The organism is Asticcacaulis benevestitus DSM 16100 = ATCC BAA-896 (assembly GCF_000376105.1).
In the GTDB taxonomy this organism is placed as follows: Bacteria; Pseudomonadota; Alphaproteobacteria; order Caulobacterales; family Caulobacteraceae; genus Asticcacaulis; species Asticcacaulis benevestitus.
Genome location: NZ_AQWM01000032.1, coordinates 1 through 42,136, shown reverse-complemented (window position 1 = coordinate 42,136; position 42,136 = coordinate 1). Strand labels below are relative to the sequence as shown.

At 58.0% G+C, this 42,136-nt stretch carries 36 protein-coding genes; 23 read left to right on the top strand and 13 right to left on the bottom strand.

Annotated features, from left to right (window positions below):
• Nucleotides 1-2,715: 2,715 nt before the first annotated feature.
• On the top strand, nt 2,716-3,912 hold the full coding sequence (locus B060_RS0119345) for a hypothetical protein (protein ID WP_018083462.1): 1,197 nt from the start codon (nt 2,716-2,718) through the stop codon (nt 3,910-3,912).
• A gap of 30 nt (nt 3,913-3,942) precedes the next feature.
• On the opposite strand, the gene B060_RS0119340 is transcribed toward B060_RS0119345, so the two are convergent.
• Entirely contained in the window at nt 3,943-4,218 is a 276-nt protein-coding gene (locus B060_RS0119340) for an HU family DNA-binding protein (RefSeq protein ID WP_018083461.1), read from the bottom strand.
• 388 nt (nt 4,219-4,606) lie between these two features.
• Here B060_RS0119340 and B060_RS26760 point away from each other — a divergent pair, with 388 nt between their 5' ends.
• The 8 genes from B060_RS26760 (at nt 4,607) to B060_RS0119295 (ending at nt 12,464) form a co-directional block, all read left to right on the top strand.
• Nucleotides 4,607-5,860, top strand: a complete 1,254-nt coding sequence (locus B060_RS26760; RefSeq protein ID WP_018083460.1) for a DUF7146 domain-containing protein — start codon at nt 4,607-4,609, stop codon at nt 5,858-5,860.
• A gap of 311 nt (nt 5,861-6,171) precedes the next feature.
• Complete coding sequence (locus B060_RS0119330) at nt 6,172-7,095, top strand: DUF2493 domain-containing protein (RefSeq protein WP_018083459.1); 924 nt, start codon at nt 6,172-6,174, stop codon at nt 7,093-7,095.
• Between the two features lie 1,023 nt (nt 7,096-8,118).
• Nucleotides 8,119-8,427, top strand: a complete 309-nt coding sequence (locus tag B060_RS0119315) for a DUF736 domain-containing protein (RefSeq protein ID WP_018083456.1) — start codon at nt 8,119-8,121, stop codon at nt 8,425-8,427.
• Between the two features lie 249 nt (nt 8,428-8,676).
• Nucleotides 8,677-8,952, top strand: a complete 276-nt coding sequence (locus B060_RS26755; RefSeq protein WP_081606940.1) for a helix-turn-helix transcriptional regulator — start codon at nt 8,677-8,679, stop codon at nt 8,950-8,952.
• The gene (locus tag B060_RS28505; RefSeq protein WP_081606939.1) at nt 8,949-9,503 is read left to right on the top strand and encodes a S26 family signal peptidase; all 555 of its coding nucleotides are present in this window, start codon (nt 8,949-8,951) and stop codon (nt 9,501-9,503) included. Before B060_RS26755 ends, B060_RS28505 begins: the two co-directional genes overlap by 4 nt.
• A 43-nt stretch (nt 9,504-9,546) precedes the next feature.
• Complete coding sequence (locus tag B060_RS0119305) at nt 9,547-9,894, top strand: DUF736 domain-containing protein (protein ID WP_018083454.1); 348 nt, start codon at nt 9,547-9,549, stop codon at nt 9,892-9,894.
• 35 nt (nt 9,895-9,929) lie between these two features.
• Nucleotides 9,930-10,514, top strand: coding sequence for a lytic transglycosylase domain-containing protein (locus B060_RS25270; protein WP_211210482.1), 585 nt, complete (start codon nt 9,930-9,932; stop codon nt 10,512-10,514).
• A 213-nt stretch (nt 10,515-10,727) separates the two neighbouring features.
• On the top strand, nt 10,728-12,464 hold the full coding sequence (locus B060_RS0119295) for a relaxase/mobilization nuclease domain-containing protein (protein ID WP_018083452.1): 1,737 nt from the start codon (nt 10,728-10,730) through the stop codon (nt 12,462-12,464).
• A 262-nt stretch (nt 12,465-12,726) separates the two neighbouring features.
• On the opposite strand, the gene B060_RS0119290 is transcribed toward B060_RS0119295, so the two are convergent.
• From B060_RS0119290 to B060_RS0119280, 3 genes are read right to left on the bottom strand one after another with little or no spacing between them, the layout of a single operon-like run.
• Nucleotides 12,727-15,945: an error-prone DNA polymerase gene (locus B060_RS0119290; protein ID WP_018083451.1), complete on the bottom strand. Its 3,219-nt coding sequence runs from the start codon at nt 15,943-15,945 to the stop codon at nt 12,727-12,729.
• Nucleotides 15,945-17,411 carry a Y-family DNA polymerase gene (locus B060_RS0119285; RefSeq protein ID WP_051394764.1) on the bottom strand — a complete coding sequence of 489 codons (1,467 nt, stop codon included), beginning with the start codon at nt 17,409-17,411 and terminating at the stop codon, nt 15,945-15,947. Before B060_RS0119285 ends, B060_RS0119290 begins: the two co-directional genes overlap by 1 nt.
• A complete protein-coding gene (locus tag B060_RS0119280; protein WP_018083449.1) occupies nt 17,383-18,141 on the bottom strand; it encodes an ImuA family protein in 759 nt (252 codons plus the stop codon). The genes B060_RS0119285 and B060_RS0119280 overlap by 29 nt, the downstream gene beginning before the upstream one ends.
• Before the next feature lie 400 nt (nt 18,142-18,541).
• Between B060_RS0119280 and B060_RS0119275 the strand changes: the two genes are divergently transcribed.
• Nucleotides 18,542-18,958 (top strand): helix-turn-helix domain-containing protein, encoded by a 417-nt coding sequence (locus B060_RS0119275; RefSeq protein WP_018083448.1) that lies wholly within the window; start codon nt 18,542-18,544, stop codon nt 18,956-18,958.
• A 333-nt stretch (nt 18,959-19,291) separates the two neighbouring features.
• Here B060_RS0119275 and B060_RS25265 read toward each other — a convergent pair whose 3' ends face one another.
• Together B060_RS25265 and B060_RS0119265 are read right to left on the bottom strand one after the other, a co-directional pair.
• Nucleotides 19,292-19,474, bottom strand: coding sequence for a DUF6496 domain-containing protein (locus B060_RS25265; RefSeq protein WP_018083447.1), 183 nt, complete (start codon nt 19,472-19,474; stop codon nt 19,292-19,294).
• A 1-nt stretch (nt 19,475) separates the two neighbouring features.
• Nucleotides 19,476-20,048, bottom strand: a complete 573-nt coding sequence (locus B060_RS0119265) for a type 1 glutamine amidotransferase domain-containing protein (RefSeq protein WP_018083446.1) — start codon at nt 20,046-20,048, stop codon at nt 19,476-19,478.
• A 204-nt stretch (nt 20,049-20,252) separates the two neighbouring features.
• Between B060_RS0119265 and B060_RS0119260 the strand changes: the two genes are divergently transcribed.
• The 5 genes from B060_RS0119260 to B060_RS0119240 all read left to right on the top strand — a co-directional run bounded on the left by B060_RS0119260 (nt 20,253) and on the right by B060_RS0119240 (nt 24,376).
• Nucleotides 20,253-20,540 (top strand): hypothetical protein, encoded by a 288-nt coding sequence (locus B060_RS0119260; RefSeq protein ID WP_155847874.1) that lies wholly within the window; start codon nt 20,253-20,255, stop codon nt 20,538-20,540.
• A gap of 57 nt (nt 20,541-20,597) precedes the next feature.
• The gene (locus tag B060_RS27790) at nt 20,598-20,801 is read left to right on the top strand and encodes a hypothetical protein (RefSeq protein WP_018083444.1); all 204 of its coding nucleotides are present in this window, start codon (nt 20,598-20,600) and stop codon (nt 20,799-20,801) included.
• 165 nt (nt 20,802-20,966) lie between these two features.
• Entirely contained in the window at nt 20,967-21,725 is a 759-nt protein-coding gene (locus B060_RS0119250; protein ID WP_018083443.1) for a helix-turn-helix transcriptional regulator, read from the top strand.
• An 87-nt stretch (nt 21,726-21,812) separates the two neighbouring features.
• Nucleotides 21,813-23,330, top strand: coding sequence for a S41 family peptidase (locus tag B060_RS0119245; protein ID WP_018083442.1), 1,518 nt, complete (start codon nt 21,813-21,815; stop codon nt 23,328-23,330).
• A gap of 263 nt (nt 23,331-23,593) precedes the next feature.
• Nucleotides 23,594-24,376 (top strand): SOS response-associated peptidase, encoded by a 783-nt coding sequence (locus tag B060_RS0119240; RefSeq protein WP_330217087.1) that lies wholly within the window; start codon nt 23,594-23,596, stop codon nt 24,374-24,376.
• On the opposite strand, the gene B060_RS26290 is transcribed toward B060_RS0119240, so the two are convergent.
• Nucleotides 24,373-24,906 carry an SOS response-associated peptidase gene (locus B060_RS26290; RefSeq protein WP_157405676.1) on the bottom strand — a complete coding sequence of 178 codons (534 nt, stop codon included), beginning with the start codon at nt 24,904-24,906 and terminating at the stop codon, nt 24,373-24,375. The two genes, B060_RS0119240 and B060_RS26290, sit on opposite strands and share 4 nt — an antisense overlap.
• 444 nt (nt 24,907-25,350) lie before the next feature.
• Here B060_RS26290 and B060_RS0119230 point away from each other — a divergent pair, with 444 nt between their 5' ends.
• The 6 genes from B060_RS0119230 to B060_RS0119205 all read left to right on the top strand — a co-directional run bounded on the left by B060_RS0119230 (nt 25,351) and on the right by B060_RS0119205 (nt 30,212).
• A complete protein-coding gene (locus B060_RS0119230) occupies nt 25,351-26,100 on the top strand; it encodes a VOC family protein (protein WP_018083439.1) in 750 nt (249 codons plus the stop codon).
• A 119-nt stretch (nt 26,101-26,219) separates the two neighbouring features.
• Nucleotides 26,220-26,558, top strand: a complete 339-nt coding sequence (locus B060_RS0119225; protein ID WP_023447401.1) for a hypothetical protein — start codon at nt 26,220-26,222, stop codon at nt 26,556-26,558.
• A gap of 190 nt (nt 26,559-26,748) precedes the next feature.
• A complete protein-coding gene (locus B060_RS0119220; RefSeq protein ID WP_018083437.1) occupies nt 26,749-27,387 on the top strand; it encodes a GntR family transcriptional regulator in 639 nt (212 codons plus the stop codon).
• Nucleotides 27,388-27,594: 207 nt separating this feature from the next.
• The gene (locus B060_RS27375; RefSeq protein ID WP_018083436.1) at nt 27,595-27,738 is read left to right on the top strand and encodes a hypothetical protein; all 144 of its coding nucleotides are present in this window, start codon (nt 27,595-27,597) and stop codon (nt 27,736-27,738) included.
• 57 nt (nt 27,739-27,795) lie between these two features.
• Nucleotides 27,796-28,467 (top strand): lasso peptide biosynthesis B2 protein, encoded by a 672-nt coding sequence (locus B060_RS0119210; protein ID WP_018083435.1) that lies wholly within the window; start codon nt 27,796-27,798, stop codon nt 28,465-28,467.
• Entirely contained in the window at nt 28,467-30,212 is a 1,746-nt protein-coding gene (locus tag B060_RS0119205; protein WP_018083434.1) for an asparagine synthase-related protein, read from the top strand. Before B060_RS0119210 ends, B060_RS0119205 begins: the two co-directional genes overlap by 1 nt.
• A 62-nt stretch (nt 30,213-30,274) precedes the next feature.
• Here B060_RS0119205 and B060_RS25255 read toward each other — a convergent pair whose 3' ends face one another.
• The 3 genes from B060_RS25255 to B060_RS0119190 form a co-directional block, all read right to left on the bottom strand.
• The gene (locus B060_RS25255; protein WP_018083433.1) at nt 30,275-32,332 is read right to left on the bottom strand and encodes an Atxe2 family lasso peptide isopeptidase; all 2,058 of its coding nucleotides are present in this window, start codon (nt 32,330-32,332) and stop codon (nt 30,275-30,277) included.
• Nucleotides 32,333-32,411: 79 nt separating this feature from the next.
• On the bottom strand, nt 32,412-34,958 hold the full coding sequence (locus tag B060_RS0119195; protein WP_018083432.1) for a TonB-dependent receptor: 2,547 nt from the start codon (nt 34,956-34,958) through the stop codon (nt 32,412-32,414).
• Between the two features lie 174 nt (nt 34,959-35,132).
• Nucleotides 35,133-35,855, bottom strand: coding sequence for an SDR family oxidoreductase (locus B060_RS0119190; RefSeq protein ID WP_018083431.1), 723 nt, complete (start codon nt 35,853-35,855; stop codon nt 35,133-35,135).
• A gap of 89 nt (nt 35,856-35,944) precedes the next feature.
• On the opposite strand from B060_RS0119190, the gene B060_RS0119185 reads away from it, so the two are divergent.
• Together B060_RS0119185 and B060_RS0119180 are read left to right on the top strand one after the other, a co-directional pair.
• Nucleotides 35,945-36,895 carry a LysR family transcriptional regulator gene (locus tag B060_RS0119185; protein ID WP_018083430.1) on the top strand — a complete coding sequence of 317 codons (951 nt, stop codon included), beginning with the start codon at nt 35,945-35,947 and terminating at the stop codon, nt 36,893-36,895.
• Between the two features lie 200 nt (nt 36,896-37,095).
• Nucleotides 37,096-39,228, top strand: coding sequence for a prolyl oligopeptidase family serine peptidase (locus B060_RS0119180; protein ID WP_018083429.1), 2,133 nt, complete (start codon nt 37,096-37,098; stop codon nt 39,226-39,228).
• Nucleotides 39,229-40,293: 1,065 nt separating this feature from the next.
• Here the strand turns inward: B060_RS0119180 and B060_RS0119170 are convergent.
• The 3 genes from B060_RS0119170 to B060_RS0119160 form a co-directional block, all read right to left on the bottom strand.
• Complete coding sequence (locus B060_RS0119170; RefSeq protein WP_018083427.1) at nt 40,294-40,983, bottom strand: hypothetical protein; 690 nt, start codon at nt 40,981-40,983, stop codon at nt 40,294-40,296.
• Between the two features lie 345 nt (nt 40,984-41,328).
• On the bottom strand, nt 41,329-41,613 hold the full coding sequence (locus B060_RS0119165; RefSeq protein WP_018083426.1) for a type II toxin-antitoxin system RelE/ParE family toxin: 285 nt from the start codon (nt 41,611-41,613) through the stop codon (nt 41,329-41,331).
• Nucleotides 41,610-41,900: a CopG family ribbon-helix-helix protein gene (locus B060_RS0119160; RefSeq protein WP_018083425.1), complete on the bottom strand. Its 291-nt coding sequence runs from the start codon at nt 41,898-41,900 to the stop codon at nt 41,610-41,612. Before B060_RS0119160 ends, B060_RS0119165 begins: the two co-directional genes overlap by 4 nt.
• Between the last annotated feature and the right edge of the window lie 236 nt (nt 41,901-42,136).

Genomic DNA, 42,136 nt, shown 5'->3' with positions numbered 1-42,136 from the left:
CGTTTTATAACGACCAGAGAAAGCACCAGGCTCTCGACTACAAGACCCCGAGGCAAATTTTTGAAGCGGGCCGCGCCTGTGGATATGTGCATAACGCAAGCGCGTTACACACATCCCCACAGCCTCAACAGCAAGAAAGGGATTCAATCGATCAAGGAAAGATGGTAGCCTGAAACACCGACATTCTGGCAAAATCGCCAGCGACAATTAACCGGCAAGACTCTCTATCTTAAGTCAGCCCACTTTCTGTCCAACTGACGGGGTCCACCTAAGTGGGCCTCGGCAATATTTCCGCGATCGGCCCTCATCATGCGAACGAGCGGGTGGGTACGGCAAAATATGAGACTTAGCCGATTCACCGCACATAGAAAATTCGAACTTGATATAACACGCTGTCTTTATTGCATATACAACCCATTAATCGCGGCTTTCTCCTGGTGCGTTTGCGGTTATTAAAGACCTTCTGACCAACATCATTGCGATCTTTCACCATGCCTGGCCGAGCCCTGGGATTGACGCATTGGATTATTTCGGGAGAATTATGGCAGTTGCTCCTTGTGAACCTGCGGGCGCAGCTTCGCTTAGAGCGGCTTCTTAAATTAAGTCTACGCGCGATTGAGGACGGAGATACCCGTATCGCCATCGGCAACGTGGTCAACATGAAAACGGACGCAAAACGTCCCTGTGAACAGGTGACGCTTTTACTCTGTTGAGGCGACCGCTTGCGGAGAAAAGAACATATTTTGAAGGTGCAGGTGCATGTCTTAGGGCACACGCGCCAAAGGGAACAGAATTGCGCTTTTAGGACACATACGAAACAGCCAACTTCGGCTGTACGAGCACGAACACTCCTGATGATTGTCAAAGCGAAACGAGATGGTCAGGACATGAACGGCACATAAAGAGGCACGCGATGTCGCGAAGAGATGTCGCCTAAGACCTGCGTCGGGCGCCGGTCAGCCGCGGCCTGGTGAGGCGTGTTCGGGGCACAAAAGGCGGTCTCGCCCGACAGAAGAAGAAATTTTCATATTCCCGATTTTCTTAAGCAAATATTTATCGCTTTGAATACTCGGTTGACCCCGGATTGATAAAAAAATCATAAAAAAAGTGTTAAGACTCGTTGTGAATTAACCCTTACTATTTTGTGGCTATTTACTCTGATTTTCTAATCTGCCGCCAGATCCATCGTCCGGATCAAGCCAAGGATTAAGGAATTCCAACAGTGTATTATTTTGAAGATCCGATACGAGAGGTGCTGCGAAGGGCAGCGCAAGCGGCTAGCGATGCCGACGACAATCGCGCGCGGAAGCAGCAACAGCGCGCCATGATCATCATCACGCTTTACGGTCTCTGCGCCTGCATCTGTCTTGGCATCCTAACAAGTCTATGGATGGCCGTTAAACACGGTACGTGCACACCGCGTCGCGAACAGCCGACATACGTCGGCACAGTCCCTTAGATGAGCAAGGTCGTATCCTGCCAAAAGATTCCTACGGTGGATCGCTTGGTTCATTTAGATTCAACCGGGGACAATCCGATACGGGCGCGCAACGGCTGGCAGAGACGAGCCTGGCTCGGGAATCTTCTCGCCCTCGTGGCGGGATGCTGCTGTCTTCTACTCCTGCTCCCCCTGTCGCCGCTCTATTTTACCTTGGTCTGGCATTGCCGCTCGAAGCGCCCGAAGCCTTCAAAATCGATGAACGACCTGTGACAAGCCGAAAAGTTCGGCGACTGTGTTTGGACAACGAAGGACGAGGATAAAAGTCATTGGCAGTGTTTGCAGCTCTTCGCCCTTTGAAAGACGTCTTAGCATCACAGGCAGTCGATAGAGCCTTCCCAATGCAGACCATAGGCGGCATCATCGGACACGTGGAAATCTGACGGAAGCTGGCGGAACCCACGCGCTGGCGCACATGATGAGCTGGTCAAAGCTCTCTTCATCACCGACGGCCGAGCTATCAGCCGCCTTTTTACATAACTGAAGCTCTGTGGTGCCCTCATTATCGCCTCTGTCTAGGGGGCAAGGAGACAACATGCCCCCTTACGGCCTGACGTCGAACACAGAAGACCTCACGGGCACTGCGGTACACCTGCAGTCGGCCCCCGCCCCTCCTCTCATCCAAGACCGAGCGTAAACCCATAAGGCGGTCATGACGCGAGCAACATGCGACACGCCGATTGAGAACGCACCCTATAGCAAGCCTGCCTGAACCCTGCGGCGTAATACGAAACTTGCCGCCAGATGGGTACATTCGGCATGGCGTTAAGGCCCTGGAGACGTGGGGTGAGGCACACCCGTCCAGGGCGCTTCCAATTGTCGACATCAAGCCTCCGCATCGTCTGGCCCAGCCAAATGCCTTAGGCAATCAGTCCGCTTCAAGCCTGTATCACGGCACCCGTTACAACCATCAGGTCGACCTCCAGGTCAGCCCTATATGGTTAACGCCCGCCAGGCATACCTTCCCTGGTATAGAACACTTCGACAACGTGTTCATGGCCCTGATTCTTACACCCTTTGTTCCCTGAAATTTCGACCAGAACAAAAAACTCATTAACGATCAGAACTGTAAGAAATTTCGGCACGCGCCTCCGCTTTCGCTGAGGCACATCCGTGCCCTGCCCGGCCACTGCGCCACAGAGAGTAAGAGAGCTTTGCCAGCTCCGCGACGAGATAAGCCGAAGAGTTGGTCTGCGGCACCGTCAAGGAGCTTTCCCATGAATAAAGTTGCTTTTCCTGGCGTCTCCGGCGCACCCTCTGGCGGTTTCAAAGTCGATCCCGGTCGCGGCGAACATATTACACGTGTCTCATCTGAATGGTTCTTGCGGCCGGCCGACGAGCGCTATCTGTCGCTGTCCGACTTGTTTACGTCCGTCCACGGTCGTTCAGAACGTAGCGTGACTCGCACAGTGCCCAGTTCGCAAGTCCGCGTCGAAGCAAGAACGGACGACAATGACACCCTGTCCTTGCACCTTCCCGGTTCAGACAAGCCGCTTGTGCCCACGCATTGGAGTTTTGGTCAACTGGCCGGCCTCGTCGGCGCACCCGCGACCTATCTGCGCCAACTTCCCGCGCCCCTGGCGGCGATCAATCTTCAATATGGTTTAAATTCGCACCGCGCGGAGCAGATCAAGACGCTCGAAGTCGATGACGACCGCGTGCAACTTCGCGCCGTAACCGGTCCCGACTATGGTCGTATCTACGACCATGAGCTCGTATCAGCCGTGCAGCGCATAGCTGGAAATGGCACCGGAGATACCCGGTGGAAGGTACCCGGCGTCCTCGACTGGACCACACATATCTACAATCCCCACGTCGATATCACGAAGGAAACGACCACGCTCTATGCGTCCGATCGGGATGTGTTCTTGTTCCTCGTCGATGACTTGAACCCGATCGAAGCAGGGCAGTTGCCCGATGGATCGCCCGACCTCTTCTTCAGGGGCTTCTATTGCTGGAACTCAGAAGTTGGCGCCAAGACATTGGGCATGGCCAGCTTCTATCTACGCACCGTATGCGCCAACCGAAATCTATGGGGTGTTGAGGATTTTCAGGAAATCAACATCCGCCACTCCAAATACGCCTCCAGCCGTTTCGCTTACGAAGCCGCGCCGGCGCTGGAGACTTTCGCCAATTCTTCGCCAACGCCCTTCCTCAACGGGATCAAGGCGGCCAGGTCAACGATCGTCGCCAAAACGGACGACGATCGTCACGACTTTTTGCGAAAACGTGGCTTCGCCAAGGGCGAAACGGCCAGGATCATTGAGACCGTGCTGAATGAGGAAGGTCATGCAGCGGCATCGATATTCGATTTCGTACAAGGTATCACAGCTGTGGCGCGCACCAAGCCACATCAGGATGCACGCCTTGAGATGGAGGCTCGGGCTAAGAAACTGCTGGACGGCGTCAGTTGACGGTCCACGCCTCTGGCCGGCGCAATCACCCTAGCCGTTGAGGCGATCCTTGACAGCTTTGGCGGGCTGGAAAGCCAGCTTCTTCGATGCCGCGATCTGAACCTTGGCACCCGTCGAAGGATTGCGCCCTTCACGCGCGGGACGATCCTGGACCTTGAACTTGCCGAAGCCCGGCAGGTTGGTTTCCTCGCCAGTCGCGGCCGCATCGGCAATGGCCTTGAATACGCCGTCTACGATGCCTTTGGCGGCGGACTTGGTCAGACCGTGAGCAGCGGCAATCTTTTCAATCAGGTCAGTGGTGTTCATGTATCAATCTCCTATGTTCCGTGGGGACTATCGCCACACATATGGACCGACACTATCCATTGACTCGGCGCTGCGCGCAATTCTGAGCCTGCCCTCCACAGGGCAGGCTTTTTTTTGCGCAGTCATAGAGAGAAAGGGATGTCGGATTTCGCGACGGTTGGACTTGGGAGAGCGGCTCCGGGTCACCGTCTGGAGTCCCAGTATGCCCCATTCGGCTAAGACACCCCCCTCCGCGATCGGAGATCTTCCCTTCTCTCGACTCGAGCTGTCCCAGCGCGCTGAAACCGTTGAGCCACACGAAGATCTGCCTGAGGACATGACTGAGCCGAGGCTTCCTTACAGGCTCAATGTGCCGACTGTTATTGACGAACCAGGCACAGAGTTCGGCATGTTTGCCAGCCCTTCCGATGGGGGGCATTTCCACACCCCCAACCCCCTGGCCGAGGAAAATCGCCTTGCCAAGGATGCCCACCTCCCCTGCCCTCTCAGCGAAAACGAGCAGGACGAAGCGGCTTTATTGGCAACACCTGTTGAGCGCGTGGGACCGTGCCCGACCGATCCGTTTAACCCCTTCATAGCCCCTTCCCACAAGGATGTGGTCAAAGACGACATAGGGCACCTCAAGGCGCGCCTCGCCGACCACGCTCTGGCGGTCTGTCGCTACTACCTCTCCTGCGGACAACGCGCCGGCAATTACTGGACCGTTGGCAACGTGCACAACGCACCAGGACATTCCATGTTTGTACGCCTCTACACAGATGCCTCCGGCGGAAAGGCCGGCCGATGGAGAGATGCCGCCACGGGTGAATATGGAGACCTCTTCGACATCATCGGACTTAACCTCGGACTGAGGTCATTCGCCGACATCGTTGACGAAGCTCACAGGTTCATCGGCAACCGACCAAGTTCGAAACGCCCTCGCCCCCGAGCAGACCAACAGCCCCGCTTTGATCGAACAGACCACGCCCGCAAGCTTCTTCACATCGCCGGTCCGATCACAAACACCCTGGGCGAAACCTATTTGAACCATCGCTGTATCGATTCGTCGGTTGCCGCTGAGCTGCGATTTGTCTCATCGTGCTACTGCCGACCGACTGCCGAAAGCGATGTGTCCGAATGGCCGGCCATCATTGCGCCGGTAACAGATCTCGCCGGTACGCTTATGGCCGTTCATCGCATATATCTCGACACCGCCCCTCCGAATGACATCTCCTTGGGCAAGGCGCCAATCTCGCGCCCCAAGCGCTCACTTGGACACCTCAACGGACACGCCGTGCGTTTCGGCCCGGATAAGGACATTGTCCTTGTCGGTGAAGGTATCGAAAACGTCCTGTCCGTACGAACTGTGTTTCCTTCAGTCACGGTGCATGCCGCAGTCACCGCCGGCAATCTGGGCGATTACCAAATCAATCCGGCTATACGCAGGCTGCTTATCGCCGGCGATGCGGACGATGCCGGGCGTCGGGCCGTGTCCAAGTTAACCGCTCGGGCCGCCACGCTGGCCATTCCCGTGACGACACTTTGGCCCTTGATGTCGGACTACAATCTGGACCTTTGTCAAATGGGCGTCGCCATTGTCCGCGAACGTATCCTGGCGCAGATCGGCCCGCTTACAGACCCGTCGTCACTTGCATCCTTGTGATCATCATGGGTCGCAGGAGGATGTGACGATAACTTCGGCGTCCCCATAAGCACCCATGTCGACAGCGATCTCAGCGCCAAGTGGCGCCATCGGGCCTGGTGGGAGGCGACTGAGCCACGGCGCCCGTCGTCAGTGCAACCGGCACCTTGCGGCTATTTTCCGCCGCGCTCGCAAGCGCGCGCTTTGCATCGCGAAACAAAATAGCCCCGCGGTCCGGTCGAGCCCCCCTGGGGTGCACCGCCTCAGGCGCCGTAGCGAGGCGTCGCCGTAGGCCCGCGGCTGGCGCGGGCTTGAAGCTGAAAGATACGCACATGTCATCCTATGAATTCTCAGATCGCGAAGCTTGCGACCTCTCTCCAACCGAACTGGCCCTTCAAACGATGCGTCTTTATCGGCCAGTCTTTACCGACGAAGAGACTGACACGCGCCCCTTCCCGGAGGCGCATCAAATAGAAGGCGGGATCGCCGATATGTTCGATGCACTCGACTTCTGTCTTGTCGACTCGCCAATGGAAGCCGATCGCAACGGGCTTATGTGGGGACTGGTCAACCTGTTCCACCGCGCCGCCGAGCGCCTTGATCAGGACCTTGATGCCAATGTCGTGGCCCAGCAGTCGGCCCATGCCCACCAGGACGGATCGGAAGTCAAAGCCACGGAACTCGAACGCCTGATCGCCCAAGGCCAACAGCTAAGCGCCAGGCACAACGTCTTGGAAGCTTTGCGCGAACGGGCCGCCGAACAGTTCCAACGTGCGACACATGACACCTGGCGTCCCAAAGCCGGTTCATTTGTCAATCGCCGTCACATGACGGCCGCCCTGATCGAAAGCCGAGACTTTATCAAGGCGCGTCAAGCCAGCCGTCTGAAGTTGCTGGCGCCAACCGGCACACTCGTCGCATTCAGTGGCGGTATCGACTATCAGGATGTCGCCACGATCTGGGCTGTGCTCGACAAGCTCCAAGCCAAACACACGGACCTCGTTCTCCTCACAACGGCCTCAATAAGCGGCGCCGATCTGATCGCCTCCAAATGGGCCCAGACGCGCCAGGTCACCGAGGTAACCTTCAAGCCAGACTGGCAACGTCATAAACGGGCGGCGCCCTTCAAACGCAACGACATCCTGTTGGACATGTTGCCGATCGGCGTTGTCATTTTCCCGGGCTCCGGCGTACAGGACAACCTCGCCGACAAGGCCAAAAAGCTGGGCATTCCCGTCTGGCGAGGCGGCGCCTAGGCCACTTCCTCAACCGTCCATGGGACGCCAGTCACTCTTCCCATCGTCATAGAGCTTGCCTTGGCGTTGATCGCCCCGCTCCTGTCGTAGCTGGTCAACTGCCATGTCTTTCAGCCCACAATCTGTGAACCTTTCACCCGAGCCCAGATCGCGGAGCATCGGGCTTTTTCCCGCACAACCGGTCTTCCGGGCGAACGCCGTGTCTCTGCGCTCATCCCTGCAGAAGCCCTCCTCGTCTCAACCTGCCGACACCGCTCTATCCCTGACGGGCTGCCCCAGTTGGTCGTTGCCCTGACAGGACTGTCACCTGGTCTCGTCCGAAAATGGGGTTGAGCGCAACGCGTGCCCAGGTCATTCGGAATGTCCCGCCCAAGGCCTCGATCTGATGGCATCAACTAAGCTACCGCCCGCGCCGATCTGCACCTTTACGTCGGGCCCGGCGGTGTGAAGCACACCAGGGTGTATTCGCCGGTTTCATCCTTCAATAGGTCGGCGAAGATCAGCCGCCTTGAACGAAACCTTGTCCAACTTCAGGAAGAGCGGGGACTTTTTTCATGCGGACTTCTGTCGCAACGGCGACGACGACTTCCTCGCCAATTGTGAGGCGGTGGCTCGAACTTTCGTCATCTGTCGGGGGATCACACACCAGGTGGCGGCCCTCAATCCCGATCTAGGCGATGTAGACCTTGCGCGATCCAGTCACCACCTGACGGGGCGGAACTCACCGATAGTCGTCACGCCGAGGCACCTTTTTGGAGGCGGTTCTAAGCCCCCTGAACGGACATCGACGGACGCACATTTACATGAGCCGCGCCCTTTTGCGTCAATGGCCAAGCTTGGCTTTTTTCCCCCTGACGGAATTTTCAGGTCGCGCCGAAAGACGGCGCGTCATGCCGTTTTCCGTCAGTTCCTCGCGCAACAAAAAAGCCTCACTTAACCATGACGCAGGTCACGTCTCCTGAAACTTCGCGCCATCGAGGCCGCATAGGGCGGCTTCGAGACACCAACCAAAAGGAGACTAACATGTCAGCTATCGGTAAGTTCCAATCTGCAGGTGCCGAAATCGTCGGCGAAATCTATACCATCGACATCCAGCTTCAAAATGTCCGTCTGGTCCGTGAAGAAAACCCGGCAAATGACGACGCCCCGAGCCACCGTATCTACGCTGGCCGTGCTGAAATTGGCGCCGCCTGGACAAAGGCATCGCGCGAAAATCGCCCCTACCTCTCCCTGAAACTCGACGATCCCTCCTTCAAGGCGCCGATCTTCGCCACCCTGTTCCAGGACGAACCCGGCGAATACACCCTGGTCTGGTCCCGCAGCCGGACCTGACACCTATGGCCCCCGATCGCACCGGTCGGGGGCTATTTCGTGCGATGAGAAACAGCTCCCCGCCCTCCAGCCAACACTTCGCCCTGTGACCCGAACGGGTGAAAGACGCCTGTTTTGCCCCACCGATACGGAAAAATCTCGCAGAGTCGAAGGACAAATTCCACCCCTGGTTGCTCGCCGTGGGCAGTCCGTCAATTTGCAGATGTATTGCTAAGATGCTACCGCAGTTTTGCGAAAAATGGGGTAAACATGACCACGTCCCAGGAGCCCGCACCACCCAGATATTTACGGACTTCGGAAGCCGCGCGCTTCCTGGGTCTGTCAGATCGCACGCTTGAAAAGCACCGAGTCTTCAACACCGGACCACAATATCTCAAACTGGGCGGACGCGTTGTCTATTCGGTTAAAGACCTTACAGATTGGGCAATTCAGACCCGACGTCGTTCCACAAAGGACATCAGCGAGGGGCGTATCATCCCGACCACCCGTCGCACCTTTCCCAAGATGCCGGGGCGCTCAACATGAGCCCAGCTAAGCAATCGAACAACGCTCGCCCGACTTGCAAGCTGGTTGCCGTGTCGTTGGCGGCTGTGGCCTCAGCGATCTGTCCACTCATTACTCTGTCGCCCAAGCTCCTCCTATGGAACGCATCGGCCAGCGTCCCTGTCGGCCTCTATATCGTTCTTCCGAATGCCAAATTACATGTGGGTGATCTGGCAGTGACAGACCTGCCACCAGACATCCGCTCACTCGCTGCCCAACGCCAATACCTCCCGCCCGGCGTGCTGCTGATCAAACCCGTAAGTGCCCTGTCTGGCGCAGACGTGTGCCGGCGTAATGCAGATATCGACGTCAACGGACGATGGACGGCAACCGCAAAAATCACAGATAGAAAGCATCGCCCTATGCCCGTCTGGTCGGGATGTCGGCACCTCAGCCCTCAAGATGTGTTCCTGATGAACCCTGAGGTCCATGACAGCTTCGACGGGCGTTATTTCGGTCCCATCACACTTCGATTTGTCCGAGGGCGCGCCTTCCCATTGCTTACTTTCGGCCCGCGAAAGCAACCCAGTTGACATGAAACGTCACCCACCTTCCAGCACAACGGAGGCAAGTTCTATGCCGCAAATCGGACAATTCACGCGCATCAGAGGCATCTTTACCGGAACGCTGCGTACCCTCATGTTTGACCGTCACATCGTCTTGGTGCCGACGAACCAGCCAGACGTGCAAGGCCAGCCGCATTACACGATCCACATCAAGGATGCGGATGGACCTGAAGTCGGGGTGGCGTGGAAACGCACCAGTGACCGAGCTGGCGAATTCATAACGCTCGCTCTGGATGACCCGACCTTGCCGACACCGATCCGGGCGAACCTCTTCCAACGCGATACCGATAAAAAGGAGTGGATTCTGATGTGGAAGCGGGAACCTTCACGCCCATCTCGCGCTGAGGACACGAATTGATAGTCCCTTTGATTGGCACTCTGACGGACGCAACCGTGGTATCTGTTGTGGCGGCATCTGCATCGGATATTGCACCATTTGTGCGAGAGGCATCCCGACAAACCGGCGTGCCTGAACCGGTGATTTGGGCTGTCATACGTGTGGAATCACGCGGCGATGTCCGCGCGATGTCACCTAAAGGGGCGATGGGATTGATGCAACTCATGCCCGAAACCTGGTCCACGTTGCGCGGCATATTGCATCTGGGGCAGGATGCCTTTGACCCGCATGACAACATAGTCGCTGGCACATATTATCTGCGTGACCTGTATGATCGTTACGGCTGGGAGGGGGTCTTCGCAGCCTATAACGCGGGTCCAGGTCGCTACAAATCTCATCGGGATCGGGGGCAGATCTTGCCTGCGGAAACGCGGGGCTATGTCATCCGGATTTCCGAAGAGCTTCGCGGCAAGACCTATGCATTCGCCCCCCTATCCAACGAAGTGAAACCTACGATTTGGGCAGAAGCCGCGTTGTTCATCAAGGACACGACGATCACGACTGATCCGGGCAATGGCTTCCAATCCCCTGCGACCCCCTTCGTCTCACTCGGCGCCCCAACAGACATTCCGGAGCCTTAAGGGTTCGATTTTAGCCTCACGGGAGCACCGGACCGGCTGTTTTGGCTAGTGCAGGATAAAAGAGAGAGAGGTTCTGGGGTGTTGAGCGGAAGAGAATATCTTTGAATTCCGTGGGTTATGAACAGTGCACGAGAGGTTCGCGGCGCGTCGGATGAGGTGCACTCGGTTTAACGCGTTGAATTTTCAAGAATTTATGAGAGGTTTGAACGCCGAATGAACCACAAAGATGAATTCCGCATTCGCCCCGGACGCATTCGCACCAAAAGCGCGCAACGTATCAGACCCTTCATCAATCAGGCCCTGGCGGCGGCTAAAAAGGCGGGAGCTACGGCACATCGCGGACGGGCTCTCTCAGGCCGATCGAACTTCGGCAAAGGACGACAGGCAGCCCATATCGCAAACCGACTCCTGACCAGTCGGAGCCGACTTGCCGTCATAAAAGCCCGCGTCGTTCGAAACAAAGGACGTGCCACACCGCTGCAATCGCACCTACGCTATCTTCAGCGCGAAGGCGTCACGCGCGACGCGGACCAGGCGGTGCTATTCGGTCCTGATAGCGACGCCATAGATGCCCGGGAGTTCGCCGATCGTTGCACCAATGATCGACACCATTTCAGGTTCATTGTATCTCCGGAAGATGCGCATCAGATAGAAGATCTCCATACCTTCACGCGTGACCTGATGAAACAGGCGGCTGCCGATTTGGGCACATCCTTGGAGTGGGCGGCGGTCACGCACTGGAACACCGAGCATCCCCATATCCACCTCATTGTGCGCGGCGTTACCGACATTGGCCATGATCTGGTCATTAGCCGTGATTACATCAAGGAAGGGTTGCGGGCACGGGCGCAAGGCTTGATTACCGATGAACTGGGGCCGCGCACCGACAATGACATTCACCAGTCTCTGCATCGGCAAATCAATACAGACCGCTTCACTCAACTTGACCGGCAACTTTTAGCCGACGCCAGACAGACAGGGTTCATCGATCTCGCGCCGCAGAACGCATCGCATGCCGACACGATACAGGTCATGAAAGCGGGTAGGCTGCGCCGGTTGGAAAGCCTCGGCCTTGCCGACCAATTCGCGCCGGGACAGTGGATTCTCTCAGAGCGCACAGAAGCAGTGTTGCGCGAGCTCGGTGAGCGCGGCGACATTATCAAGCGCATCCATAAGGGGCTGGCCGAGTCGGGTCGAGACTGCGCATCTGACGCTTTGGTTATAGCCGGCGGACAAGAAGGAAAACCAATTACAGGAAGGCTGCTGGCACGGGGCCTCGATGACGAACTGAAGGGCACCGCCTACATCGTCGTTGATGGCACGGACGGAACGACCCGCCACATCCCCCTGCCCTCGCTAGAAGCCACCGGGGATTGCCCGCCCGGCGCCGTCGTCAGCGTAGGTTTCAGTCAATCCGAGCACGCCAGACACGCCTATCTTCGCGTTGAATCCGACCTCGATATTCAGGCCCAAATCGACGCCAAGGGCGCGACATGGCTGGACCGCCAACTCGTCAGATCCGACCGCTCCGACATAGCCGCAAAGGGTTTTGGCGCAGAGACCCTAGAGGCCATGGACATGCGCCGCGACTATTTAATTGCTGAAGGCCTGGCCCGACGGATCGGCGACAGGGTCATGCTGTCATCTGGCCTCATCCAGACCTTGCAGACGCGAGAACTGGAAGTGGCCCTTAGTCAATTGTCACGAAGCGGAACAAAGCCTGTCACGACACCCACCGAAGGAGATCAGGTGTCCGGCGTGTACAGGCGCCGGCTCGATTTGGTATCCGGTCGATTTGCCGTATTGGATGACGGCGTGGGGTTTCAATTGGTGCCGTGGTCCCCGAAGATTGAAGCTCACCTTGGCGAGAGTATCTGCGGAAAAATGCGCGGTCGTGGGGCGGTTACATGGGACCTGGGACGTTCGAATTCGTTGGGGCTGGACATATGAGCACGCTTTCAACCTCCAGCGCTGGCGTGCAACGTGACTGTAAAATCTTAGCGTTGCGGTCTGGCAAGTGGGCGAGTTTGAGTTCGGCCATAGCTCATAATAGTTCATGGTCGCCTTTCGATGATGCTTGGCGTGGGCCACGACCTGACGCCGTAGGTTGAGACACTATGATTCTGAGGGACGACCACCAAAGGACAAGCCCAGGCTCGAGCCGCCTGTTACTTCACCTTAGGGCGGATAGTGCGTCGCGTCGTTATTTCAATCATTTAAAATCCCGGCTCCGATGCTGAATTCCCGCCTGTTTGGTCACCCGTGGATCAACCCCCGGCCCGCCGTTTCGGAATTCGTCCCCTGGCTGGTGCGGCAGGCTTAGCACCGTATCCCGAGCACCGATCGTGGCCAGCATATGTGACAGATCGACCACTGTGCGTGCGATCAAATGCACAACGTCGCCTTCCTTTTGGATAAAGCCGGTAATCAACACCAGGCTGGCACCATGGACCGCCTGCTTGTATTCGATACCGACCTTTTCCCATACCACGACATTGGCGTCACCGGACTCGTCCTCGATGGTCATAAAGATGACGCCATTGGCCGAGCCTGGGCGCTGACGGACATTGACCATGCCGGCGACGGAGACGTAACGCTTGTCCTTGGAGGTCATGGCCTCCTTGCAGGACACATAGCCCCTCGCCTGCAGATCTCCCCTCAGGAAATGGACCGGATGAACGGTCTGGCTGAAGCCTACGGCGTTGTAGTCCTCGATGACCTTCTGGCCGTCTGTCATGCGCTTGAGCGCGATGACAGACGGGTTGTGTTCGGAGACGCTGCGTCCTTGCTCATCGAGGACACAATCAAACAGCGGCAGGACATCATCGCCTAAAGATTTTATGGCCAGGGTGGCGTCCCTTGATACCATCCCGAACGCCTCATCATAGGCATTGGCCCGGGCCAGTTTGCGCAAGGTCGGTTCTGGTGTCCTGGCCCGCCGCCACAGGTCGGGGATGGATTTGTAAGGCCGCTCGCCTCGCTGAAATATGAGGTTGGCCACGTCCGCACTACGTATGCCATTGATCAGGCGATAGCCTAAGCGAACCGCGAACCGCCCCGCCCGATCGGACGGCTCCAGGGTGCAATCCCAGCGGCTGTTGTTGACGCAGAACCAGCGGATTTCGACCCCATGCATTTTGGCATCGCGGATGAGTTGGGCTGGCGCGTAAAAGCCCATGGGCTGGCTGTTGAGGATGGCAGCCAGGAAGACCTCCGGGTGATGGCACTTCATCCAGGAGGAGGCTTCGGAGATGATGGCGAACGAAAAGGCGTGACTTTCCGGAAAGCCGTAGGAGCCGAAGCCTTCCAATTGCTTGACCAGGGACATGGCGAACTCTTCGGTGTAGCCGTTCTTCAGCATGCCGTTGATGATGTCCTGGCTAAGGGCCCCTATGCCGCCCGTCTTCTTGAAAGTCGCCTGCGCCCGCCTGACCAGGTCGGCCTGGCCGGGTGAGAAGCCCGCACAGGTGATCACGACCTTCATGGCCTGCTCCTGGAAGAGCGGCACGCCTAAGGTCTTGCCCAGGATGTTGGCCAGTTCGGGCGTCGGGAAGGTTACCTCTTCCAGACCTTCCAGTCGTCTTAAGTATGGGTGGACCATATCGCCCTGGATCGGCCCCGGCCGGACGATGGCGACCTGGATGACGAGATCATAGAAGGTGCGCGGCTTGGTCCGCGGCAACATCGACATCTGTGCCCGGCTCTCGATCTGAAAGGTGCCGATGGTATCGGCGCGCCTTATCATCGCATAGGTCTTCGGGTCCTCCGGTGGGATACACGACATATCCATGTGGATGCCCTTGGCTTCGGCCAAGAGGTCAAAGCAACGCTTCATGCACGACATCATGCCGAGCGCCAGGCAATCGACCTTCATAAACTTCAGCGCATCGATATCGTCCTTGTCCCATTCGATGACCTGGCGGTCCTTCATGCGTGCCGGTTCGATCGGCACCAGTTCGTCCAGGCGGTCATGGGTAAGGACAAAGCCGCCGGGGTGCTGGGATAGCTGGCGTGGCACATCCAGCAAGAGGAGATGTATCTCGAAGGCCAGCTTCAGGCGCGGGTCGTTCATATTGAGGTTGAGCTCGGCCGCCATTTCTGGGGTACAGCCTTCCGAGTGCCAATAACGGATATTCTTAGCCAAAACCTTGATGGTGTCCTCGGGAAAGCCCAGTACCTTCAGGGTATCGCGCATGGCGCCGCGTGTGCGGAAGCGATTGACCACGGCGGTCAGGGCCGAATGGTTACGGCCATAGGTATTGAACACCCATTGCATGACCTCTTCGCGGCGCTGGTGCTCGAAATCGACATCGATATCGGGCGGCTCGCGACGTTCTTCCGAGATGAAGCGCTCGAACAAAAGATCGTTGCGCGAGGGATCGACGCTGGTGATGCCCAGGACATAACAGACGCAGGAATTGGCCGCTGAGCCGCGTCCCTGGCACAAGATATCGCGGGATCGGGCGAACTGGACGATCGCGTTCACCGTCAGGAAGTACGGCGCGTAATCCAGTCGCTCGATCAGGGTCAGTTCGTGCTTCAGCAGATCGATGACGGACTGTGGCACGCCTTCGGGGTAGCGCCACTTGGCCCCAGCCCAGGACAGACGTTTCAAGGCTTCGATCGCCGACATGCCGGGCATCAGCTTTTCTTCGGGGTACTGGTATTCCAGTTCGGACAGGGAGAAGCGGCACTTGTCCGCGATCTCCACCGTCCGGCGCATGGCCTCGCGGTAGTCGAGGAACAGGCGGTGCATCTCTTCGGGGGATTTGAGAAAACGGTCGGCGTACCGGGTCCTTAAGTCCCCCATATCATCGATCTTGCAGTTGTGACGGATGCAGGTAATGACGTCGTGCAGGAAAGCCTGTTCCTGAACGGCATAGAGGATGTCGTTGGTGACGACGGTCGGCACCCTGTGTTTGACGGCGAGGTTCGACAGCTCGTGCAGTCGCATATGATCGTTTTGCCGGTGCCGCAGACTCAAGGCCATATAGGCGCGCTCGGCGAACAGGGCTTTGAACTTGCGCAATCGGATGGCGCACAGGGCATCGGCCTCGTCGGGGATGAAGATGGCGAGCAGACCTTCATGGAAGTCGTCGACATCCGCCCATTCAATATCGCACCTGCCCTTCCCGCCCCGGGATTTGCCCAGGGACAGAAGCCGGCAAAGATTACGGTATCCGCCGCGATGCATGGGATAGACCAGCAGGGACATGCCATCCATCAGATCGAGTCGGCAGCCAATGATAAGACGGACGCCATGTTCCTCGGCCGCCACATGCGCCCGCACCATCCCGGCCAGGGTATTTCGATCCGCGATGGCCAGAGCTGCCATGCCGAGCTCCTTTGCGCGGGCAAAGAGATCATCAGGCGAGGAACAGGCCTGCAGGAACGAAAAGTAGGAGGCGCATTGCAGTTCGACGTAGCGCATCACTCGAACTTTCCATGCATGTACCAGATCAGAGACCCGGTGCTTTCGTGTTGGCCGTCACCGGTGCGGAACACCCAGAACCGTTCGCCGTTCTCGACTTCGAGCACGAAGTAATCCCGGACCTTGCCCTTCTCGCGATCACTGACCCACCACTCCCCCTGGACGCGCTCAGGCCCATCGGCACAGGTGACGCCGTATCGCTGGCCGCGCCAGGTAAAGGCGCGCGGCGGATGATCGGGTAAGCCAGCCAAGGCCATGATGGGCTCAGGCTTGCGATAAAGGCGCTGTGGCCGGCGATAGTCGGCGTTTCGGGAGGAGCCCGTATCGACTGATCCCGGTGGCAGCCGCTTGATCCCGCGTTCCGGAATATCGGTGGCCGTGGGAATGGCACGATAGAGGCAGCCTTCCCCGTGGCGATTGGTCAATACGTCCCAAAGGTCTTCAACGTCCGGCCGCGCTGCAACCTCAAAAGACGCCAGGGTCTGCTTCATGACCAGCGTTTCAACGAAGGCGGCGGTCATGACCATCTTCTCGATACCGTAGCCCGGATCGACGGTTTCAATTTTATCGCACAGGAGTCGCGCCAATCGCTTCGGCTCACGTACGGGTTTGGCTGTGGCGATGAAAACCGTCTCGACGCGATTGTCGACACGCGTGAAATGCAGATCAAGCCGGCGGACACCAAGCCCAGCTTGTTCCAGTCGGTCGCACATCTGATCCGTCAGCCGGCGGGTATATTTCTCAATCGTCTCGGGTGCACCGATGGGTTCTGCAAAAACCCGTTGCACCTTGATCAACTCCGGCGCATCCACCGGCTCGATCGGCTCCGGTGTTCGGCCAAACGCCTGGTCGATCCGACGGAACAATTTGTTGCCGAAGGCCTTGGCCAAGGGCGGCCTTGGCTTAGCTGAGAGCTCGCCAATGGTATCGAGCCCCAGGAGGTGAAGGTCAGGCAACATTTCCGCCGGTAGCCGCAAGGCTTCGACCGGTAACCGGCGCAACGCCTCGCCCGACTTGCCGCTTTCAATGATCTGGTGCCCTTGCCCTCCATATCGCGCCACGGCGTGTGCCGCGCCCCAGGTGTCGGCCAGGGCGGCAACTGCGGTGATACCGAGATCACCCAGCCTGCGCATAGCGTCCTCGATCAGGCCCGCTTCTCCACCAAGGAGATGAGAGGCACCCTGAATATCGAGGATCAGCCCGTCGGGCGCATCGGCAGCGACATTGGGCGAATAGAGACGCAAAGCCCAAATGGCCAGCTTTTCCAAAGCCACGGCATCGGCGACTGGATCAGCGTCCAGTATGACGAGATCGGAGAACAGCGACCCCGCCTTGGCCACCGGCATGCCGACCCGGGCACCGACCTGTAGCGCTAGATCATCGGCGGCTGATATGACACGCCGTCGGCCGTCCGAACCCTTTAGAACAAGTGGCCGATCACGAGACGGCCCGGACGTGCCGCTCATCCGCCTCAGCCGATCGGTCGGCCAGTAAGGCAGGAATAGCGATAAGACCCTTGGCATTGCACGCCTCAACTTCAAAATCGGCACCGTTCCCGGCGCGGCATCGCATCAATTCCAGATGCCATTTGGCCCGCCCCACACCGCGAACGGGCAAGGGTGCCGACGGGATCGCCGTTACACGCCACCGCGTGAACGACGTGGTCGGCAGACCGTACTCCCGGGCATCGACGTGACGTCGCCAGCGACGAACCGCCAGCGCCATGGTGCCGGTCTGCTCCGCTGCCAGTTGCAGGCGTTGAGAGGTAAGATGGGACAGACCTGCCAGTTCGCCGACCACGGCCGTAAGGCCACCGTGGCGCAAGGCTTCCTCAAATGCGCTCAACAGGTCGCGCTCATCTCGGGCCTTGAAGAACATCACCCGGTCGGACGTTAAACCAAACCGGGCCAAAGCCGGCTCGAACAGGTCATCGCTGTAGTGACACCACAGAACCGTACCACCCGTTCGGGCCGCTATACCCCCGGCCAGCGCCACGGCGGCCGCGCCGTCTACTGCACCGGCGCCGCCGCCAGCAATCTCATGGAGCGCCCCCAAGGCGAGTCCACCCCCTGGTAGCTTTGCATCGATTGCGAGGACATCGAATGGAAGGACCGTCCGGGCACGACGATAAACGCGCTCGATGCCTTCGATTTGCTGGCGGAGGTCTGTGAGTGTGGCCGTACTGGCGACTGACATGGCATCAAACGTCCTTTCTGGAGTTGGAAGCGGGCGATAGGCGAATTCGTTCTATGTTTGTTCTTTTTAAAAAGGGAGTCAATATGGCTCTGATAAGGAGTCTGTGGACCACCTGTGCCTGGCTACCCACACCCCGGCAATTTGAGTCACGGCTACAAAGAGTTAGTGTGGGGCGATCGTATAGAAGTTTTTTTTCGAGACGCGGGAAACAACGCGTCCTCTCCCCTTGCGTAAACCCTCGTGGCGCGCGACATTGCGACTCTGCCCGCTTAACGCGGGCGTTAATGCGGCACACTACTTGCTTTCATTTCAGCACGTCGCACCCGCTGCTCTATTATAGGCCAGATCGATACACGACGAGCCCGCCCCTTGAATTGGTTGATGCAGTAAGAGAAAATCCATGGCCTTTGATAACATTTCGGTAAATCCCGTTGACCTGCATGTAGGCGCAAAAGTTCGTATGCGCCGGAAATCTCTCAGTTTGTCGCAAACAGATCTGGCCCGTGAGATCGGTCTAACCTTTCAACAAATCCAGAAATATGAGCGGGGCTCTAACCGGATTAGTGCGTCCAAACTGTTTGAGATTTCAAAGTGTCTGAAGGTATCGGTCGCCTACTTCTTCGAAGGCTATGCCGAAGGTAAAGCCCTGGACGGCTTTAGCGGTTCTGACTCCGAGAAATTCGTGCACGGCTTCTTGATGACGACCGAAGGCATTGAACTCGCCAAGGCCTATCCACGCGTCAAATCTGCCACGCACCGCCGAAAAATACTCGATCTGGTGCGTGTTCTGGGTGAGGACACCCCAGAACTTTCCTAAGCGTTCTGCGACACCTGCCAGCAGCAGCCCCCGGCTGGGGTCCGAGAGCTGCCACTGAGAGTAGGCACCCATCACATGAGAAATGAGCACCTGCTGCGAGAATGTTAGCGACACCCATAAAAAGTCGATGACTTTCCGTTGCGCGCTGCGATAAAACTGTCTCGTTAATGGGCTGAAGCTTGGTGCCCCCTTTTTGCAGCCTTGGCACAAGACGCGGAATCGCCGTGCCATCCATACCCCCTGCGATTTGGATGAGGTCGTCATGTGTTTCATATGACCTTCCTTCTCCTGTTGCGCTGTCTTCCCGGCGCCTTCCTTTGCCTTCGTTCGGCGCTAATTGTGTGCGTTGGCTTTCTTGTCTTCCTGGTTGGAGGAGCCTGCCTCACTCATCCCGATCGCCACAGCCTGCTCGCGGCTCTTAACCTTGTCGCCGCTGCTGCTTTTCAGTTCGCCGTACTTGAACTCGTGCATGACGCGTTCCATTGTGTCTTTCCTGCCTTCGGATTCCTTGGGCATTTCACATCTCCTGTGTCGCCGAGGCTAAGACGGTCTGACTGGCGAACAACTTTACCATAGCGGCGTTAAACGCGGGAATATCGTCGGGCTTGCGGCTCGTAACCAGATTGCCATCGACGACGCACTCTTCATCCACCCAATGCGCCCCGGCATTACGCAGATCCGTTTGCAACGACGGCCAGGACGTCACCTTACGTCCTTTGACCATGCCTGCATTGATCAAGGTCCAAGGACCATGGCAAATCGCAGCAATTGGCTTGCCGGCATCGACGAACGCCTTGATGAAGCCAATCGCTTTTTCGTCCAGACGCAGACTGTCGGGGTTCATTACGCCGCCGGGCAGCAAGAGGGCTGCGTAGTCTTGCGGGTTGGCGTCACCTAACGCGATATCCACGTTAAAGCTGTCGCCCCAGTCTGTGTGTTGCCAGGCGCGGACCGGATCCGCCTTTGGCGAGATCAACGTGGTTTGCGCTCCGGCCTGATCAAGCGCCTTGCGCGGCTCGACCATTTCGCTTTGTTCGAAGCCGTCCGTCACCAGAACGGCGACCTTTCGATGGGTCAGTTCACGGTTCATGAAATGCGTCTCCTTCTGGCCCTAAGTTCAGGTTCGCATGGGCCGGCTTTTGTGTGAGTGCAACCTAGTCCCTTCAATGCAAAAAACAGATCCCGGCTGTCAGCCGGCCACATAAAGAAGTCGAAAGGCGTTTCAGAACGTCCCTCTTGACTCATTCAGAACAATGGAACAAAATAAGAACATAACTGATGGATGGAGGCTCTGATGAAAAACGCTATGTGCCAACTCTCTGCCGGCCTGTTTGCCGACGTCGCCAACAATTGGCTCATTCTGGTTGTGGAGGCCGACCCGCGAAATGCGGGCGTTTTTTATCTGGGTGCCTATCCTTATGCTCAGGACGGCACACCGCTTCACCCAGATGCTCCGGCAGTCCTTACGGTCTGGGACCGCAGCGCACCTGGGGCCAGGCAAATCAGCGAGCGCCAAAAGCGGTTTGCGCATTACACGACCACCACCCTGTTCGAACCAGTTTATGAACTGCGTCACGCCTGATTAGATTTAACGGGAGAGCGAGGCCGTAGAGGCCCACCCTCGGGATTACAAAAACGCATGGGCATCCGACTTTGCGACAGCACCGGGGTAATTCTCCGGGAATTTGGCGCACAGCAGCAGGTTCGCAAGGACCAGGCAAATGCAGCGGTTTTTCACGCGGGTGGCTTTCGATATGACGTCGATGGTCGCGCCTTTTGCTTCAATGAAGCCGTTCCGGAAATTCTTCGTATGCTCAGCATCGCAGATGCACGCGCGATATGACCACCATGATCGCCTATCGAAAGAACCGTTCCGACCCGATGCGGACATGTCACGCGAGGGCACCCTAGTTTCAGGTTCCGAATTGTTGTGGTGATCAATTTACTATTGTGTCGCTGCCACACCGCAGGCATCCTGGCTATTATTACGCAAAACGACGCTGGGCCAATGAATCCTGTTTTTTCGTCGATACGCATCTCACGCTATGCGCCGCACGAGGTCATGACGGCCCACATGCATGATGATACCAGTCTGTCCTTGGTTCTTGCCGGCACCTACGAGGAAACTATCCGAGGCAAAAGCGACGCCTATTCGACCGGCGCCTTGCTGGTCTGTCCGCCGCACGAACAACACGCCCAACGGTTTAGCGCTGACGGTCTGTTCAAGCTGGTGCTTGCCCCTAGCCTCTCCACCATCGCAAGACTTGATGACGTCGTGCATCTGTGCGAAGCGCCAATATTGCGATCCACGGCAATAGCGGATGTCGGCCGGCGCATTTTGGGCGAGCTGCGGCTCGACGACGACTTTTCAGGCGCCGTCATAGAAGGTCTTTCGCACGAACTTATCGGGTTGTTCGGGCGCGGTCATCGCCAATCGGGTAGTGGGCGTCCATCGTGTTTGAGAGCCGCGCTGGAATATCTGCGCGTGACGGAAAGCCCGCTCTGCTCACTTGCCGAGGTGGCTGTGGCGACAGGGCATTGCCCGGAACGATTGTCGGCGGCCTTTCGCCGCCATATGGGGACCACCCTGGGCGAATATCAGCGGCGCCTGCGTGTCGAGCGCGCGGCCGACCTCTTGGCGAGGTCCCGATTGCCTATAAGCGAAATCGCCATGGCATGCGGCTTCAGCGACCAGCCGCATTTGAACCGCGCCTTCAAGGCGCAGCTTGGCATAACGCCGGCAGCCTATCGTCGAAATTGTCTTTGATCGTTCAAAATTGCTGCGCGCATTCAAGACGGCACTGGCGCTGTGGTTTAAAAGGGTAACATCCTGACGGTCATAGAGGGGGGTAAGATGCGGATTCGCGGCAGTCTCTGGAACATAGTTTTGCCAACGGCCTGGCTGGTCGTGGCCGGAATTGCGTCGTCGGTTCAGGCGGCTGCGCCGCCATCGCCCGGCTTTGATCCAGCGGCCTGGCGGGCTGACTATGATCAGCTGAAACACGTTCTTGAGCAGAACTATTCCTCCCTGTCCTGGTATGGATCTCCGGAGGGCGGCCTCAATCTGCCACGGCTTGATCACCAAACCCGCACGGCGCTGGCTGCCGCGCGCAGCGATAGTGAAGCCCGCCGAGCCATAGAGCAATTCGTGACGGCTTTCCGCGGAGGGCATTTCCAGGTACAGGGCGACTTGGCGCCTGCTGCCACACCACAGCCCTCGCCGGTCGCAGCCAGGCCGATTGATGTTACCGATCCTGAGGGTACGTGTGCGGCACTAGGCTTCAATCCCAACTATAATATGGCCTTTTCCGTGCCCTTTGAGGCGCTGCCCGAATTCAAGCTGACCGGCGACGGCATGCATACGGTCTGGCGTACCGGGCTAGCAAATGTCGGTGGCACAAAGGTCGGTATTATCCGGCTGCAAAAGTTCGCCATGCGCGGATTTCCAGCCACCTGCACCCTGGCCTGGGCCAAACTTGCGGCGTCGCACGCGCCGATCACCTCCCGCGCCTTGCGCGACGCAGCCTATCTCATGTGGTATTCATCGTTCGGTGACGAGATCGCTAAGCTGCGTAATGCGGGCGCGGCTCTTCTGGTCATCGACGTCGGCAACAATACGGGTGGGGATGATAGCGGCGACATTTTCCCACGCCTGCTGACCGACAAGCCGGTGCGTTCGGCACAGCTCATGGTCACCTCCACGCCCGCCGGCGCGGCCTATTTCGATGAACAGATCGAAGGTATAGACGATGTCCTGGGCGAACATCCATCTGACGAGTCTCAGAGCGCATTGAACGAAGCTCGTACCTTCTTCGTCAAGGCCAAGGCGGAGGCGGCAGCGCCGTGCGATCTGTCGTGGGTATGGCGTGAGCAGCGACCCTGGCACCATCTGGGGTGCACCCGCCTTGTCGAAGCCGGTTATGCCGGTGGCTATAAAGCGACCCTGCCCAGAGGCGCTTTCGGCAGCAACCAGGATGTATCTTCGCAGCTATCGTTAGCCTCCGGAGCCGACGACATCTGGGCGATGTGGGCCGGGCCGGTCTATGTTGTCACCGACGGCAAGACCTATTCATCGGCCGAAATGTTCTCCGCCGTCATCCAAGACAACGGGATCGGCAAGACCGTCGGTGTGAAGACCGGAGGCGACGGATGCGGCTTTATGGGCGGGGATAAAAGTGTCGTCCTAGATCATTCGCACATACGTCTGCGTATCCCCAACTGCGTTCGCCTGCGCCGTGATGGCGGCAACGAAGTGAGCGGCATATCGCCGGACCTGCCGGTCGTGCCTACGGAAGGAGAGGACGATCGCCAGCGCGCCGAGCGCATGCTGCATGCGGTTGTGGACGATGCCCCACTGACGAACAAGCATTGATGGCGGCTGTCAGGCGCATATGATTTAACCAGCGGATCTCAATTACGATCTTGAAGAGCTCCTGAGGCGCTCAGGCGACGTGCAGCGTCATAGTTTCCATTTAGCCTGTCGAAGGCGTCCAGTTTGTGCCGCCGGGCCTGTCCCTCAATTGTGCCAGCGCAATATGAGGCCGCCTACATGTTTGAAGCCTGCGTAGCGAACACCATCTCGCCTAGCGAGACTTGACTCGCACAAATAGACCGGACATCTGATAGCAAGCGATCGTGTCAAGCGACCGTTTTGGCCTGACAAGCTGGGAGGACGTCCAAATCTGCAACCTTTACTCCATGACCAGCAACAAAGACGCGATCCGCGACTTCACGCGCTTCCTGCGAACAACCCCCAATGCCGATAATCTCGGCGCCTATCCTGACACATTTGCCAACGACTTCGGTCCCATCGTCAGAAACACACCGGAAGGTCGTGAACTGGCCGTGGCCCGTTGGGGTATGCCGTCATCAGAGGAAGCCACCGGCAACAAGAGGTACGACAGCGGCACCACCAATATAAGACGGACACACTTGCCGCATTGGCAACCCTGGCTCGGCATCGAAAATCGCTGCGTCGTGCCTGCGACCTCCTTCTGCGAGCCCGACCAGGTCGGAAAAACGTTCAAGAACATTTGGTTCGCACTCGATGAAAGCCGCACCCTGTTCTTTTTTGCCGGCCTTTGGACCCCGCACTGGACGGGCGTGCGCAAGGTCGTGGAAGGCGAGACCACGTCGGACCTCTACGGTTTTCTGACAACCAAGGCCAATAGAGAAGTCGAGCAATTTCACGACAAGGCCATGCCCGTTATCTTGAGGACACCCGAAGAGGTCGAACAGTGGCTGACGCTTCCCTGGCCCGAGGCTAAGGCAATGCAAAAGCCGCTTCCCGACGGGTCTCTCCAGATTGTATCGACAGAGATGAAGTGGGATCCGCCGCAGGCAGAACCCCGCCATAAAAGGGTCGAAGCGAAAAAGATGGAACCCACCGTCAAAGCCAGTCAGCCGGATCTGTTTTAGGCAGCCGACGTGAAAATAAAGGCATCGTCGGCCCAAGGCGTCAGCAAATCCAGCGCGTCCGATCCGTCGAGCCAGTCGATGAAGTCGCCGGGCTCTATGATGAGAGGTTCCCTGTCGTGGAACTGAGCCATTTGTGGCCCGGCCTGACGCGTTAGCATCGCAGCTGACAAAATCGTGCCGTCCGACGTCTTGATGGCGTTATAGATGCCCGCGACGCCTAAGGGTTGACCGTCAGAGCGGCTTATCGCAACCTTTCCACTGCGGCGTCCGACACCGAAGGGACTGGTCCCTGCTTTGACGGTTTGGCTGAAGCTCGTCATTGGAAAGAGACATCGCCATTTTCGTCGCCAGCAATCGGCGAATGCTGGTTTCTCATGGACAGTTTCAAGACGCGCGTGCGTGGTGTTCCCATCGTAAAGCTCGGGCACCGCGGCATAGCTCGCCGGTATTAACCTCCATTGCATATCTTTCAGCTCATGAATGCCCTGGCTATTGCGAGCCCAAACCTTGACTGACCGTGTTTTCAACACTTTCGTTCTCTCGTCCCGAATTGACCGTTTCAACACTCTGCAGAAAAAGAACAAACATAGAACAAGCTCCCCCAAAAGTCAAATCGGCTCCCCCGCAATTACCAGGCCTTTTTCGTCTTCATCTTAGTAGGCGCAAGCGGAGCTAGCCCAAGGCCGCTATGACCAAAGGCCAGATGGCTCCCCAAAGACTAGCCCACCGCGACCGTAACGCCCCGTAAGAAGCAACGTCACAATAACGGCTGCACAAGCGCCTCGCCTGATAATATCGCCGCCCCATGCCTGCGTACCGTAGGTTGGGGAGGCCGCGACGTGGCCCCTTAGTCCTGATGCGGCCAGGGTTGTGTGTCCCATCTGCATAGGCACCGGCCGCTCATCACATCATTGCTGACGTTTTTGGTCATAGGATTGACTGAGTATAGCGTGATTGAAAACTGGGAGGATGCCATGAGCAGCCATTTCATCTGGTACGAACTCATCACGTCGGATATCGACGTGGCAAGAGCCTTCTATAGTGAAGTTATCGGCTGGACCGTCGCATCGAGCCAGACGCCGGGCATGGATTACCGACGGATCATGGCGGCAGGTGAAGGGATTGGCGGGATGATGACGCTACCGGATCCAAGTATGACCCCGGCCTGGTTCGGCTATGTCAATGTAGCTGACGTCGATGCGGAGGTCACGGCTTTCGAGACCGCCGGTGGCCGGGTGCTATGGCCGGCCAATGACGACGCCGGCGTGGGACGGATGGCCATGGTCGCCGATCCGCAGGGTGCCGCCCTTTATGTTATGAGTCCGAATGGCGAAGGCGAGAGCCCGGCCTTCAAGTCTGGCGCTCTTGGCCATTGCGGCTGGAATGAATATCACGCAACCGATTGGGAAAAGGCCTTCGACTTTTACGCCGGGCGCTTCGGCTGGGTAAAGAATGAGGCTATAGACATGGGCCTCGCGGGCACTTACCAGACCTTTACGGTGGACGGCATCCAAACCGGCGGCATGATGAACAATCCGATTCCTCAGCCGGTCTGGCTGTTTTATTTCAACGTGCCCGACATCGATGTCGCGATGGAAGCCCTTACCCAAAAGGGCGGAGCTGTTCAGATGCCACCCATGCAGGTGCCAGGCGGTCAGTGGGCCCTGGTCGCCCGTGATCCGCAAGGCGCTATGTTCGGACTTCTGGGATCACGAACGGTATAATCGCTGGTCGGGGGTGCCGGGAGCGCCGCCCACCGCTTCAACGTGATTGAACCGCGCGCGTTAAAGTGGCATCGTACTGCCAACCCTTAGAATTCATCTTCGCACCGGGGGTAGGATCCATGATGAACAGAGATGGGCCGTCTTTGCCGGGTTTGCCGTCGCCCCCTCTGGCGGACGGGGAGATTGCCGAAAAAACGGACGCGCTTTTCCAGGACATATGCAATGTATCCGGCAATGAGCTTCTGCGTCAGACCATCGGTCTGATCAATGCGCACCTCCATGTCATCAGGCCTTATGAAGGCGCCTTTATCCCCGACCGTAGCTCGGAGTACGAGGCCATGGCGACGGCCTGGGCCAACAGAGATATTGCGAGCCTGCGCGACTTGACGACGGCCTATTTCAAGCGTCGTCGTGAGCTCGTCCCGCAGATCGCCAAGATTATAAATCACCCCAATTGAGACACCGTTTTACGCGCGCTGACGGTCTTACGCGACACACATCTTGCTTTCGAGCGACCACGGGCGTACAACTAAGAGTATATTTTTGCCAAATTTTCCAGCCTGCCGTCTCGACCAAAAGGTCGCGCGCTCGGACTTAAGCGTGACACCTGGCGTTCGCTGACGACACCTATGACAGTCAGGTACACCTATGGCGACGACGGCTTCGATTATCGAACAGATTTACAATGCGATCAAAGGCGAGGTCTGCACAGGTGCCATCCTGCCCGGTGCGCGCGTCAACATCGCGGCCTATTGCGAACGTTTTGGCGTCAGCAAGTCGCCGGTCCGCAACGCGCTTTACCGGCTTGTGGGCGAGGATCTGCTCGAAGCCCATCCCCATGATGGCTTCTACCGGCCCCGCGTCATTGAGCAGTTTCTCTTCGACCTTTTTGTCTGGAATGAGCACGCACTTGATTTGGCTTTTGACCAGATCGAGTCTGCTTCGTCGGCGGCTACCCTGTTCGCGGCCCTGCCCGAGCCCGCCGAAAATATCGTCGCGGGCATCGAACACTTATTTACCGCCGTTGCGAACTTGAGTGCCAACGCCACTTGCCAACGGGAAATTCTGCGCTTGAATGATCAACTCAGGCCTATTCGTCTGAAGGAGCGTGAGCAGTTTTCAGATCTTAAGTCTGAGCTCAATGCCCTGACCGATGCCTGGCGCGACGGAGATGTTACGCATTTGCGCGCTGCCGTCTCCGCTTATCATGTGCGCCGACGGCAATCGGTCCGCCAATTGGTTGCCCTCGCCTATCGCCCTCAATCCCCCGAGATCTCTCATCTTTAGACCCCCCCGTAGATTGCGCCAGATCATCCTATACTCGGTTCGCACCGTGCGTATCCGCGCGATCATAGACCGGAAATCCCGGAAAAATACCTTTGTGAACAATCGGAATGTCCAAAAAGTACGCATGGGGGACATTCTGCCTTGGGTGATAATTTGGGGATGCCGCGGATTTTCGCGGCTTCAACCTCAAACCCAAGGAGACTTTCGATGAAAACTTTGATCGCATCCGCCCGCAAGGCCGGCACAACGCACCTCGGCGCCTTCACCAAGCAAACCAAGGGCGGCGGCCAGTACCACAAGGCCGACGAAACCTCGGAATTTCGCCCCAACCCGATGCTGTCGAACGACTGAGCCTGGTCCAGGGTGCACGCTTCGGCGTGCCCCCTTCTTCCTATTCGAGGGGCAACCATGGGCTATCGCTTGAATGAGGGCATGTATTTCTGCATCGCCGGCACAAGGACGACCTGGCTCGATCTTCGGCGTGATGCCTACTTCCAACTCGTAGATGAGGACGAAGTGGCATTTCAACGTTACACTAGGGGGCTGAGGCTCACGCCTGCCGATCTAACGCGTCTTCGCCACATTAGCGACCTTGGCATTCTCGTGGCGGACCCATCGTGTGTTTCTCCACCAACACAGATCAGAGCCAGAGTGCCTGCGCGTAGCCTCCTAGACACCACCGTGTCGTCCGTCTCACTTTGGCCCCTCGGTCTGGCCCTTTATTACCACACCCAGACGACCTTCCATCTCGCTACGCAGCCCGTATGGCGGATTTTCGGGCGGCTTGCGGCACGCAAACATGACAACGTCCTTCCTGTCGCCTCCAACTTACCAATCGAAATCGCGCGTACCGTTGGCGCCTTCTCGGCAGCGTCCCTCCTGATATCCTCTAGTCAAACCTGCCTGCGACGCTCGATCGCCATGATCAACTATCTCTATGGGCGCGGCATAAGTGCAGATCTGATCATCGGTATTAAAGATCGCCCTTTCGAAGCCCATGCGTGGGTTCAATATGGCGACCAGGTCTTGAACGACCCCTTCGATAAGGTCCTCGAATTCACCCCTTTGGTGGTGGTGTGATGGCGGCGCGGTTTTTAGCCCTTATGTCAAACCGGTCCGATCTGGTTCATGACCTGGCGCAGCGGATTGCCCATAAGGGCGATCTCATCCGCGTTTACGGCAATACGCAGCTGACCGTTTTCGCCAACCAGGCTGACGCCATACTCCCTTTGGGTCCACACGGTTGTGTCTTAGGGCGTTTGTTCTCTAAGACACTCGGCTATGATCGCGTACAGGCCTTCAACGACGCGCACATCGACGGGATTATCGCCACTGAAGGCGCGCATCTCCTTCGCGACTTTTGGGGGACCTATGTAGCCTTCATGTGTGGACGTAACGGTGACGCCATAGCGCTGCGCGATCCATCTGGCGGCTTTCCGGCATATGAAGCAAGCTATTTCGACGCGTCGCTGTTCTCGTCCGACATGGAAACCCTGCGACATGCGGGTTTGCTAAAATCAAACATCGAATGGTCGTACCTACCGCAACACCTGTTCGATGGGGGCCTGCGTACGTCGCACACGGCCTTGAAAGGTGTGAAGGAGCTGTTGCCGGGGGCGCGCCTGAGATTCCGATCGGGCCAGCGACACGACGACGCTTGCTGGTCGCCGTGGGACCACGTTGCCCCGACTGTGGATCTCACTGATGAAGCTCTGTCAGCGCGCATTGGCGACACTGTCCGACGCTGCACCAACGCCTTAGCATCGTGCTTTCGCCATCCTTTAACGGGCCTGTCGGGCGGACTCGATTCATCGATTATCGCCGCGTCCCTGGCGGGCACGCCTTCCTCCATGGCCACGCTAACGCTGGCGACCGATGAGCCGGAGGGGGACGAACGCCGCTATGCACGCCAAGTGACGGACGCGTTTTCCTTACGGCTCTTCGAGCATATTCACGATGGGAATGATGTCGATCTTCGCCGTTCTGTCTCCAAGCACCTTCCGCGTCCGATGGGCAATTTCATGGTGCAAAGCGTTGATGTGGCGAGGGCAAATGTCATGAAGACCTACCCTTTCGACGCCTATTTCAGCGGTCGCGGCGGGGACAATGTCTTTTGCTCCATGCAGTCCGCGTCCGCCTTGATCGACCGCGTGCAAGCGGAGGGCCTTTCGAGAGGCACGTGGCAAACCCTCTACGACATCTGCCGACTAACCGAGAGCAGCGCGTGGGATGTCGGCGCTATGGCCGTCAAACGTGCCTTGTCTGGTGGGGCTACCTACACTTGGCGGGGCCATCCCGGCTTCCTGCATCCGGACGTCGTGCCTCGGACAGCGTCGCGCCATGCCTGGCTTGAACCACCCCACGGCGTCCCCATCGGCAAAGCCGTCCATGTCATGCTGCTGGTGCGCATCCAGGGCACACTGGAAGGCTTGTCACGATACGACGCCGCCGAGTTAGTGACGCCCCTCTTGTCGCAACCGCTCGTCGAGCTTTGCCTTCAGGTGCCGAGCTGGCGCTGGTGTGCCGGAGGCCGGAACCGTGCGCCGGTTCGGCGGGCGTTCTCGAACCTCTTGCCGCCATCGATCGTGAACCGGACCACCAAAGGCGGCCCGGACAGCTTTTGCATCGAGGTCATTGATCGCAACCGTTCGACCGTGAAGGGCCTCCTGTTGGAGGGGCGGCTCGCGGCACATAACCTTCTTGACAGGGGCGCGCTGGAGCGTTGTCTAACGGCAACGGCGCCGCTCGTGCCGCCTCAGCATCTGCAGCTCGCCACCCTTCTGGAAGTTGAGGCGTGGGTAAACGCGTGGCATGATAGTTCATAAAATAAGGGGATGCGGTCCTGCCAAGTTACGCCGACAGGACCGCTGATGGACGCAGGGTGCACCTACCCGGAGAGAGGGGCGCCCATCGTTGCGGATGGCTGGGCCCTTAAGGCATGCCATCTTCTATATTGTTCTGTTTTGGTGGGGTCGGCGTCTTCAAGGCCCCTCAGCCAGAAATCGAACCAGTCGAGATTACGGTTGTACACCGCGAGACGGTGGACCGGCTGCCATTTGACATGGCGTTCGTCCGGAAAGACGTACATCTCAATAGGTTTGTTGAGGTCGCGCAGAGCGGTGATCGATTCCAGCGAAAAGCGAAACTCCTCATCCGACAGCTGGATAAGCATGGGCGCTCGGAAGCGCTCAGCATTCAGGCGCACCGAATAGGCGGACCAGAACGGCTTGGGATTATCGGCCAGGCGAGGATACCCCATGCTGTTTCGCCGACCACGCAGCCGCTCGTTCATCAGGGAGAGGCTGGTGGTGTCTTCGCAACAATGGCTGAGCGCTATGGCCTTATAGGCAATAGACCCATTGATAACGGCGAAGCGCGCGCTGGACGCCCCATCACTGAAACCCGTGAGGCCAATCTTATCCCGGTCCACAGCTCCCGTGGCGACAGCGGCGTCAATCCCGTTTTCCATCGCCGACAACACGCTTCGACGATCGGCCCAGTCCACCCGGTCGAGACGCTCAGACGCCTCGCTCGACGTGGGCTTGCCGAAGATGTCGCCGTAATCCGGGGGCCTTTGAAAGCTCAGCACGGCAAAGCCCCGCGCCGCAAAAAGCTGGATGGGGTATTCATCGCCTGTACCTCCGCGCAGGAAGCCTCGCGATTCATAGCCGACGACTATGAGGGGATGCTGTTCCCCGGGCTTATGATCTGGCGGCAAGACCAGGTCGCCAAAAACCTCCATCCCCAGATGATTGCGCCAATGCATGCGCGTTACGTTCCCCAATTGAAGGTGAGCGAACTCCGGATTGGGATCGAAGACGGTCGTCATCTCGCCCGATTTTAGGCTGATCAACACGACTCGCCTAGGCTGCTTCCCGGCCTCGGCAGCGCAGATCAGCGCTTCCGTAGCGAGCTGGCAGCCGACCAGCGCATCGGTTGTGGTCATCAGCTGCTGCGGTCGCGCTTCCTTCGCTTTCCACTGATAAAGGGACAGGGCTTCTGCCGCCCACCCGCTACGACGTAGAAAATAGAGACTGCTACCGTCCGCCGACCACCAGATGGTTTGCAGACGGCTACAGACCTCGGACGCGCAGCGTTTCTCAAGGCCGTCCTTCTGCTGGATGAACAGCACCGTCGGTGAATTCACATAGCGCCCATCGGCAAGCGCAAGGGTCGCGATGGCGCCATCAGGCGACCGCGCCTTTGACACCTCGCCATCCGACAAGACCTCAACAGGCGACACGCGTGTGATTTCAACCGGCCTTGCTGGACGTATCGCGCCCGACGCGAGGTCCACGACCTGGTAGGTTCTGGTCTCGGCCGCGGACGGAAACGGTGTGGAGCGTTCCGCAGGCATGAAGCGGGCATCGAAGAGGAAGCCGCCCTTCCCTTCCTCGACGATCGCCGCCTCGCGCACGTCCACGTCGGGCGTCGTCGAGAAGATAATCGACTGGCCGTCGTCCGTCCAAGCGAAGCCTTCGACATCTGTCGCCGCCTGGGTGACCGCCTCACCTCCCCGCCCTTCGGCCAGCGCCCGCCAGACCTGGGTGACGCCCCCGTCGCGCCGGAGATACGCAACCCATTGGCCGTCAGGCGACCATTTAGGCGTGATGATCGCTGCAAACCCTGTGGGGACATGCGCCAAGCCAAACTGATCGAAGGTGGCCCTCATATACTGCCCGCCCCTGTCGATCAGGCGGGCGGATCCCGGCATAGCCAGATCGACAACGACCATGCCGAGGCAATAGTCGTTGGTGCCGACGTTCGCGCGCCGAATCTGAAAGGCCACGTGTTGTTTGTCGGGCGACATACTTAGGAGCGGAATGCTCGGATCCCCGCCCCCAACCGGACCGATATCGCGCAATCCGATCAGATCCTTAGCCCCGATCGACCGCCTTTCGGCACTTTGCGCGTCTGGCGTTCCTGGCAGGAGCGTATCGCACATATGTGCCCTTGCGTGCCCCGCGCTCAGCGCGCCAAGACACAAACAGAGTCCGACTCCGCGTTTAAACCTTGGCATGGCCTTACCAAGTCCGGCTGAGGGTCAGGCTTATGAAACGGCCCATGACGGAGGTGTTGGTGCTATCGAAGGCTAGGCCCGGATAGGCGAGCGCGGCGCTGTTGGCGCGCGGTGGATCTCGGTCGAACAGGTTGGCAATGCTCAGAGACAACCGCGTGCCCTTCAGTGCGGCGACGCCGTCCTGAAACCGGTAAGCGACATTGGCATCAACTGTTGTCCATGAGCCAATCTCATCATTCGGCGTAACACCTGTGTCGGTCTCAGCTGACAGGTAGTTGACGGTCGAGGACGCCGACAACCCTGCACGGACATAGCTCAGCCCGGCGCGCGCTTTGAAATCCGGCGCGTTGAAGATCGTCCCTGACAGCCGCACCTCAGGCACGGTCGAGATGGTTTGCTGATCCAATTGCAGCCATGTCCCGTTCGCGTAGAGGTTCAGAGTGCCATCTGACACAACAAAAGACTGACTGAAGGCGAGATCAACGCCGCGCGCCGTCTGGGCCGACGCATTGGTGTAATAGTTCTTCAGAATGGCTACCACGGTCGACGGATCGTAGGGCGCGCCTGAGAAGTTGTTAAACTCGCTGGCCCTGTCGATCAGGGCGCCCTGGGCGTCAGCTGTGGGGCTCCAGTCGATGAACGGTGTGAAGATCGGGTTGCTCAGTGCGGTGCCGAACGACGAGATCGGATTGACCACTCGGTCGGTATAATCGATGTCGAAATAGGTCGCCGACAGGCGTAAGCCCGGGAATCCGACGGGGGTGTAATCCGCGCCTAAGGTCCACGACGTGGAGGTCTCCGGTTTCAGGTCCAGATTGCCACCGCCGACGGAGAGCGCAGTCCCGCCACCGGCATAGCCGCGCACCGAGGCTCGATAGAGGGTGACATAGGCCGGCTGATACATCTTGTCGAAAGATGGCGCCTTGAAAGACTGCCCCCAAGTGCCTCGCACGGTCAGATCGGAAAATGGTACGTACCTGATACCGAGGCGCGGGTTCGTCGTGCCGCCGAAGTCGCTGTACTGTTCTGAACGCGCTGAAACGCTCAGCTCCAGCGCTTCCAGGCCTGTGCGCGCCACGTCGGCCAGGATCAGGGGCACGAGGGCTTCGGCAAACACATAGCCGACGCCACGATCGCCTTTGTAGAGGTCATCGTCACCGAACACCCAGGTTTGATAGGTCTCTGTGCGATAGCCCACGCCAACGGCTGATTTGACATCACCGGTCGGCAGATGGATGAGGGTGCCGTCCGCGATGGCCTCGATATAGGACAGGCTGTTGGCGTAGTGTGCGGTGCCGGCGTAGTCGTACTCCGGCATTTCGGTCAGAAGGCTGTTACGGCTTCCAGCGGCCACGCCGGTGACACGGAGTTTCCAATCGCCTGGTAGTCGCGTGGTGACGCCCACCGACAGGTTATAGTTGGGTGTATAGTTGCGGGTAAAATAGACAGCGCCCAGGTTAAACTGGCCCTCGGTGGTGCGGTCGCTGACAAGGGCATCGAAACTGAGATCGGTCTGATCTGACACCGTAACGCCGCCAGCGACGAACAGAGACCGCCGATCTTGAGATTGAAACAAGGTCGTGCCGGGATCTGCGTTCGCCGTGAACGCGCGCTGCCCCGCCTTCACCGGGTCTTGCCGTTCAAGCTCCAGGTTCATCATAAGATAGTGGGTGTCGGACGCGGTCCCCGATAAGAGGCTGACCGAGGTCTGGCTGCCGCCTCCTTGGGTCGCAGCGCCATAACGTCCGGACACGTCCGTGCCGGTGTAGTTCTTGCGCAGAATAAGATTGGCGACACCGGCCACGGCATCTGAACCGTATAGTGCGGAAGCGCCATCCGGCACCACCTCTATGCGCTGGACAGCCGCCAGCGGCACCCCTGAAATATCAGACGCCTGAAAATAGCCATCAGAGGCCATGCGATGGCCATTGAGCAGGGTCAAGGTCGCATCTGTACCGAGGCCCCGCAGGTTGACGGTGGAGGCATTCGTCAGGTTGGTGTTGTCGCCATTGGCGCTGTTGGCGAACATGACGCCGGGGTTTTGCCCGCCCGAGAAGTTTTCAGGCAGGCTGCGTATGACATCGCCGATGTCGGCATAGCCGGAACGGTCGATCTCTTTGCGATCGATGACATGGACCGGTGAGGTCGGATTGCCGCCGCGAATGTGGGTGCCGGTGACGATGACCTCTGTCGCGGGACCGCTGCTGGCTTCCGGTCTGGCCTGGATCGTCCGCAGAGAAATTGTGTCGTCGCTTTGGCTGGCTATTTCCAGGCCCGTACCCTCAAGGATTTTGGCCAGGGCCTGTTCGCGTGTGAACACGCCTTCGACGGCTTGCGCCGATGTTTTGGCTGCCTGATCGTAGGGAAACAGGAGGTGGACCTTGGCCTGGACAGCAAAAGCGTTCAAGGCGTCGGCGGTATTCTCGGACGGTATCTTGAAGGCGTAGGTTGGCTTAGCTTGCGCCAGTGCCGACGAAGCCAGTGCCGCGCCGAGCATGAGCGCGAGTATGGACGTCTTGGTCGTTGAGTACAGTGTCTTCGAATTCAGCATGATCTAGCCCCTCGGTTAGGTGTCACTTTTGTGACCTCAAGGACCTAGACAGACCGGTTTCGAAAACACCTCGGCTTACCGAATAAATAGTTTCATTTGCGCGCATTTTTGCTCGCGATCGGTCAGGGGGCCGCAGGGACGCATCGGCTTCGTCCCTGCGGTACACGCTATGCCCTACCAGGGCACGCGATCCTGTTCGAAGAAGTAGCCACCCGTTTGTTCCGGATCGTTGCGTTCGGCGAGCCAGACGATGCCGGCGGCAGCCTGTTCGACGGTCCGATAGCCGCTATGATGGTTGAAATCGGTTGCCGTGTAGCCTGGGTCAGTGGCGTTGACAGCAATTCGGTCTGGGGCCAACTCCTGCGCGAATGCAAGCGTCACGGCGTTTAGCGCCGTCTTCGAGCTGTTATAGCCCATAAAGTTCACGCCATGATGCATATTGCCGGGGTCTGACCGCCAGGTGAGCGAGCCCAGGCCACTCGATACCATAATGATTTTTGCCCCATTCGCAGCCTTGAGCAAAGGCAAAAAGGCCCGGGTCACGCGGATCGGCCCAAAGACATTGGTCTCGTAGACCTCCCGGACATTATCAACGGGCTGCTGACTGGGAGGGACGGACATGCCAGGGATACCGGCATTATTGATGAGGATGTCCAGTTGACCGTCTTCCGTCGCAACCCTTTGCGACGCTGCGGATACACTGGCGTCGTTGGTGACGTCGATATCGATATGTCGAACATCGTGTCCTTCTGCCCGAAGCTGGTCGGTAGCGGCCTGGCCGCGACCAACATCGCGGCTCCCCAACCAAATGCGGTAGCCAAGCACACCCAATTGCCGTGCGGTTTCAAAACCTATGCTCTTGTTGGCCCCCGTGATCAAAACGGTCTGTCTGGTCATGTCGTGCTCCTTTAAAATAATTTACCCGCTCCTTTTAACCGCGCACACTCTGTTTGATAATCCTTGCAATTCCGCATATACTGATCGCCATGGCAAACAATGATGACCGTCCGGCTCTGGATGACCTGTCCATATTTTTAATGGTTTTTGAAACCGGCGGCTTCCGAGCGGCCGCCAAGCGGTTGAACCTGTCGCCCTCCAGCGTCAGCGAAAAGATTTTACAAATTGAGCGACACCTTGGCACGCCCTTGCTTGTCAGGACGACGCGCAGCGTCGTGCCGACCGAGGCCGGACGCGCCCTGGCGCTGCGCATAGCGCCGTTGCTGGCCGAAGCGCGCGCCGCCCTTCAGGATGCCGCCAGCTCGCAGTATGCTGTTCGCGGCCTCTTGCGCTTGAATGTCACAGGCGCTGTCATGACGGATATTCTGCCGCCGCTGCTCGACCGCTTTCTGCAGACCTATCCAGAGGTGCGGGTGGAAATCATCGTTGACGATCGGCTGGTCGATATCGTTGCCGCAGGTTGTGACGCCGGCATTCGTTACGGCGAGCATCTGGCTCAGGACATGATTGCCGTGCCGATCGGTCCGCGCACCCAGGGCACGGCTACGGCGGCGTCACCAAGCTACCTCAAGGCACATGGTTGCCCAAGTCACCCACGCGACCTCTTGAACCATCCCTCCATCCGGTTGCGTTTTTCCAGCGGCACGCTGATTCCATGGGAGTTCGAACGCGGAGATGAAGCCGTGGTCATCGATCCAAAGGCGCGCTTGATTATTGGTGTCGATGCGGCGCCCGCGGCGATAGATCTGGCGATCAAGGGCCACGGCGTCATCATGACGTTTGAAAACTGGCTCGATCCCTATATTCGCGCCGGGGTCTTGGAGCCTGTGCTCTCCGATTGGTGGCCGAGGTTCGAGGGCCCTTGGCTTTATTTTTCCAATCGCCTGATGCCTGCGCCTTTGCGTGCCTTCGTCGACCTGATTTCTGGGAAGTCACCGAAGTCAATGGAGACTAAGGCCGATATGTCATCAGAGGGATGACCAAATCACCCTTCGCGGCCACAAGGGACGCCCGCGGCACAGAGATAGATCGCGCAGCTAAGCGGACTATTATCGTCTCACACGCGTGAAGAATTTCTGATTCACAGTTGACTAAAACGACCCCAAAATAACGACGTTACAGTAATTGACCTTCCACAACGAACAGCTAACCTGCGTGCAATGCACATCTGGGGGATCTCATGACCAACCGCCGCAGTTTTCTCGTTTCCGCCCTGGCCCTGACCACCAGTCCTGCTTTGGCTAAAACGCGCACAAAAAAGCCTCCCGTCGCCCGCACAGCCCCGGTCAGCGACTTTTACTACGGCCAGCAGGTCGTCGACCGCTATCGCTGGATGGAGACGCGGGATACGCCGGAATGGACGAAATGGCTGAAAGGCCAGGCCGACTATGCCCGTCATGTGCTGGACGGCCTGCCCAACCATCGCGCCATTACCAAAACCATCGCCAAGTACTCCCAAGCCACGACCGACGCTTTCCTCGCACAGGTCCTGCCGGATTTTCTGGTTGTCATCGTGCGCTCACCGGGCGATGCAACGTACAAGGTGTTCACCCAGGACCGCCAGACCGGAGCACGGCGCCTGCTGATCGACCCGACCCAGTACACAAAGAACGGCCAGACGGCCAATCTAGGCTGGTCCGAAGTCTCACCCGACGGGAAGTGGCTGGCCTATGGCCTTGATCAGGGCGGCAATGAGGTGGCGCAGGCCTTTGTACGCGAGATCGCCACCGGCAAGGACATACTGGTCACGCCAATCAGCTCAAGGCTAGGCGGCTGGTTGCCAGATTCGTCTGCCTTTACCTATTACCGCCTGCGTGCCGACGCGATCTTTGGGGCGGCGGATTACAATTCCGGCGGCACGGCTTGGAAGCACGTCATCGGCAGCGATCCCAAGACGGATGAGATGATCTTCGGCAACAAGGAAGGCCCTGGCGCCGCTAACCTGCCAGACGACCAACCGCAGGTCCGGTGGTATCGCGGATCGGACCACGTACTGGGCCTGCACATCGTCAACGGCGCCCTGCCGTACCTGATTTACACCGCAAAGGCCGCCGACGTGAAGGCCGCTCAGACGCCATGGCAACCCGTCTTCGTGACTGAGGATATAGTCCAGGAAGTGACGATGGTGGACGGCTATATCTACGCCCTCGCCGTCGGGGCCGCCAGCAATGGCGAGGTCATCCGAGTGCCGGCATCAGATCCGAAATCGCGCACCGTCGTGGTGCCGGAAACGGTCTATGTCACCAATATGATGACGGTGGCTAAGGATGGTCTCTATTTCCACGAACTGCGCGGCCCCTTGGGTGGCCTCAAGAAATACAGCTTTGCATCAGGCCAGGTCGAAAATATCACCCTGCCGGCCGAAGGCGCAGTGTGGGGACTGCTCGGCAACCCGACCGAGGACGGCGTCTGGTTCGCCATGGACAGCCTGACCTGGCCATCGCGTCAGTTCCATTATGACGGCAAGACTGTCACTGAAGTGCCGCTGGCGCCCAAGCTGCCTTACGACGTTGACCTGTTCGAGACGACCCGGCTGGACATGCCTACGCGCGATGGCACAATGATTCCTGTCGAGATCATGCGTCGTAAGGACCTAAAGCGCGACGGTATGGCGCCGGCTCTGATCTACGCCTACGGCGCTTATGGCTCGATTGTCGATCCCGGTTTCCAAGGACGGCTGCTAGCTTTCCTCGACCTTGGCGGCGTCTATGTGTATGCCCACGTGCGAGGCGGCGGCGAAAAGGGCGAGGCCTGGCACAAGGCCGGCATGAAGGCGACCAAGCCGAATACCTGGCGTGACGCCATAGACGTTGCCGAAGGATTAGTACGCGACAAATGGAGCGGTCATGGCCGCCTTGCCTTGATGGGCACCTCGGCTGGCGGCGTCATGGTCGGTCGGGCTATCACCGAGCGACCGGACCTGTTCAGCGCCGCCATCGGTGATGTCGGTCTTTTCAACGCCTTGCGGTTTGAGATCACAGCCAATGGCCCCGGCAATGACGAAGAATTCGGTACGGTTAAAAAGCCTGAAGAATTCAAAGCGCTGCTGGAAATGGATGCCTATCATCACGTCAAGGATGGCATAAAATACCCGGCCTGCCTCTTCATCACCAATGCCAACGACCCGCGCGTTGAACCGTGGGTGATTGGTAAGATGGCGGCGCGCATGCAGTCGGCGACCGCGTCGGGCAAGCCGGTCATTCTGCGCGTCGACTACACGTCCGGCCATCATGCCGCCAGCGCGGCCGCCGCAAACGCAGTCAATGCCGATATCTTCAGTTTCGTACTGACCTACGCCAGCGGAATGCATTAGCGACGATTTCTACCATGGTCGCCACTTCAGCCGTAAGAACGAAACCACGCGAAAAAGCTATCACCTAATTATGACTTCAGCTTAGGCCGTGCCGCGTCTTCGTCTCAGCGCCATCGAAGGAGACAATGGGAGAGCATCACGGAATCCAGAAGCCGGACATAAGACAATGAACGGTAGACCAAAGCGGGCGATGCCTTGGCCTGCAGACAGGTGTATGACCTGGCGCTCAAGCTTTAGCTGATCTCGACGCCTGGGGTGATATCAATAGGTATGGGTGCTGGATCAGCGCCCTTTCCTCGACTAGGCTCGGAGCCGAAAGCCAAATGTGCTATCCATGAATCACTGCGAGGCCGACCATGAGACTGTTCTTGTTACTTATTGGGTACTTGCTCACTTGCGGACGCGCTTTCGCGCAAGCTACCTCCCGCCCATGCGATGTGGCGACCAAGGCAGACCAGCCCAGGCCAGCATGCCTTGTGGGACATATAAATTTGGGACGTCTACGATCGGGCGATCTTTACTGGCATATCAACGAATTCCACTCTGAGGCCGAGGCAAACGCGAATGGCTCTGCAGAAAGCTTTGTTGCGAAAGCGTTCGGCAAGTACTGGGTGTTCTCTGTCGGCCCCAAGACACCGGTAGGGAGCGATACGGCCGAGGTCGGTCCACTGCCCCTGGAGAGCCGAGACGGTGACTTCCATGCTGAAATTCTTCAATCAACCTTTTCTCCAGGCATGACGGCGCCGCTTCATGTACACTCGGGGCCCGAAGCCTTTTATGCCGTATCAGGCGACACGTGCCTTGAAACTCCCGACGGGGTGCAAACGGCTAAGGGGGCCGGTACCAGCCTTATTATTCGTCAAGGACCACCGATGTTCCTTATGGCCACGGGTCATGAAACGAGGCGTGGATTTGCGCTCATACTGCATGACGCAACAAAACCACCAACCACTTTGGACCATAGGTGGACGCCGCGCGGGCTATGTAATCCTTGAGCTCGCCTGTGCGCCCATAGCGGCCATTTGATGGGGGAACCAAAAGCCCAGAAGCGGAATTCGGTCCTCACTACTGGGATGGTAAACCCATAGACCGCATAATGTTCATGAAGGCGGGTATTTTAGGTGCCGAAAACATCGTCCATTGGATCAGGACTTGCCCCACCAGTGCGATCCAGTACGGCGGCCAAGTGCGTTTATAGGCTAAATAGTCATAGACGATTAGCGCCACACACACGGCTTCGATAGTCCAGAATGTCGGATGTAAGGCGGGGATCAGCCCATGGAACGCCGGTGCCAAGAGCCGTCCTAGAGCCGGGCTGAAAATGACGATCACCGTGCACAGCATGAAACGATAGTGCAACTCGCTACGCCTCTGAAAGGCGCAGACGATAGCGGCGATATAAAAACCGGCAAACATTAAAAGCGATGGGATGTCGATCCAAGTCAGTATCGGTCGCCACGGCAATGGTAGGCTGCGTTCACCGGTCGCCGCGACGCCGAATTGCATGATCATAACGGCGGTGATGAACAGCGCGACTGCCCATGCCATTGAGGCACGACCGATCAAATGGTGGAGTGTAACTTGCCCGCGCGCCATTAGAAAGGCCTGCACGATCAGGATCAGCATCCAGCCACTTGCCAATACGCCGTGAATGGTGTGTAGCGCATCATTCTGCGCTGGGTTTGAAAAGAAGCTTGGCCAGAATCCCGCCACCATGACAGCTAAGGCCGCTAGAAGTCCATAAACGATGCGCATAAGAAACCCCCGAAGTGGGACAATAAATCACGACGTTATGCGAGTGGCAAGAGTGACAGGATGGAGAAACTGGGCTTCACCAATATTGATGAAGCGGTTCTAGCGTGTGTCGCGTCTTCGCGCCCATACGTGTCTTTGAGGGTGCAACTCTTGACGCAAACATTATTGCGTCGCCAGTGGTGCGATTTATTCCGTCTAGCGCCCTTTGCGGTCATTCTTATTTTCGCCGGGCTCGCTGCCCGAGAGCGGAAGCGTTTACTGTTACGAGAGCGAAATCATATTTCCAGGACTACTCCGAAGGGCGAGCGTTTTAGCGAGCTCTCCCGCATGGCGAATTGCCGAACTTCAGTGCTTTTTCGATGGCCAGTGTTGCGCCGCATGTAAGACACGCAGAATTCGGATTGTGTCACCAGCTATGTCGTAGATCAGGATATAATTTGGGTGAACCACCAGCTCTCTGGTGCCTGAAACACGCCCTGCCCGCCCCAGCATGGAATGCTTTATAAGGTCGGCGGCGCGCTTCTCAAACAGTTCGTCCATATTCAAGGCAGCAACCGGGTCGTCATCCTCGATACGGGTGTAGATTTCGCTGCGATCAATTCGAGCTTCAAGCGTCCATGCAGTTTTCACGAAGCGGTCCGACCCAGCTTACGGCGTGTTTCAGCTCGCCTGGCGGCAAATTCCGCCTCAACGTCTTCAGAGGGAATGAGGTTCCCTGCATTAGCAGAATCAAGACCAACTTGCACTTGCAGCCGAAACCATGCGTCATATTCAGCTTCGTCTTGTTGGCGTCTCACATAGTCCCTCATAAAGCTACGCAACAATTGCGCACCTGTTTGATCATGTGCCTTTGCGGCTTCGCTAAACGCGGATTTCAAATTGTCTTCAACCCGGAAAGTGAACGTGGCTTCACCCATACATACCTCCATGTGTTACGCGGTAACTCCACCGTAGCACAAAATGTACCGTGAAGGTAGTCCGGCCACTCCTTTTTCGGGGGGTGGACCTGTCGATCCTNAACCAAGGGATTAGAGACAACGTCTTAGAGATTTTTTCACAGAAAGGCCGGTCAAAGCCTGCATTGTGAGCGGTCAAAAAGGCTTCTGAAGTCCGCCAACGTCGCGTAAACGGCATGGACAAGAAGGGAAGGTAG

Coding starts and splice junctions, on each gene's coding strand:
- B060_RS0119345 (WP_018083462.1), top strand. CDS start 2,716: ATGAATAAAGTTGCTTTTCCTGGCGTCTCCGGCGCACCCTCTGGCGGT.
- B060_RS0119340 (WP_018083461.1), bottom strand. CDS start 4,218: ATGAACACCACTGACCTGATTGAAAAGATTGCCGCTGCTCACGGTCTG.
- B060_RS26760 (WP_018083460.1), top strand. CDS start 4,607: ATGTTTGCCAGCCCTTCCGATGGGGGGCATTTCCACACCCCCAACCCC.
- B060_RS0119330 (WP_018083459.1), top strand. CDS start 6,172: ATGTCATCCTATGAATTCTCAGATCGCGAAGCTTGCGACCTCTCTCCA.
- B060_RS0119315 (WP_018083456.1), top strand. CDS start 8,119: ATGTCAGCTATCGGTAAGTTCCAATCTGCAGGTGCCGAAATCGTCGGC.
- B060_RS26755 (WP_081606940.1), top strand. CDS start 8,677: ATGACCACGTCCCAGGAGCCCGCACCACCCAGATATTTACGGACTTCG.
- B060_RS28505 (WP_081606939.1), top strand. CDS start 8,949: ATGAGCCCAGCTAAGCAATCGAACAACGCTCGCCCGACTTGCAAGCTG.
- B060_RS0119305 (WP_018083454.1), top strand. CDS start 9,547: ATGCCGCAAATCGGACAATTCACGCGCATCAGAGGCATCTTTACCGGA.
- B060_RS0119295 (WP_018083452.1), top strand. CDS start 10,728: ATGAACCACAAAGATGAATTCCGCATTCGCCCCGGACGCATTCGCACC.
- B060_RS0119290 (WP_018083451.1), bottom strand. CDS start 15,945: ATGCGCTACGTCGAACTGCAATGCGCCTCCTACTTTTCGTTCCTGCAG.
- B060_RS0119285 (WP_051394764.1), bottom strand. CDS start 17,411: ATGAGCGGCACGTCCGGGCCGTCTCGTGATCGGCCACTTGTTCTAAAG.
- B060_RS0119280 (WP_018083449.1), bottom strand. CDS start 18,141: ATGTCAGTCGCCAGTACGGCCACACTCACAGACCTCCGCCAGCAAATC.
- B060_RS0119275 (WP_018083448.1), top strand. CDS start 18,542: ATGGCCTTTGATAACATTTCGGTAAATCCCGTTGACCTGCATGTAGGC.
- B060_RS25265 (WP_018083447.1), bottom strand. CDS start 19,474: ATGCCCAAGGAATCCGAAGGCAGGAAAGACACAATGGAACGCGTCATG.
- B060_RS0119265 (WP_018083446.1), bottom strand. CDS start 20,048: ATGAACCGTGAACTGACCCATCGAAAGGTCGCCGTTCTGGTGACGGAC.
- B060_RS0119260 (WP_155847874.1), top strand. CDS start 20,253: ATGAAAAACGCTATGTGCCAACTCTCTGCCGGCCTGTTTGCCGACGTC.
- B060_RS27790 (WP_018083444.1), top strand. CDS start 20,598: ATGGGCATCCGACTTTGCGACAGCACCGGGGTAATTCTCCGGGAATTT.
- B060_RS0119250 (WP_018083443.1), top strand. CDS start 20,967: ATGAATCCTGTTTTTTCGTCGATACGCATCTCACGCTATGCGCCGCAC.
- B060_RS0119245 (WP_018083442.1), top strand. CDS start 21,813: ATGCGGATTCGCGGCAGTCTCTGGAACATAGTTTTGCCAACGGCCTGG.
- B060_RS0119230 (WP_018083439.1), top strand. CDS start 25,351: ATGAGCAGCCATTTCATCTGGTACGAACTCATCACGTCGGATATCGAC.
- B060_RS0119225 (WP_023447401.1), top strand. CDS start 26,220: ATGATGAACAGAGATGGGCCGTCTTTGCCGGGTTTGCCGTCGCCCCCT.
- B060_RS0119220 (WP_018083437.1), top strand. CDS start 26,749: ATGGCGACGACGGCTTCGATTATCGAACAGATTTACAATGCGATCAAA.
- B060_RS27375 (WP_018083436.1), top strand. CDS start 27,595: ATGAAAACTTTGATCGCATCCGCCCGCAAGGCCGGCACAACGCACCTC.
- B060_RS0119210 (WP_018083435.1), top strand. CDS start 27,796: ATGGGCTATCGCTTGAATGAGGGCATGTATTTCTGCATCGCCGGCACA.
- B060_RS0119205 (WP_018083434.1), top strand. CDS start 28,467: ATGGCGGCGCGGTTTTTAGCCCTTATGTCAAACCGGTCCGATCTGGTT.
- B060_RS25255 (WP_018083433.1), bottom strand. CDS start 32,332: ATGTGCGATACGCTCCTGCCAGGAACGCCAGACGCGCAAAGTGCCGAA.
- B060_RS0119195 (WP_018083432.1), bottom strand. CDS start 34,958: ATGCTGAATTCGAAGACACTGTACTCAACGACCAAGACGTCCATACTC.
- B060_RS0119190 (WP_018083431.1), bottom strand. CDS start 35,855: ATGACCAGACAGACCGTTTTGATCACGGGGGCCAACAAGAGCATAGGT.
- B060_RS0119185 (WP_018083430.1), top strand. CDS start 35,945: ATGGCAAACAATGATGACCGTCCGGCTCTGGATGACCTGTCCATATTT.
- B060_RS0119180 (WP_018083429.1), top strand. CDS start 37,096: ATGACCAACCGCCGCAGTTTTCTCGTTTCCGCCCTGGCCCTGACCACC.
- B060_RS0119170 (WP_018083427.1), bottom strand. CDS start 40,983: ATGCGCATCGTTTATGGACTTCTAGCGGCCTTAGCTGTCATGGTGGCG.
- B060_RS0119160 (WP_018083425.1), bottom strand. CDS start 41,900: ATGGGTGAAGCCACGTTCACTTTCCGGGTTGAAGACAATTTGAAATCC.